The organism is Phenylobacterium sp. (genome assembly GCF_030651755.1).
In the GTDB taxonomy this organism is placed as follows: Bacteria; Pseudomonadota; Alphaproteobacteria; order Caulobacterales; family Caulobacteraceae; genus Phenylobacterium.
In genome coordinates this window covers 1-55,604 of the sequence record NZ_JAUSBZ010000045.1, presented here as the reverse complement: position 1 = coordinate 55,604, position 55,604 = coordinate 1, and the positions used below count along the sequence as shown (strand labels likewise).

General features: G+C 68.1%; 52 protein-coding genes, 1 tRNA gene and 1 riboswitch (1 of these 54 running past the window's edge). Of the genes, 22 read left to right on the top strand and 31 right to left on the bottom strand.

Features of this window, described 5'->3' with window-relative positions; genetic code table 11:
- The 3 genes from Q7V15_RS04250 to dnaA all read left to right on the top strand — a co-directional run.
- Nucleotides 1-233, top strand: partial view of a GDSL-type esterase/lipase family protein gene (locus Q7V15_RS04250; protein ID WP_304754026.1) — the 3' end only. The gene continues 349 nt to the left of window position 1, outside the view; the window shows 233 of its 582 coding nt (coding positions 350-582); its start codon lies off the left edge, out of view; the stop codon is at nt 231-233.
- 117 nt (nt 234-350) lie between these two features.
- Nucleotides 351-620 carry a 30S ribosomal protein S20 gene (gene rpsT / locus Q7V15_RS04245; RefSeq protein ID WP_293321062.1) on the top strand — a complete coding sequence of 90 codons (270 nt, stop codon included), beginning with the start codon at nt 351-353 and terminating at the stop codon, nt 618-620.
- Nucleotides 621-1,017: 397 nt separating this feature from the next.
- Nucleotides 1,018-2,496 (top strand): chromosomal replication initiator protein DnaA, encoded by a 1,479-nt coding sequence (gene dnaA, locus Q7V15_RS04240; RefSeq protein WP_304754024.1) that lies wholly within the window; start codon nt 1,018-1,020, stop codon nt 2,494-2,496.
- A gap of 153 nt (nt 2,497-2,649) precedes the next feature.
- Here the strand turns inward: dnaA and Q7V15_RS04235 are convergent, their stop codons facing one another.
- From Q7V15_RS04235 to Q7V15_RS04195, 9 genes are all read right to left on the bottom strand, one after another.
- A complete protein-coding gene (locus tag Q7V15_RS04235; protein ID WP_304754023.1) occupies nt 2,650-3,171 on the bottom strand; it encodes a DUF2087 domain-containing protein in 522 nt (173 codons plus the stop codon).
- A gap of 259 nt (nt 3,172-3,430) precedes the next feature.
- Nucleotides 3,431-5,569, bottom strand: a complete 2,139-nt coding sequence (gene pnp, locus Q7V15_RS04230) for a polyribonucleotide nucleotidyltransferase (protein WP_304754021.1) — start codon at nt 5,567-5,569, stop codon at nt 3,431-3,433.
- A gap of 274 nt (nt 5,570-5,843) precedes the next feature.
- Nucleotides 5,844-6,113, bottom strand: a complete 270-nt coding sequence (gene rpsO, locus Q7V15_RS04225) for a 30S ribosomal protein S15 (RefSeq protein ID WP_304754020.1) — start codon at nt 6,111-6,113, stop codon at nt 5,844-5,846.
- Nucleotides 6,114-6,127: 14 nt separating this feature from the next.
- On the bottom strand, nt 6,128-7,060 hold the full coding sequence (gene truB / locus Q7V15_RS04220) for a tRNA pseudouridine(55) synthase TruB (RefSeq protein WP_304754018.1): 933 nt from the start codon (nt 7,058-7,060) through the stop codon (nt 6,128-6,130).
- A 4-nt stretch (nt 7,061-7,064) separates the two neighbouring features.
- Nucleotides 7,065-7,493 carry a 30S ribosome-binding factor RbfA gene (gene rbfA / locus Q7V15_RS04215; protein ID WP_304754016.1) on the bottom strand — a complete coding sequence of 143 codons (429 nt, stop codon included), beginning with the start codon at nt 7,491-7,493 and terminating at the stop codon, nt 7,065-7,067.
- 122 nt (nt 7,494-7,615) lie between these two features.
- Nucleotides 7,616-8,404: a dienelactone hydrolase family protein gene (locus Q7V15_RS04210; protein ID WP_304754015.1), complete on the bottom strand. Its 789-nt coding sequence runs from the start codon at nt 8,402-8,404 to the stop codon at nt 7,616-7,618.
- A 35-nt stretch (nt 8,405-8,439) separates the two neighbouring features.
- Entirely contained in the window at nt 8,440-8,955 is a 516-nt protein-coding gene (locus tag Q7V15_RS04205) for a DUF2939 domain-containing protein (protein ID WP_304754013.1), read from the bottom strand.
- Nucleotides 8,956-8,988: 33 nt separating this feature from the next.
- A complete protein-coding gene (locus Q7V15_RS04200) occupies nt 8,989-9,267 on the bottom strand; it encodes a DUF167 domain-containing protein (protein WP_304754012.1) in 279 nt (92 codons plus the stop codon).
- A gap of 10 nt (nt 9,268-9,277) precedes the next feature.
- Nucleotides 9,278-9,592 carry a YggT family protein gene (locus Q7V15_RS04195; protein ID WP_304754010.1) on the bottom strand — a complete coding sequence of 105 codons (315 nt, stop codon included), beginning with the start codon at nt 9,590-9,592 and terminating at the stop codon, nt 9,278-9,280.
- 130 nt (nt 9,593-9,722) lie between these two features.
- On the opposite strand from Q7V15_RS04195, the gene Q7V15_RS04190 reads away from it, so the two are divergent.
- The 6 genes from Q7V15_RS04190 to Q7V15_RS04165 all read left to right on the top strand — a co-directional run bounded on the left by Q7V15_RS04190 (nt 9,723) and on the right by Q7V15_RS04165 (nt 16,461).
- Nucleotides 9,723-9,798, top strand: a tRNA-Ala gene (locus Q7V15_RS04190).
- Between the two features lie 383 nt (nt 9,799-10,181).
- Nucleotides 10,182-10,496: a hypothetical protein gene (locus tag Q7V15_RS04185; RefSeq protein ID WP_304754009.1), complete on the top strand. Its 315-nt coding sequence runs from the start codon at nt 10,182-10,184 to the stop codon at nt 10,494-10,496.
- Between the two features lie 61 nt (nt 10,497-10,557).
- Nucleotides 10,558-12,159, top strand: coding sequence for a methyl-accepting chemotaxis protein (locus Q7V15_RS04180; protein WP_304754008.1), 1,602 nt, complete (start codon nt 10,558-10,560; stop codon nt 12,157-12,159).
- Between the two features lie 66 nt (nt 12,160-12,225).
- Nucleotides 12,226-13,863 carry a DUF389 domain-containing protein gene (locus tag Q7V15_RS04175; protein ID WP_304754006.1) on the top strand — a complete coding sequence of 546 codons (1,638 nt, stop codon included), beginning with the start codon at nt 12,226-12,228 and terminating at the stop codon, nt 13,861-13,863.
- Entirely contained in the window at nt 13,860-15,611 is a 1,752-nt protein-coding gene (locus tag Q7V15_RS04170; protein ID WP_304754004.1) for an SLC13 family permease, read from the top strand. The genes Q7V15_RS04175 and Q7V15_RS04170 overlap by 4 nt, the downstream gene beginning before the upstream one ends.
- 70 nt (nt 15,612-15,681) lie before the next feature.
- Nucleotides 15,682-16,461 carry a metallophosphoesterase family protein gene (locus Q7V15_RS04165; RefSeq protein ID WP_304754003.1) on the top strand — a complete coding sequence of 260 codons (780 nt, stop codon included), beginning with the start codon at nt 15,682-15,684 and terminating at the stop codon, nt 16,459-16,461.
- 59 nt (nt 16,462-16,520) lie between these two features.
- On the opposite strand, the gene Q7V15_RS04160 is transcribed toward Q7V15_RS04165, so the two are convergent.
- Both Q7V15_RS04160 and polA read right to left on the bottom strand, forming a co-directional pair.
- Nucleotides 16,521-17,399 carry a DUF1206 domain-containing protein gene (locus tag Q7V15_RS04160; RefSeq protein ID WP_304754001.1) on the bottom strand — a complete coding sequence of 293 codons (879 nt, stop codon included), beginning with the start codon at nt 17,397-17,399 and terminating at the stop codon, nt 16,521-16,523.
- A gap of 49 nt (nt 17,400-17,448) precedes the next feature.
- Complete coding sequence (gene polA, locus Q7V15_RS04155; protein WP_304754048.1) at nt 17,449-20,286, bottom strand: DNA polymerase I; 2,838 nt, start codon at nt 20,284-20,286, stop codon at nt 17,449-17,451.
- A gap of 242 nt (nt 20,287-20,528) precedes the next feature.
- On the opposite strand from polA, the gene Q7V15_RS04150 reads away from it, so the two are divergent.
- Together Q7V15_RS04150 and Q7V15_RS04145 are read left to right on the top strand one after the other, a co-directional pair.
- Nucleotides 20,529-20,960 carry a very short patch repair endonuclease gene (locus Q7V15_RS04150; protein ID WP_304753999.1) on the top strand — a complete coding sequence of 144 codons (432 nt, stop codon included), beginning with the start codon at nt 20,529-20,531 and terminating at the stop codon, nt 20,958-20,960.
- Entirely contained in the window at nt 20,957-22,429 is a 1,473-nt protein-coding gene (locus Q7V15_RS04145) for a DNA cytosine methyltransferase (protein WP_304753997.1), read from the top strand. The genes Q7V15_RS04150 and Q7V15_RS04145 overlap by 4 nt, the downstream gene beginning before the upstream one ends.
- Here Q7V15_RS04145 and Q7V15_RS04140 read toward each other — a convergent pair.
- The 3 genes from Q7V15_RS04140 to Q7V15_RS04130 all read right to left on the bottom strand — a co-directional run bounded on the left by Q7V15_RS04140 (nt 22,426) and on the right by Q7V15_RS04130 (nt 25,095).
- Entirely contained in the window at nt 22,426-23,550 is a 1,125-nt protein-coding gene (locus Q7V15_RS04140) for a protein NO VEIN domain-containing protein (protein WP_304753996.1), read from the bottom strand. The two genes, Q7V15_RS04145 and Q7V15_RS04140, sit on opposite strands and share 4 nt — an antisense overlap.
- 72 nt (nt 23,551-23,622) lie before the next feature.
- Nucleotides 23,623-24,060, bottom strand: a complete 438-nt coding sequence (locus tag Q7V15_RS04135; protein WP_304753995.1) for an isocitrate lyase/phosphoenolpyruvate mutase family protein — start codon at nt 24,058-24,060, stop codon at nt 23,623-23,625.
- A gap of 345 nt (nt 24,061-24,405) precedes the next feature.
- Nucleotides 24,406-25,095, bottom strand: a complete 690-nt coding sequence (locus Q7V15_RS04130; protein WP_304753993.1) for a DUF4336 domain-containing protein — start codon at nt 25,093-25,095, stop codon at nt 24,406-24,408.
- 421 nt (nt 25,096-25,516) lie between these two features.
- Here Q7V15_RS04130 and Q7V15_RS04125 point away from each other — a divergent pair, with 421 nt between their 5' ends.
- Together Q7V15_RS04125 and Q7V15_RS04120 are read left to right on the top strand one after the other, a co-directional pair.
- Nucleotides 25,517-26,722, top strand: coding sequence for a saccharopine dehydrogenase family protein (locus tag Q7V15_RS04125; RefSeq protein WP_304753992.1), 1,206 nt, complete (start codon nt 25,517-25,519; stop codon nt 26,720-26,722).
- A 6-nt stretch (nt 26,723-26,728) separates the two neighbouring features.
- On the top strand, nt 26,729-27,904 hold the full coding sequence (locus Q7V15_RS04120) for a carboxynorspermidine decarboxylase (RefSeq protein WP_304753990.1): 1,176 nt from the start codon (nt 26,729-26,731) through the stop codon (nt 27,902-27,904).
- On the opposite strand, the gene Q7V15_RS04115 is transcribed toward Q7V15_RS04120, so the two are convergent.
- The 4 genes from Q7V15_RS04115 to Q7V15_RS04100 form a co-directional block, all read right to left on the bottom strand.
- Nucleotides 27,901-29,037, bottom strand: coding sequence for a serine hydrolase domain-containing protein (locus Q7V15_RS04115; RefSeq protein ID WP_370689766.1), 1,137 nt, complete (start codon nt 29,035-29,037; stop codon nt 27,901-27,903). The genes Q7V15_RS04120 and Q7V15_RS04115 overlap by 4 nt on opposite strands.
- Nucleotides 29,034-29,879, bottom strand: coding sequence for a bifunctional hydroxymethylpyrimidine kinase/phosphomethylpyrimidine kinase (locus tag Q7V15_RS04110; RefSeq protein WP_304753988.1), 846 nt, complete (start codon nt 29,877-29,879; stop codon nt 29,034-29,036). The genes Q7V15_RS04115 and Q7V15_RS04110 overlap by 4 nt, the downstream gene beginning before the upstream one ends.
- Before the next feature lie 101 nt (nt 29,880-29,980).
- On the bottom strand, nt 29,981-31,372 hold the full coding sequence (ahcY, locus tag Q7V15_RS04105; protein ID WP_304753987.1) for an adenosylhomocysteinase: 1,392 nt from the start codon (nt 31,370-31,372) through the stop codon (nt 29,981-29,983).
- A gap of 123 nt (nt 31,373-31,495) precedes the next feature.
- Nucleotides 31,496-32,971, bottom strand: coding sequence for a CYTH and CHAD domain-containing protein (locus Q7V15_RS04100; protein WP_304753985.1), 1,476 nt, complete (start codon nt 32,969-32,971; stop codon nt 31,496-31,498).
- A gap of 97 nt (nt 32,972-33,068) precedes the next feature.
- Here Q7V15_RS04100 and bioB point away from each other — a divergent pair, with 97 nt between their 5' ends.
- From bioB to Q7V15_RS04085, 3 genes are all read left to right on the top strand, one after another.
- A complete protein-coding gene (gene bioB, locus Q7V15_RS04095) occupies nt 33,069-34,070 on the top strand; it encodes a biotin synthase BioB (RefSeq protein WP_304753983.1) in 1,002 nt (333 codons plus the stop codon).
- Nucleotides 34,071-34,192: 122 nt separating this feature from the next.
- Nucleotides 34,193-35,119, top strand: coding sequence for an ABC transporter ATP-binding protein (locus tag Q7V15_RS04090; RefSeq protein ID WP_304753982.1), 927 nt, complete (start codon nt 34,193-34,195; stop codon nt 35,117-35,119).
- Nucleotides 35,116-35,877: an ABC transporter permease gene (locus tag Q7V15_RS04085; RefSeq protein ID WP_304753980.1), complete on the top strand. Its 762-nt coding sequence runs from the start codon at nt 35,116-35,118 to the stop codon at nt 35,875-35,877. The genes Q7V15_RS04090 and Q7V15_RS04085 overlap by 4 nt, the downstream gene beginning before the upstream one ends.
- Before the next feature lie 9 nt (nt 35,878-35,886).
- Here the strand turns inward: Q7V15_RS04085 and Q7V15_RS04080 are convergent, their stop codons facing one another.
- The 5 genes from Q7V15_RS04080 to Q7V15_RS04060 form a co-directional block, all read right to left on the bottom strand.
- Nucleotides 35,887-36,159 (bottom strand): HPr family phosphocarrier protein, encoded by a 273-nt coding sequence (locus tag Q7V15_RS04080; protein WP_304754045.1) that lies wholly within the window; start codon nt 36,157-36,159, stop codon nt 35,887-35,889.
- Nucleotides 36,156-36,560 carry a PTS sugar transporter subunit IIA gene (locus Q7V15_RS04075; RefSeq protein WP_304753978.1) on the bottom strand — a complete coding sequence of 135 codons (405 nt, stop codon included), beginning with the start codon at nt 36,558-36,560 and terminating at the stop codon, nt 36,156-36,158. Before Q7V15_RS04075 ends, Q7V15_RS04080 begins: the two co-directional genes overlap by 4 nt.
- An 87-nt stretch (nt 36,561-36,647) precedes the next feature.
- A complete protein-coding gene (locus Q7V15_RS04070) occupies nt 36,648-37,061 on the bottom strand; it encodes an HPr kinase/phosphorylase (RefSeq protein ID WP_304753976.1) in 414 nt (137 codons plus the stop codon).
- Nucleotides 37,058-38,674 carry a stimulus-sensing domain-containing protein gene (locus Q7V15_RS04065; protein WP_304753975.1) on the bottom strand — a complete coding sequence of 539 codons (1,617 nt, stop codon included), beginning with the start codon at nt 38,672-38,674 and terminating at the stop codon, nt 37,058-37,060. The genes Q7V15_RS04070 and Q7V15_RS04065 overlap by 4 nt, the downstream gene beginning before the upstream one ends.
- A complete protein-coding gene (locus Q7V15_RS04060) occupies nt 38,643-39,353 on the bottom strand; it encodes a response regulator transcription factor (protein WP_304753973.1) in 711 nt (236 codons plus the stop codon). The genes Q7V15_RS04065 and Q7V15_RS04060 overlap by 32 nt, the downstream gene beginning before the upstream one ends.
- A gap of 182 nt (nt 39,354-39,535) precedes the next feature.
- Between Q7V15_RS04060 and Q7V15_RS04055 the strand changes: the two genes are divergently transcribed.
- Complete coding sequence (locus Q7V15_RS04055; RefSeq protein WP_304753972.1) at nt 39,536-41,248, top strand: hypothetical protein; 1,713 nt, start codon at nt 39,536-39,538, stop codon at nt 41,246-41,248.
- Between the two features lie 59 nt (nt 41,249-41,307).
- On the opposite strand, the gene pseC is transcribed toward Q7V15_RS04055, so the two are convergent.
- Both pseC and pseB read right to left on the bottom strand, forming a co-directional pair.
- The gene (gene pseC, locus Q7V15_RS04050) at nt 41,308-42,474 is read right to left on the bottom strand and encodes a UDP-4-amino-4,6-dideoxy-N-acetyl-beta-L-altrosamine transaminase (RefSeq protein ID WP_304754044.1); all 1,167 of its coding nucleotides are present in this window, start codon (nt 42,472-42,474) and stop codon (nt 41,308-41,310) included.
- Nucleotides 42,475-42,478: 4 nt separating this feature from the next.
- Nucleotides 42,479-43,534: a UDP-N-acetylglucosamine 4,6-dehydratase (inverting) gene (gene pseB / locus Q7V15_RS04045; RefSeq protein ID WP_304753971.1), complete on the bottom strand. Its 1,056-nt coding sequence runs from the start codon at nt 43,532-43,534 to the stop codon at nt 42,479-42,481.
- Between the two features lie 95 nt (nt 43,535-43,629).
- Between pseB and Q7V15_RS04040 the strand changes: the two genes are divergently transcribed.
- Entirely contained in the window at nt 43,630-44,055 is a 426-nt protein-coding gene (locus tag Q7V15_RS04040) for a hypothetical protein (protein ID WP_304753970.1), read from the top strand.
- A 27-nt stretch (nt 44,056-44,082) separates the two neighbouring features.
- Here Q7V15_RS04040 and Q7V15_RS04035 read toward each other — a convergent pair whose 3' ends face one another.
- From Q7V15_RS04035 to Q7V15_RS04025, 3 genes are read right to left on the bottom strand one after another with little or no spacing between them, the layout of a single operon-like run.
- Nucleotides 44,083-44,859 (bottom strand): SDR family oxidoreductase, encoded by a 777-nt coding sequence (locus tag Q7V15_RS04035; protein WP_304753969.1) that lies wholly within the window; start codon nt 44,857-44,859, stop codon nt 44,083-44,085.
- Nucleotides 44,860-44,906: 47 nt separating this feature from the next.
- Nucleotides 44,907-45,200, bottom strand: a complete 294-nt coding sequence (locus Q7V15_RS04030) for a 4a-hydroxytetrahydrobiopterin dehydratase (RefSeq protein WP_304753968.1) — start codon at nt 45,198-45,200, stop codon at nt 44,907-44,909.
- The gene (locus Q7V15_RS04025; protein WP_304754042.1) at nt 45,197-45,859 is read right to left on the bottom strand and encodes an HAD-IA family hydrolase; all 663 of its coding nucleotides are present in this window, start codon (nt 45,857-45,859) and stop codon (nt 45,197-45,199) included. The genes Q7V15_RS04030 and Q7V15_RS04025 overlap by 4 nt, the downstream gene beginning before the upstream one ends.
- A 73-nt stretch (nt 45,860-45,932) precedes the next feature.
- Here Q7V15_RS04025 and Q7V15_RS04020 point away from each other — a divergent pair, with 73 nt between their 5' ends.
- Genes Q7V15_RS04020 through Q7V15_RS04010 form a run of 3 tightly spaced genes read left to right on the top strand, consistent with a single transcriptional unit; the run spans nt 45,933 to nt 47,895 of the window.
- The gene (locus Q7V15_RS04020) at nt 45,933-46,304 is read left to right on the top strand and encodes a hypothetical protein (RefSeq protein ID WP_304753967.1); all 372 of its coding nucleotides are present in this window, start codon (nt 45,933-45,935) and stop codon (nt 46,302-46,304) included.
- Nucleotides 46,301-47,137, top strand: coding sequence for a DUF3445 domain-containing protein (locus Q7V15_RS04015; RefSeq protein ID WP_304753965.1), 837 nt, complete (start codon nt 46,301-46,303; stop codon nt 47,135-47,137). Before Q7V15_RS04020 ends, Q7V15_RS04015 begins: the two co-directional genes overlap by 4 nt.
- Before the next feature lie 32 nt (nt 47,138-47,169).
- Nucleotides 47,170-47,895: a hypothetical protein gene (locus Q7V15_RS04010; RefSeq protein WP_304753964.1), complete on the top strand. Its 726-nt coding sequence runs from the start codon at nt 47,170-47,172 to the stop codon at nt 47,893-47,895.
- Nucleotides 47,896-48,071: 176 nt separating this feature from the next.
- Here the strand turns inward: Q7V15_RS04010 and Q7V15_RS04005 are convergent, their stop codons facing one another.
- From Q7V15_RS04005 to recF, 3 genes are all read right to left on the bottom strand, one after another.
- Entirely contained in the window at nt 48,072-49,499 is a 1,428-nt protein-coding gene (locus tag Q7V15_RS04005) for an amidase (protein ID WP_304753962.1), read from the bottom strand.
- Nucleotides 49,500-49,586: 87 nt separating this feature from the next.
- Entirely contained in the window at nt 49,587-52,025 is a 2,439-nt protein-coding gene (gene gyrB, locus Q7V15_RS04000; protein ID WP_304753961.1) for a DNA topoisomerase (ATP-hydrolyzing) subunit B, read from the bottom strand.
- Nucleotides 52,026-52,035: 10 nt separating this feature from the next.
- The gene (gene recF / locus Q7V15_RS03995; RefSeq protein WP_304753959.1) at nt 52,036-53,178 is read right to left on the bottom strand and encodes a DNA replication/repair protein RecF; all 1,143 of its coding nucleotides are present in this window, start codon (nt 53,176-53,178) and stop codon (nt 52,036-52,038) included.
- A gap of 109 nt (nt 53,179-53,287) precedes the next feature.
- Nucleotides 53,288-53,503, top strand: a riboswitch (cobalamin riboswitch).
- 278 nt (nt 53,504-53,781) lie between these two features.
- Here recF and metE point away from each other — a divergent pair.
- On the top strand, nt 53,782-55,604 hold a 1,823-nt coding region (gene metE / locus Q7V15_RS03990), incomplete at its 3' end, for a 5-methyltetrahydropteroyltriglutamate--homocysteine S-methyltransferase (RefSeq protein ID WP_304753958.1).

The following is a 55,604-nucleotide window of genomic DNA, read 5'->3' as shown; positions in this document are numbered from 1 at the left end:
AGGAGCCCGGGCTGGCGGCGCGGGTCGAGGCGCTCAACGAGGCCTTCAAGGCCCTCTGCGCCCGCCTGAGGGTTCCCTATATCGACGTCCTGCGTCCCCTGGCTGTCAGCGGCGTCTGGCTGGCCGAGGCCCAGGCGGGCGACGGCGCCCACCCTGGCGCGGCGGGGTATGGGCAGATGGCCCAGCTGGTGTCGGCCCATCCAGCCTGGCGAGGGTTCACGGGACGGCAGTGAATTCCGGCCGAAGGTCCAGGCGCCATTGACCGGCCTCCCGCCATCCCGTATATCCGCGCCTCCGATTTTCACCGCCCGGACCTGCGTTAGGGCGCGCTACTATTCGAGAGCTGAAGAATGGCCAACACGCCCGGCGCCAAGAAGGCGATCCGCAAGATCGCCCGTCGCACCGAAGTCAATACCGCCCGCCGCTCGCGCGTACGGACCTATCTTCGACGGTTTGAAGAGGCGGTCGCCGCTGGTGACGCAGCCGTCGCCAAGACCGCCTTTGTCGAGGCCCAGTCCGAAGTCATGCGGGCGGTCACAAAGGGTGTGATCCATAAGAACACCGCCTCGCGGAAGGTCTCGCGCCTGGCCGCCCGGCTGAAAAAGCTGGCCGTCGCCTAAAGCTTGAGCCTGGCTGCCTTCGCGCGGCCTAGTTGATTGAATTTGTTCGACGAATGAACGAGCCCGCGCGCCTTATCGGCGTGCGGGCTTTTCTGTCTCCTGTCCGCTGTGGTGCGACTCCTGCGACCAATGTTCTCACTGCGGATGGCTGATTTCGAGATTTCCCTTGTGGCGCGAGGGCGTGCGGTTGAGTCAACGAAAATATCCGCGGACGGCGCGAAGAATCACCGTTGACCCCCCCCGGTCCAGGACTAGTCTCTGGGCTTCAACACAGACGTGTTTTCCATCTGAATTCGGATGAAAAGAACGGGGGCGGGATTCTATGCGCTCTCCGGGTAACCCTCTGTGTTTCTTGAAGAACGTGGCCGCAGCGTGGGGTTGCGGCCAATGATGGCGGATGTTGGGGGAAGTAGCGAAGATGGCTTCTGGAGGATTGGCGGACAGGACGACAGCGACGCCGGCTGGGGCGGTCTGGACAAAGACGTGCTTGACCCTGAAACGTGAGCTCGGCGACGCCACCTTTGGCTCCTGGCTCGGCCATGCCGCCCTGCGTGAGCGATCTGACAGCGAGGTGTGCCTGGTGGCCGCCACGGGCGTGGCCCGCGACTGGATCCGCCGCCACGCCTGGCGCCGCATCGGCGAGCTCTGGGCCCAGAACGATCCCGAGGGCCGCGCCCTCGACCTGAAGTCCCGGATGGAGTTCGACAGCGCCGCCCCCGCCGAGCCCCTGGTGGCCGAGGTGAGCCTGGCCGCCGCGTCTTCGGGTTCGGCCGCCCGGGTCCTGACCGTCCATGAGGGCCCTGCCGACTTCGAGGCCCCCGCGGCCCGCACCGTCCGCACCCATGGCCTGCAGGAACGCTTCACCTTCGACACCTTCGTGCCGGGTCCGGCCAACGAGTTCGCCTTTGCGGTCGCCCGCCGGGTGGGCTGCTGGGCTGACGGCCATTTCAACCCCGTGGTCTTCCATGGCCCCTACGGCTTCGGGAAGACCCACCTGCTGAACGCGCTCGGCTGGGAAGCCCTGCGCACGGCGCCCGACAAGAAGGTGGTCTATCTCACCGCCGAACGCTTCACCCAGACCTTCGTCAAGGCGGTACAGGACCGCCAGACCGCGGCCTTCAAGGAAGAGCTGCGGGACGCCGACCTGCTGCTGATCGACGACGTCCACTTCGTGGCCGGCAAGGCCTCGACCCAGGAAGAGCTGTTCCACACCCTGATCGCCCTGGTTCAGGACGGCCGTCGCGTGGTGATGACCGCCGATCGCCCGCCGCACGAGTTGTCGGATCTGGAGCCCCGCCTGCGCTCGCACCTCCAGGCGGGCCTGGTCTGCGGCATCGAGCCGGCCGACCGCGACCTGCGCCAGGGGATATTGGAGCGCAAGCTGGACATCCTGGCCCGCCAGGGGGGTTTTTCACCCACCGCCCGGCCTGAGGTCCTGCAATTCCTCGCCGACCGCTTCAGCGACAGCGTCCGCGAGCTGGAAGGGGCCCTGAACACCCTTGTGGCCCGGATCGGACCCCAACTGGCCCAGCTCAGTCTGGACGAGGCTCAGAGCATCCTGAGGCCTCACCTGTCGGCGCCGGAGCGCAAGGTGACGGTGGACCAGATCCAGAAGACCGTCGCCGAGCATTTTGGCCTGACCCAGGCCGACCTGCTGTCGGAGCGCCGGGCCAGGGCCGTGGCGCGCCCCCGCCAGGCGGCCATGTGGATCGCCAAGCAGATCACCACCCGCTCCCTGCCCGACATCGGCCGGCGGTTCGGCGGCCGCGACCACACCACCGTCCTGCACGCCGTGCGCCGTATCGAGGCCCTGAAGGCCGAGGATCCGAGCCTGGCCCGCGACCTCGACCTGCTGCTGCGCAAGCTCCGCGGCTGATCTGCCCTAGCCGACCCCACGGTCCGCAAGCCTGAAGGCCCGCCATCCCCGGCGGGCCTTTCGCTTTTTTAGCAGGCGCCGAGCGCCGAGCGCCGAGTGTGAGGGTGACGGGCGGCGGAAGGCGCTGGATGCTGACCGGCCCGTGAGAGGCCGTCAGCCTCGCCGCAGCCGGCCGATCAGGGCCTGGGCCTCCGGGGGCGGCCGCTGCTCGATCCGCCGATAGTCCCGGCAGTCCAGGGTGCGCGAGACGAGGCCGGCGCTGACCAGGGACCGGCGCAGGATGGCCGGGTCCCCGAAGGTGTGCAGGGCGTTCAGCCGCCCGTTGAACACCGGCTCGCTGACGGTGTCCCCGGCCGGCAGGGCGGCCCACAGGGCCCAAAGCGCCAACGCCTGCTGGGAGGGCTTGGCCGGCCACTGGGCGAGCCGCCCCTGGGCGTCGAACTGGCGGGCGAGCTTCTCCACCCGGGCGAGATCGGCCGCAGGCTCGGGCGGGGCCTCAGGCGCGCCGTAACGGGCGCGGAAGTGCTGGAAGTTCTTCGCCCCAGCCGCCCGGGCCAGGATGTTCAGCATTTCCACATGGCCAGGCGTCGGCCCCAGCCGCGCCAGCTGGTCGCGCAGGGACCTGGCCAGGGTCGAGATGTCCGGCGTGGCGTAGGGAATAGCGGTTCTGGGCATCACTCATCCTCATGAGGCGCCAACCCCTTGAAGGGGCGTCGAGGTCACCGACTTCCGACCCGGCGCTCGTCAGGACAAGCGGGGCGTCTTCGCCTTGGCAGGTTTAGCTCCCCGGATGGGGCGGTGACGCCTGGGTGAACTGCAGACCCATGAGGCTTCTACCAGTCCGCCGATGGCTGGCAAGGGCGGTGCGGCCTACGAAAAAGGGCGGCCGCATCGCTGCGGCCGCCCCGTTCGTCGTCAGGATGGAGGTGAGGCCTTAAGCCTCGACCTCGGCCCCTTCCTTCTTGGACAGGTCTTCGCCGGTCACCTGGTCGACGACCTTCATGGACAGGCGGGTCTTGCCGCGATCGTCGAAGCCCAGGAGCTTGACCTTCACTTCCTGGCCTTCGGTCAGGACGTCAGAGACCTTGGCCACGCGCTCGCTGGAGATCTGGCTCACATGAACCAGGCCATCCTTGGCGCCGAAGAAGTTCACGAAGGCCCCGAAGTCCACCACCTTGACCACCTTGCCGGTGTAGATGGCGTTCAGCTCGGGCTCCGAGGCGATGGACTTGATCCAGTCGCGGGCCGCATCGATCTTGGACTGTTCGGAAGCCGCGATCTTGATCGTGCCGTCGTCGGAGATGTCCACCTTGGCGCCGGTTTCGGCGACGATCTCACGGATCACCTTGCCGCCCGAACCGATGACTTCGCGGATCTTGTCGACCGCGATCTTCATGGTTTCGATCTTGGGCGCGTACTCACCGAGCTCGGTGCGCGGCGCGTCCATGGCCTTGGTCATCTCGTCGAGGATGTGCTGGCGGCCGGCCTTGGCCTGCTCCAGCGCCTTCTTCATGATCTCCTCGGTGATGCCGGCGATCTTGATGTCCATCTGCAGCGAGGTGATGCCATCAGCGGTGCCGGCGACCTTGAAGTCCATGTCGCCCAGGTGGTCTTCGTCGCCCAGGATGTCGGAGAGCACGGCGAAGCCGTCGGCCTCCAGGATCAGGCCCATGGCGATGCCGGAGACCGGCTTCTTCAGGGGCACGCCCGCATCCATCATGGCCAGCGAAGCGCCGCAGACCGTGGCCATGGAGGAGGAGCCATTGGACTCCAGGATCTCCGAGACCAGGCGGATGGTGTAGGGGAAGTCTTCCGTCGCCGGCAGGACCGGACGGACGGCGCGCCAGGCGAGCTTGCCATGGCCGATTTCACGACGGCCGGGCGAACCCATACGGCCAGCTTCCCCGACGCTGAAGGGAGGGAAGTTGTAGTGGAGAAGGAACTTCTCCTTGTAGGTGCCTTCCAGGGCGTCGATGAACTGCTCGTCGTCGCCGGTGCCCAGGGTGGCGACCACCAGGGCCTGGGTTTCGCCGCGGGTGAACAGGGCCGAGCCGTGGGCCCGGGGCAGGATGCCCACTTCCGAGACGATGGGACGGACCTTGTCGACGGTGCGGCCGTCGATGCGCAGGCCGGTGTCGAGGATGCCGCGGCGGACCACGTCCGCCTCAAGCTCCTTGAACACGCCGCCCAGCTTCTGGCTGTCGACGCCGTCGGGATTGGCCTCGGACTTGGCCATGGAAGCCACGGCCTTTTGCTTGGCCTGGCTGAGCGCTTCCTGGCGGTCCTGCTTCTTCGTGACCTTGTAGGCGGCGGCGATGTCGGCCCCGACCAGGGTCTTCATCTGCGCCTTGAGCGCGTCGGTGTCGTCGGCGGCGAAGTCGAAGGGCTCCTTGGCCGAATGTTCGGCCAGGTCGATGATCGCCTCGATCACCGGCTGGATGGCCTTGTGGGCGAAGGAGACGCCGCCCAGGACCTGCTCTTCGGTCAGTTCCTGGATTTCGGACTCCACCATCATCACCGCATCGGCCGTACCGGCGACGACGAGGTCCATCTGGCTGGTCTTCAGCTCTTCCAGGGTCGGGTTGAGGACGTATTCCCCATCGATGAAGCCGACGCGGGCGGCGCCGATCGGACCCATGAAGGGCGCGCCGGAGATCACCAGGGCGGCCGAGGCCGCGACCATGGCGACCATGTCGGGATCGTTCTCAAGATCGTGGGCCAGGACGGTGCAGACCACCTGGACTTCGTTCTTGAAGCCCTTGACGAACAGGGGGCGGATCGGGCGGTCGATCAGGCGGGAGACCAGGGTCTCCTTTTCCGAGGGCCGGCCTTCACGCTTGAAGAAGCCGCCGGGGATCTTGCCCGCGGCATAGGTCTTTTCCTGGTAGTTCACGGTCAGGGGGAAGAAGTCCTGGCCGGGCTTGGCGCTCTTGGCGAACACGGCGGTGGCCAGGACCACGGTCTCGCCATAGGTGGCCAGAACCGCGCCGTCAGCCTGCCGGGCCATGCGGCCGGTTTCGAGGGTCAGCGTCTTGCCGCCCCACTCGATCGTCTTACGTTTGATGTCGAACATGAGTTTTTCTTCTTTCAGGTCCCGCAGGCGTATTCCTGGCGGGGGCGGACAGGGCGTCGGACTTCCGAAATCCTCTCCAGGTGAACAGGCGTGATGAGGATTTCGTCGCAACCCTCAGCGTGCGTCTTGGGGGCCTTGGCCCCCGCCGTTCTATAGTGCCTCCGGCCTGTTTCGGAGGGGGAACGGTGGTGGTTCGCCGCAACGACGGCGGCGGGTCCTTGAAGCTGGACCCTGAAGTGCGACGCCCCCGCTTTCGCGGGGGCGCAGGGACGTCCTAGCGGCGGAGGCCGAGCACTTCGATGAGCGCCTGATATCGGTCAGCTTCGGACTTCTTCAGGTGATCGAGGAGCGACCGGCGCTGGGAGACCATCTTGAGCAGGCCCCGGCGCGAATGGTTGTCCTTCTTGTGGGTCTTGAAGTGCTCGGTGAGGTTGACGATCCGCTCAGTGAGGATCGCGACCTGCACTTCGGCGCTTCCAGTGTCGCCCTCGCTGCGGGCGTGGGTCTTGATAATTTCGGCCTTACGGTCCGGGGTAACCGACATCGTGCGTCTCCGCTCTATTCGAGATGAAAGACACGGGACGGCTCGAGCTTGCCGGCGCGCATCTCGCAGAGGGCCACCATCACGCCACGACACATGGCCGAAACGGTTCGAGCGCCCGGCGCGAGCCCGGCTCTCAAGGTTTCGACCTGTCGGGGAACGAGAACGATCGACCGTCCCTGCTTAAGTCTGAAAGCGTCTTCGTCGGTCACGGCCAACGCCGGGATGTCGTCCAGCGCGGTCTCGACCGGAAGCAATGCCTCCGACTGGCGGGCCTTATGCCCCAATTCCTCAAGTAAATCCAGCCCGATCGCCCGGGCCTCGGTGAAGGCGCCGACCCGGGTCCGGCGCAGGGCGCTCACATGGGCCTCGGCCCCCAGCCGCAGGGCCAGGTCCCGGACAACCGAGCGCACATAGGCGCCCTTGCCGCAGTCCATGATCAGCTCGATGTGGTCGGCGTCGGGCGCCTCGCCCACCGCCAGGCCATGGATCATGACGGGTCTGGCCTTCAGCTCGACCTCTTCCCCGGCCCGGGCCAGGTCATAGGCCCGCTCGCCGTCCACCTTGATGGCCGAATAGATGGGCGGGACCTGCATCACCTCGCCCTCGAATTCGTGCAGCACGGCCTTGACCTGGTCGGGCGTGGGCCGGACGTCGGAGCGGGCGGTGATCTCGCCTTCCCTGTCGAGGGTGGTGGTCGAGGCGCCCCAGCAGATGGTGAACCGGTAGCCCTTATCGGCCTCAACCATATAGGCCACCGTCTTGGTGGCCTCGCCCAGCGCCAGGGGCAGGACGCCGGTGGCCAGAGGGTCGAGGGTGCCGGCGTGACCGGCCTTCTGGGCGTTGAAGATCCTGCGCACCTTGCCCACTGCCTGGGTGGAGGTCAGGTCATAGGGCTTGTCCAGGCAGATCCAGCCGGACACCGCCTCTCCCTTGCGCCGACGGCCCATGGGCTCAGTCCTCTTCGGGGGCGTCGAGGTCCTGGCGGACCTTGGGATCATCGAACAGCCGGCTCATCTGGTCGGCGGCGTCGAAGGTCTCGTCATGCAGGAACTTCAGCTCCGGGGTGGCCCTGAGCTCGATCATCCGCCCCAGGCACCCGCGGAAGAATTTCGACGCCCGGTTCATCGCCGCCACAACCTCGGTGGCGTTCTCGCCGCCCAGGGGCTGGATGAAGCAGACCGCGTGGCGCAGGTCGGGGCTGACCCGGACCTCGGTGATGGTGACGGGGTCGCCCGCCAGGGCCGGATCGTCCAGATCCTCTTCGCGCATGATCTCCACCAGGGCGTGGCGGACCAGTTCGCCGGCCCGAAGCTGACGCTGGCTGGGGCCACGAAGGGCCGGACGGGCGCCCGGCGTGCGGGGTGGGGGACGACGTTTCATGGCGAGGCTCTCGCAGGATCTGGCCTGGCCGGCGGCTCGAACGCCCGGCGCAGGGAAGGGCGCGCTTCTAGTGGCCGCGCCTCCCGAAGTCTAGGCCCAGGCCGCGCGACCCGCCAGGGCGCTCACGCCCCCGTGCGCTGGCGGAAGAAGGCGATCACCCGGGCCTCGGCGGCCTTGGTCGGCCCGTCGGGCGCCAGATGCAGGGTCAGGGTCGAGTGCGGAGCGATGGGGGAGGGGGCGGCGTCGGCGTCCTCCAGCTCGATGGCCTCGAAGCGCTCGCCGAACTCGGCCCGGTAGCGGTCGAACCTCGCCTGGCCCACCGGGGCGTCGCCCTTGAACCGCAGGCCGATCATCGACAGGTCCTCGGTCTCGAACCGCGCCCTGGCGCAGGCGATCTCCGCCGGGCTGACCCCGATGGCGGCCGCCCGCCGCTTCGATCCGGCGGCGAGCGGCAGGGAGGGTTGGGCCAGCACCGGCGCCACCACAGACGGCTCGGTCATCATGGCCAGCGCAAAGCCGCCGGTGAAACACATGCCCACCGCGCCCACGCCCTTGCCGCCGCACTCGGCGTGGGCTTGCCTGGCCAGCGCGCGCAGCCAGTCGACGATGGGGCTGGACTTGTCGGTGGCCCAGACGTGGAATTCCCGCCGCACGCAGATGGCCTTCAGAGCCTCGGCCGCCAGATAGGCCTGACTGACCGGTCGGCCGGGCTCCCCGAACAGGCTCGGGCACCAGACGCTCATGCCCGCCTGGCTCAGCCGCTCGGCGAAGGCCAGGACCAGGGGATGCAGGCCCGGCATCTCGTGGATGACGATGACCGCCGGACCAGAGCCCCGGCGATAGACCGGCCGGCGCCAGCGGCCGTCATCGAACTCGAACCGTTCGAAGCCTTCCAGATCCGCCGCCGCCATGTCGCGCTCCCCCGCTCCGAGGGGACGAGACTAGCTCAGCGGCGCAGCATGTCGATCTCGCCCTCGAAGCCCGACAGTCGCCAGACCCCGTCGGTCTGGGTGAAGATCAGCAGGCAGGGTCCGTCCTTGGCCCGGGTCGCGCAGACCCGGCCATTGTCCAGGGCGCGCAGGGAGCCGGCTATGGCCACCCGCCCTGGCAGGGGCTGGCGGGGGTCATAGCCAGAGTATTCCGCCACGCCGCGGAACACCTGCGGCCGGACCAGTTGTTCGCTGGCGGCCTTGGCGAGGGCGGGGCCGAGCAGGGCGCCCAAGGCCCGCATCTCGTCATTGCCCCCGGCCCGGCCGGCCTCGACGGCGATGCGGGCCTCGATCTGGGCGCGCAGGGCCTGGCGGTCCACATGGCGATCAAAGGTCGCCTCGTCCCCGTCGCGGATGGCGGTCAGCAGGGTGTGGACATCGCCCGCCGCATCCAGCCGCTGGGCGCCCCCGGCGCAGGCGCTGAGGCTCAGGGCGAGGGCCAGCGGGATCAGCAGGCGCAGGGGCTTGAACATCGGGCTTCCTCTTCGGCGATCATCAGGATCGCCTCAAGGTGGCGATCCGAAGGCGGCGGCCAGATCTTCTTCCGCCAGATCGGCGATTTCCACCAGCTTCAGTCGTGCGGTCTCGCCCGACACGATCTTCAGGCTGGAGCGCGGTCGCCGGAACGTCTTGGCCAGGAAGGCGATCAGGGCGCCATTGGCGGCGCCGTCCACCGGCGGGGCCGAGACGCGCACCTTCAGATAGGCCCGGCCCTCGGCGTCCTGGCCCCAGCCGTCGGCGGCGTCGCGCCCGCCCTTGGGCGTCAGCCGAACGGCCAGGCGCATCGGCGCCGGCTCAGATGACCGGCGTGACCAGGGCGCGATAGAGCGCCGGCAGCAGGATGTCCTTCACCCCGATCAGCACCAGGATGACGATGATCGGGCTGATATCCACCCCGCCCAGGGGCGGGATTATCCGCTGCACCGGGCGCATCACCGGCGCGGTGATCGCCTCCAGGGCCCGGGCGATATTGTAGACGAACTGGTTGCGCAGATTGATCACGTCGAAGGCCACCAGCCAGGAGAGGATCGCATTGATGATGATCGCGTAGATCATCAGCTGGAGGATCGCCCCGATGATGAAGAAGATGAACTGGAGGATGGCGGCCATGGGGCGTCCCGATCTGACTTGAGCCCCGGTTCTAGCCGCGGGGCCTCCCCCCTGACAAGGCGGCGCCTTCCGCCGGCCCCTTGAGCGGCTTGACAGAAAACCACCACACGCCTAACTCCGCGCCTTCCTGGGGGCCGTAGCTCAGTTGGTAGAGCGCCTCGTTCGCAATGAGGAGGTCAGCGGTTCGATTCCGCTCGGCTCCACCAGGATTTCCCCCATCGCCAGACGGCTCCGGCGCCCCGCTCTCAGGGCGAGCGGAACCCTAGCCACGGCGCGACGTTCTCCCAGCAGACGCAATCTTGGAGAGATGTCATGAACTCGATCATCTATATTGTCGGCCTCGTCGTTGTCGTCGGCGCTGTTCTCGCCTTTGTGTTTTAAGGTCCCATGCGGATCGCTTGAGTCGTCGCGGGCGCCGGTTGTTCCGCCTGGCGACGACTCCCCGCTCCACTAGACGCCTCGTGGATACGTATCCCCCGACAACAGGCCCAGGTCGAGTCCCTGCGACAACTTGGCGCCACCGAGGCGTGCTAAGCTCTGCTTAACCCTGTGCTTGCTACATCTGGTCCCCAAAATGGGGAGTTGATCCGTGGCGACGTGGTTGCCGGCCGCCGGCCTATGCATTGTGAGCCTGATCGCGGCCCTGGTGCTCGGCGCCGCCCCGCGTCAGGCCAATGCGGCCGCGGCCGTCTTCCCCCCCTGGTGGGCGGCCCCCCGGGCGCTCGCGGCCGCTGACCGGGCCGGTGAGGTCACCGGCGTCGGCGCTCAACCCTTCATCATCATCCTGACCGAGCGCGCCCCGGCTGGCGGCGCCTCTCCAAGCCTGACCTCGGCCCTGCGCGCCCAGGGCGCGTGGCTGGTGGTCGATCCGGGCCTGGCCGGTCCGTGCGCGACGGTCCCCTGACCATGTCCGTCCATCCCCCTTTCCCGGCGACCCCGCCGTCGTCCGCCAGAGACACCGCCGCATGACCCAATCCCGCGCGCTCACCCTCGAAGATCAGCGGGCCTTCGGCCTGAAGGTGCTCAACGCCCTGATCTGCCTGTTCATCCCCCTGGTGGGGCTGGCGGCCTTTCTCAATGGCGGCCCCTGGATCGGGCTCAGCCTGGCCGCCGCCGGGCTGGCCTGCGCCTCGCTGGTCATGTCGCGGGCGGGCGGCGCTGCGGCCCGGCTGACCGTGGGCGTGGCCCTGATGGGGGCGGTGTCCCTGCTGGTGGCGGCCTTCGCCGGCGCCCCTTGGCAGGTGGACATGCACATGGCCTATTTCGCCGCCCTGGCGACCCTGATCGTCTTCTGCGACTGGCGGGCCATCGTGGCCGGCGCCGGAACCGTAGCGGTCCATCACCTGGTGCTCAGCCTTGTCCTGCCGGCCGCCGTCTTCCCCGGCGGCGGCGATATCGGCCGGGTCCTGGTCCACGCGGTGATCCTGGTGGTCGAGGCCGCCGTGCTGGTGTGGGCGGTTCTGCGCATCCTGCAGATGTTCGCCACCTCCACCACCGCCGTGGCCGAGGCCGAGGCCGCCCGTCAGACCGCCGAGGGCGCGACCCTGGCGGTGGAAGAGTCCCGCGCCGCCGAGCAGGTCGCCGCCCAGGAGCGCCTGGACCTGCAGCGGGCGGTGGAGGATGAGCGCAAAGCGGTGGTGGAAGGCCTGGCGACGGGCCTGGACAAGCTCGCCCAGGGCGTCCTCACCTATCGCATCGGTCAGGCCTTCACGCCCCAGTACGAAGCCCTTCGCCGTGACTTCAACAGCGCCGCCGAACGGCTGCAGGACGCGCTGGGCGTCATCGCCCAGGCGGCCGCCAATATGCACGGCGGGGCCGGCGAGATCAGCCAGGCCGCAGACAACCTCTCGCGGCGCACCGAACAGCAGGCCGCGGGGCTGGAAGAAACCGCCGCCGCCCTCGACGAGGTCACCGCCACGGTGCGCAAGTCCGCCGAGGGCGCTAAGGAGGCCGCCGAGGTGGTCGCCCGCTCCCGGCAGGACGCCCAGAAGGCCGGCCAGGTGGTCGGCGACGCCGTCCAGGCCATGAGCGAGATCGAGAAGTCGTCGGATCAGATCACCCAGATCATCGGCGTCATCGACGAGATCGCCTTCCAGACCAATCTGCTGGCCTTGAACGCCGGCGTCGAAGCCGCCCGCGCCGGCGACGCCGGCCGTGGCTTCGCCGTCGTCGCCTCTGAAGTGCGGGCGCTCGCCCAGCGCTCGGCGGACGCCGCCAAGGAGATCAAGTCCCTGATCAGCGCTTCGTCACAGCAGGTGGCCCAGGGCGTCGGCCTGGTGGGCCAGACCGGGGAGGCTCTGCAGCGGATCGTCGTCCAGGTGGCCGAGATCGATGGTCTGGTCCGCGAGATCGCCGCGGGCGCCCAGGAGCAGGCCACCGGTCTGCACGAGGTCAACACCGCCGTGAACGAGATGGACCGGGTGACCCAGCAGAACGCGGCCATGGTCGAAGAGACCACCGCCGCCAGCCACGCCCTGGCCAGCGAGGCCCGCCTCCTCACCGACAGTGTCGCCCGCTTCGAAATCGGTCGCCCGGCGGCCACCTCGGCGCCCCGCCGGGCGGCCTGAGTCCTTGCGGGCCGGAGGCTCCGGCCTTGAGGAGACAGGCGCAGCCATGATCGGCTAAGGGGGGAGATGCTGTCGGCTCCCGCCTCCCTGCGCCTGCGCGCCCGTTTCCGTCTGGCGCTGGCCCAGCTGCGTCGTGGCCTCACCCATGGCGCGGCTCCGCATACCGACGCTGATCGCCTGCAGATCGAGGCGGAGATCGCCGAGGGGGCCCGGATTTCCCCCGGCTATTTCGCCCTGCTGTTCTGTTCCTGCGGCATCGCGGCCCTGGGCCTGCTGCAATCCTCCGCCGCCGTGGTCATCGGCGCGATGCTCATTTCGCCGCTGATGGGACCGATCATGGGCATGGGCATGGGGGTCGCCAGGCTCGACGCCCGGGCCTTCGAACGGGCGGCCGTGGCCCTGGCCTTGGGCGCGGCGGTCTCTGTGGCCGCCTCGGCCCTGATCGTCTGGGCCTCGCCCCTGAAGGACGTGACGCCGGAAATTCTCGCCCGGACGCGGCCGACCCTGCTGGACCTGGTGGTGGCCATACTCTCGGGCTTTGTCGGCGCCTATGTGCTGATCACCAAGCGCCCCGGTGTGGTGGCCGGCGTGGCCATCGCCACCGCCCTGATGCCGCCCCTGGCGGTGGTGGGCTATGGCCTGGCCACCGGCGCCTGGAACATGGCCGGCGGCGCCTTCCTGCTGTTCCTGACCAATGTGGTGGCCATACTGGGGGCGGTGTTCGCCGTCGCCCGTCGCTATGGCTTCCAGCCCATCGTGCGACGGCGGCGGCGGTGGGAGGAACTGGCCCTGGTGGCGACCCTGCTGCTCTTGTCCCTGCCCCTGGCGGTCTCGCTCCGGGACATCGTCGTCGAAGCCCGGGAGACCGCCCGGGTGCGAAGCGCCATCCAGGGAGTCTTCGAGGGCGGCGATCAGCACATTACCGACCTGCAGGTCCGTGCGGGCCGCGGCGGGGTCGATCAGGTCCGCGCGGTGGTGGTCACCGGCCGTTTTCAGGCCCAGGCCGAACGGCGGGTGGCCCAGGCCCTGGGCGGCCAGCCGGAGGTCCAGATCGAACAGATCCTCACCGCCGACGGACTCCCCCGGGCCGACCCCAGCGGGGGCGCCCTGGCCAATCGCGCCCTGGCCACCTCACGCACCCTGCGTACGACCCCCGAGCAAAAGCTGCGGGACATGCTCACCGGGGTCGGAACGGTGGAGGCGACGCAGGCGATGGCGGCGGGGCGGCTGCAGGCGGCTGTCCGGCTGAACCGCCCGGCCACCCTGGACGACTACGCCGCGCTGGAAGCGGCGGCGCAGCGTTTCCTGCCGGAGGTGGAGCTCGAACTGACCCCGCCCTTCCTTGAACTGCCGGTGATCGCCTTCGGCGAGGGGCGTAGCACCCTGGACGCCGGCGCCGAGCGCCGGGTGGCGCTGATCGCCTGGGCGTTCACGCGGTGGAACGTTTCGGGGGCCGAAGTCGTTGGGTCGGCCAGCCCCGGACCTCGGGGGCCTAGGCCCCGGGACGTCCGTGTGGCCGAGGCCCGAGCGCAAGCCGTGGCCGATCGGCTGGAGGCCCTGGGCGTGCGCGACATCGAAATCAGAAGCGAGACCCCAGCCGTCTCGCCCCAGGACCCGTCGGTCCTGTGGTTTGCGGCTGTGCGGCCCCTGGGCTTGCCCACCGCCCGGGACACCGACGCAGGCCTGGACGAGGTCGCCCCATGAGCGACGCGCTTCTGGCCGGTCTGGTCCTCGTCTTCGCCCTGACCCTGTTCGCCTGGGACAAGGTGCGCCACGATCTTGTCGCGGTCTGCGCCCTTGGCGCCTGTCTGATCCTGGGGCTCACCACCCCTGACCAGGCTCTCCAGGGCCTGTCGGACCCTGCCGTGGTGGTGGTCGCCGCGGTGCTGATCATTGGCCGGGCCATCGAGCTGACCGGGGTGGCGGCCGCAGCCACCTCCAAGCTTGCGGCCCTGCGCATGCCCTTTCCCCTGCAGCTCAGCATCCTGCTGCTGGCCGCGGCCGTGCTGTCGGCCTTCATGAACAATATCGCCGCCCTGGCGATCACCATGCCGGTGGTGGCCAGCGTCTGTCGCGCGGCCCGCCTGCCAGCCGCCGCCGGCCTCATGCCCTTGGCCTTCGCCACCATCCTGGGGGGCATGACCACACTGATCGGCACGCCGGCCAATCTGATCCTGTCCTCCATCCGTCGGGAGGAGTTGGGGGAGCCCTTCGGCTTCTTCGCCATGTCCCCCCTGGGGGTGACGGTGGCCGGTGTCGGCCTGCTCTATCTCTGCCTGATCGGCTGGCGGCTGACCCCCCGACGGACGGGGGAAGAGGCCGCCAGCGGGGGCCGCAATGTGTTCGAGCTGATCCCGCCCCGGCCGGCGGCTGACGAGGACGGAACCACCGCCGACCTGGACCATGAGGCCCTGTTCGCCGAGATCAAGGCGGCCGGCGCGCATGTTCTGGCGGTCGTCCGCCGTCATCGCCGCATCAAGCTGGACAAGCTTGACCGGCTGTCCCCCAACGACCGGGTCCTGGTGGTCACCGCCCTGGACCCCTGGGAGCTGGCCAACAAGGTGGGGGCCAAGCTCGCCGTAGAGCGTTCGACAGCCGCCGACGCAGTGACCTCCCGGGTGGCTGTGGCCCACGGCTCGCCCCTGATCCGCCGGCCCTACGACATCATCTCGGCCGAAACCGACCAGGAGCTGAAGGTGGTGGCCGCCGGTCCCCGCGCCGCCGGCGCCGAGGGCTCCCTGGGGGCCATGGAGATCCGCGCCGGCGACCAGCTGGTGCTGCATGGCCCGGCTGAGCGGCTGGAGGCCTATCTCCGTTATGGCCGCCTGCTGGAGCTGGACCGCAAGTCCGCCGTGGTGGTGCAGCCCCGCCGGGCGGCCCTGGCGCTCGGCATCTACGCCGCCGCCGTCATCGCCGCCGTCGCCTTCGGCCTGCCCACGGCGTTGACCTTCGCCGCCGCCGCCGCCGGCCTGGCGGCCCTGCGCTTCCTGCCCTCGGGCGAGATCTATTCGTCCATCGACTGGCCGGCCATCGTGCTGCTGGCCGCCATGATCCCGGTGGGCCAGAGCTTCCAGACCAGCGGCGCGGCCGCCATTGTCGCCGACTGGCTGGGAACCGGCCTGGGGGGCGCGCCCCTGTTCGCCGCGGCTGTGGCGGTTTCGGTGGCGACCATTGTGCTGTCCCTGTTCCTGAACAATGTCGCCACCGCCGTGATCATGGGGCCGGTGGCCATCGGCATGGCCATCCAGCTGAACTTCCCGCCGGACGCCCTGCTGCTGGCGGTGCTGATCGCGGCGTCCTCGGACTTCCTGACGCCCATCGGCCACCAGAACAATCTGCTGGTCATGGCTCCGGGGGGCTACATGTTCCGGGACTATGCCCGGGTGGGCGCCGCCCTGACCGTCCTGGTGGTTCTCGTGTCGTCGGGAATGATCTCGCTGTTCTACACCTAGGCCCGACCTTGCATTGAGCGGCCCCGCCCCGCCACAATGTGAGGGCGCGCAGAGAGACCAGGATCCCCCGTTGTTCAAAAGCCTGTTTGGCAAGAAGACGCCCAAGGCCCCGCCCTCCACCGGCGGGCGCCGGGTCTATGCGGTGGGCGACATCCATGGCCGCCATGACCTGCTGGTCGCTCTGCTGCGTGAGATCGCCACCGATGTGAGCGCCGAACCGCCGGACGCCCAGCCGCTCCTGGTCTTCCTCGGGGACTATGTGGACCGGGGGCCGGGCTCCTGTCAGGTGGTGGAGACGATCCTGGCCCTGCGGAGCGAACCCGCCTTCGAGGTCCGGACCCTGAAGGGCAATCACGAGGAGGCCTTGCTGCGCTTCCTCGACGAGCCGGCCTTCGGGTCGACCTGGGCCGAGCACGGGGGCAACGCCACCCTGGCCTCCTATGGGGTCCAGCCCCCGGCCACCCGCACCGATCCGGAGGCCTGGGCGGTGGCCCGGGCGGCCTTCGGCGAGGCCCTGCCGGGCGCCCACCGGACCTTCTATGACGCCCTCGACCTGATCACCGAGGTCGGCGACTACGCCTTCGTCCATGCGGGCGTGCGGCCGGGCGTGCCCCTGGCCCACCAGACCGAACGGGACCTGTTGTGGATTCGCGGGGAGTTTCTCCAGGCCTCAGGCCCCTTCGGCAAGGTGATCGTCCACGGGCACACTCCCATGGAGGAGCCGCAGGTGACCCCGCACCGGCTGGGCCTGGACACTGGCGCCTACGCCACCGGCGTGCTGACCGCCGCCCGGCTGGACGACGGGGGTCACAAGTTCATCCAGGCTCGGGTGGGCCGGGCCGCGGCCTAGGGCGCGTTCCGATAAGTGGGAACCGGTTATCGGAGCGAAACGCGCTCTCACTCTGGGGTCTAGTCGTCCAGGACCTCGCCGGCGGGGATCTGACGATAGCGGGCCTCCACCAGGGCGAAGGCGCCGAAGGCCAGCAGGCCCAGGGCCACCAAGGTCAGCAGGCCGTTCCCCATGGGACCGTTCTTGAGGGCCTGCAGGGCCTCGGCCAGGCCCGCGGCCTCGGCGGCGTTGGCGTGCAGTCCCGCCTGGACCAGCATCACCCCCATGACCCCAAAGGCCACCGCGCGGGCGCCGTAGCCCAGGCGGCCGAGGGGTTCGGCCAAGCGGCCTATGGCCCCCTCGCAGACCAGCCGCTTGCAGAGACCGCCGAGGACCGCCTTGACCCCGTTGGAGAGGCCCGCCGCCAGGATGAAGACGCCGACCCCGACGATCAGCCATTCGCCGCCGGGCATGGTCAGGGCCTGGGCGGCGGCCTCCTGCTCGGAGCGGCCCTCATCGGCCTCGCCGAGGTCCTCCAGCAGGTCCAGGGCGCTGAACACCGAAAAGCCCAGCGCCCCATAGACGAGGCCGCTGATCGCCTGGCCCGCGCGGGTGGCCAGCGCCTTGGGCGAGGTCCCCTGGCGCTCGGCGTCGAACAGCGACTGTAGAAGCCGCCAGCCGGCGAAACCGTAGAGTCCAAGCCCCGTGACGCCCAGCAGCACGAGGCCCAGAGGCCACTCCGCCCAGGCCTGCAGGGCGCCCAGCGACCCCTCGGCGGCGGGAACCCGCCCGATGGCGGCCAGGAAGGCGATGAACCCGATGCTGACATAGACAAAGCCCCGGGCGCCGTAGCCGAAGCGGCAGGCCAGCTGCGCCAGGGCGCCAAGCGGGGCCGCGCCCAGCCAGCGCAGGGTCTGGCGGAGGGCGGTCTCGGCGTCGTGTTCGGAAGCTGTGGCCATGCTGGGCGCAAACGTGCCCGCGACAGCCAAGGTTCCGGGGGGGCTGAACCTAGTGGGCGTCGTCCCAGTTGGCCGCGGCGCGGGCCTCCACCACCAGGGGGACGGAGAAGGCCACGGCCGGTTCGGACGCGGTCTCCATCACCCGCTTGATCACGGCGATCGCCGCCTCGGCCTCGGCCTCAGGCGCCTCGAACACCAGTTCGTCGTGCACCTGCAGCAGCATGCGGGTGGAAAGCCCCGCGGCCGCCAGCGCGCCCGGCATGCGGATCATGGCCCGGCGGATCACGTCGGCGGCGGTGCCCTGGATCGGGGCGTTGATGGCGGCGCGGTCGGCGAAGGCCCGCATGCCGGCGGCCTTGGCGCCGACCTCGGGGATGTTGACCTTGCGGCCAAAGAGCGTGGTGACGAAGCCTTGGCTCCGCACCTTGGCCTTTTCGGCGTCCATATAGTCGCGAATGCCGGGGAAACGGTCGAAATAGGTGCGGATATAGGCCCCCGCCTCGTCCTGCGGGATCGACAGCTGGTTGGCCAGGCCAAAGGCCGAGATGCCATAGACGATGCCGAAATTGATCGCCTTGGCGCGGCGGCGCGTCTCGGCCGGCATGCCTTCAATGGGTACGCCGAACATCTCCGAAGCCGTCATGGCGTGGATGTCCAAACCGTCCAAAAAGGCCCGTTTAAGCTGCGGAATGTCGCCCATATGGGCCAAAATGCGCAGCTCGATCTGGCTGTAATCGGCGCTGATCAGCAGATGGCCCGGCTCGGCCACGAAGGCCTTGCGGATCTTGCGGCCCTCCTCCGTGCGGATCGGGATGTTCTGCAGGTTGGGGTCAGACGACGACAACCGCCCGGTCGTGGTGGCCGCGAGCGCGAACGAGGTGTGGACGCGCCTGGTGTCCGGCGCGATGGCCGCCACAAGCGCGTCGGTATAGGTGCCCTTCAACTTCGAGAGCTGGCGCCAGTCCAGCAGAACCCGGGGCAGTTCGTGGCCCTGGAGGGCCAGCTCCTCCAGCACCGAGGCGTCGGTGGACGAGGCGCCGGACGCCGTGGTCCGCTTCGGCGCCAGCCCCATCTCCTGGTACAGGATTTCGCCGACCTGCTTGGGCGAGCCCAGGTTGAACGGCCGGCCGGCCAGTTCATGGGCCTTGGCCTCGAACTCGGCCATGCGCAGGGCGAAGTCGTTGGACAGCTTGCGCAGGTGCTCGGGGTCCACCGCGATGCCGGCCACCTCCATGTCGGCCAGCACGGCGGCCAGCGGACGCTCCAGGGTCTCATAGACGGTGGACAGGCCTGCGGGTGCGAGCCTGGGCTTCAACACCTGATAGAGCCGCAGGGTCACGTCGGCGTCTTCGGCGGCGTAACAGGTGGCCTCCTTCAGGGCGACCTTCTTGAAGCTCTTCTGCCCCTTGCCGGTCCCGGCCACCTGCTTGAAGGGGATCGGCTCATGGCCCAGCCACAGGCGCGACAGCTCGTCCATGCCGTGCCCATGCAGGCCCGCCTCCAGCACATAGGAGATCAGCATGGTGTCCTCGACCGGCGCCACGCGCACGCCGTAGCGCGACAGGACGGCCAGGTCGTACTTGGCGTTCTGGGCGATCTTCAGGACCGCCGGGTCCTCCAGCATCGGCTTCAGCAGCTCGATGGCGATGGGCAGTGGGATCTGGGTCAGGTCGGACGGCGCATCCAGCGCCAGGCCGTCCAGCTCCTCATGGGCCAGGGGAATGTAGCAGGCCTGACCGGGCGCGACGGCCAGGGACACGCCGCACAGGCCGGCGCTGGCCGAGGACAGCGCATCGGTCTCGGTGTCGAAGGCGACGACGCCGATGGCCCGGGCCTTCTCGATCCAGGCCTCCAGCGTGGCCACATCGCGCACGCATTCATAGCCGTTGACGTCGATGGGTGGCGCTTCCGGCGCAGCCCGGGGCTCGGGCGCCGGCTGGCTAGGGGCGGCGTCGCCCGCGCTCACCCGCCTGGCCAGACTGCGGAACTGCATCTCCTCCAAGAAAGCCGCCAGCACGGCGGGCTCCGGCTCGGCCACCGCCAGGTCGTCGATGGGGGCGGGCAGGGGGGTGTCGCAGTCCAGCTGCACCAGCTGGCGCGACAGGCGGATCTGGTCGGCGAAATTGATCAGGGTCTCGCGCCGCTTGGGCTGCTTGATCTCGCCCGCCCTCGCCAACAGCGTATCGAGGTCGCCATATTCGTTGATCAGCTGGGCGGCGGTCTTGATGCCGATGCCCGGCGCGCCCGGCACATTGTCGACGGAATCGCCGCACAGCGCCTGGACATCCACCACCTTTTCCGGCGGCACCCCGAACTTCTCGATCACCTGCTCGCGGCCGATCTTCAGGTTCTTCATGGTGTCGAGCATGGAGACCCGGTCGCCGACCAGCTGCATCAGGTCCTTGTCCGACGAGATGATGGTCACCTCGCCGCCGGCGTCGCGCACCTTGCAGGCATAGGCCGCGATCAGGTCGTCGGCCTCATAGCCGGGCAGCTCCAGGCTCGGCACGCCAAAGGCCCGCGTCGCCTCCCGCACCAGGGGAAACTGCGGGATCAGGTCCTCCGGCGGCGGCGGCCGGTGGGCCTTGTACTGGTCATAGAGGGTGTTGCGGAACGTCTTCTCCGAATGGTCGAAGATCACCGCCAGGTGGGTCGGGCCATCGGCCTGGGCCCGCATCTCCACCAGCAGCTTCCACAGCATGTTGCAGAAGCCCGACACCGCCCCGATCGGCAGGCCGTCGCTCTTGCGGGTCAGCGGCGGCAGGGCGTGATAGGCGCGGAAGATATAGCCCGACCCATCCACCAGATAGAGCCGCACCGGCGGCCCATCCTGAGTGGGCGTCCGCGGCAGGTCCGGCAGGGGGGCGGTCTCAAGCGTGTCGGTCATGCGCGGGAAGATAGGCGCGGGCGGGGCCGTGGTCACGTGCGGAGGTGGGGTGTTGACGCTTTCAAAATCGAGATCCTCGGGCGGAAAGGGACGCATTGGCAGGCCCATCACACCTATCCGCAATATGTTGGCTTGCTTACAGGCTGAGCCGTTGCAGTCATCCTTACGCTACAGCGTCAAGGAGGCTTGATTGCAGCTGGTGGTACGGTTGGTTCGCCTGCTTCAACCAGTTAGGGGAGTTCATGGATCGCCTATCGCCTGAGCGCCGGTCGGCCAACATGCGCGCCATTAGGTCGCGCAATACGAAGCCAGAGATAATCGTTCGCTCCGCCGCGTTCCGGGCTGGCTACAGGTACCGTTTGCATGATCGCGGCCTGCCGGGCTCCCCCGACCTTGTCTTCCCCAAGCGTCGTAAGGTCATCTTCGTTCATGGTTGTTTTTGGCACAGCCACGAGGGGTGCGCCAAAGCCTATCGGCCTAAAAGCCGGGCTGCATTCTGGTCAGAAAAGTTCCGAAAAAACCGCGAGCGCGACGGGCGGGTGCTCTTGGCGGTCAATGCTCTAGGCTGGGAAGCGCTTGTTGTCTGGGAATGCGAAGCGGTCGATAGTGAAGTGTTGCGAAGGCGGCTGGTCGATTTCCTTGGGCCGCCGCGGATCAGGCCAGCCGACAGATGACAGACCCTTCCATCGCCAGAAAGCTGGAGCGACTTTCAGACGGTAATCCGGTGCGGGTTTTGGACCTGTTCGCTGGATGCGGAGGCATATCGCTTGGGTTCCAGCGAGCTGGCTTCCAGATCGAGGCCGCGATTGAATTCGATCCGCTCGCCGCTCTCTCACACGCCACCAACTTTCATCGGCATGCTGCGCCTGCGGAGTTTGAGCGCCATGCATCGGCGCGTGACATAACCGCAATTGAGCCCGAGCAACTGGTGGCAGAGCTGGGCCTTGAGGCTGCCCCAGACGCTTTCGACGTCTTGGTGGGAGGGCCGCCGTGCCAAGCTTATGCTCGCGTTGGCAGAGCCAAGCTACGCGACGTTGCCCAGCATCCTGAAGCTTTCAAAGTTGATGCTCGAGGCAACCTATATCTCCGCTATCTCCACTATGTGAATGAGACAAAACCGCTGGCTCTTCTCATGGAGAACGTGCCGGATATCATGAACTATGGCGGCCACAATGTAGTGGCTGAGATCGCTGAAGCGCTCTCAGACATGGGTTACATTGCCCGGTACACGCTCCTAAACGCCTCCCGATTTGGCGTCCCCCAAATGCGCGACCGCGTGATACTTCTGGCGTTCCATGAAAGCCTCGGGATAACGCCTTCGTTTCCGGCGCCGACCAGACACGTTGATCTGCCGCCTGGATATAGCGGCACTCGCGCTGTCGCCTTTAAGAACATCGACATGTTGTGCGCCGGTACGTTTATTGAGGAACCCGTAGGGCCCCCCTCTCTGCCCTATGCGGTGACTGCCGAGGAAGCGATCGGCGATCTGCCCCCAATCACTCTTCACCTTGAGGGCAAGCTGAAACGAGGCGCGCGCCGATTTGACGTTGTGACACGGTACGATTCTACCCGGCTCCCGTCGTCATTTGCGGCCGACTTGCGCAACTGGTCGAATTTCGAGAGCACTGAAGGCATCAGCGATCACGTTATCCGCTACCTGCCTCGCGACACGTTTATCTTCCGCGAAATGCCGAATGGCGCAGAGTACCCCGCAGCTCATGCAACCGCTGTCCGCTTATTCGAAGAGGCCGTGGCTGACCTTAAAGCGGCGGGACATCCTGTTTCACAAGAGAGCCGCGACGCATTGTTTAGGAAGATGGTTCCGCCGTATCCGGTGACAAACTTCCCCAATCGTTGGTGGAAGCTGCGGCGCGATCAGCCTAGCCGCACATTGCTGGCGCACATTGGCAAGGATACATATTCGCACATTCACTACGACAGCGATCAGGCCCGCACGATCAGCGTCCGCGAGGCGGCTCGCCTTCAGAGTTTTCCCGATGGTTTCGTGTTCAGGGGAACCATGAATCCGGCGTTCAGGCAAATTGGTAACGCGGTTCCACCCCTTCTGGCGTTCGCCCTCGCGAAGCACATAAAGGCGATGTTGTCAGAAGCTGTCTCTGCGCGTGACTTAGTGGCAGCCTAGTCGTCGTCCGACGGAAGCGGCGTAGGTTCGCTCCAGGTAAAAAGGTCCGTATGCATCTCAAATTTTGAGGCCCGAACGCCGGTCGGCAGCGTGGCAAGTTGATCGCGTACGGCTAAGGCGATCAGCTCGATGGGCTCTGAAACTCTGACCTTAGGCCCACCAGCAGCCTCAAGATCAAAAACGCGTGCGATCCTATACTCAGAACTGCTCGCTGCGGTGTATAGTTCAGCTCCAGATATATGGACGCTGCCGTCAAAGCTTGATGTGGTGCTTTTGACGTCTATCAGCGTCGTTCCGCCACTCAGTTCAGTTACCTCAAAGTCATAGGGGCTGGTGGCGTTCTGATCTGCAGTCCAGATAAAACCTGAGATATTCTTGGCAGTAAGTTCGCGCTCAAGATGCGCACAGAATAGTGCCTCGCCCGCTCTGCCTACCTCGTGGGCGCGCGCCTTTGCTGCTGCAAGTTCAGCGGCGCTGACTGGGCGGGCTGTGCCTGACCGTGCCCGGGTGTCCAGCCTGCGCCTCGCGACCTCGTCATCCTCCGCCGCTGCAATCAAATCGGCAGTGCGGGCTGGGTCGGGCAGGAGAAGATTCAATGGATGCCCGGCAGGCACCGGTACCGCTGCTAAGTCGGTAGTGCTCATGTCGGTCATAGAGCGCACCCGAGGGGCCAGCTGGAACGTGGACCTCAGATAGTCAGCGATTGGCTTGTCGGAAGGCGAGGTCGCCGAAAGGAGAACCATGCTGATCGACGTTGGGAGAGGTTCACCATCAAAGCCAAACACAGCAATGTCCTCAGCCTGGAGACCGTCGAACCGGCTAGGGTCAGCGTCTGGCCCATAGATGAGCTTGCCGTTCAGGCGCCAGTTCCGGCTCCCCTCTGACTTGATGATCTTACGCCGCACCCTGTGTATAGGTGCGCCATCTGGGCCATAGACATCCACCACCACTGGCTGTTCAAATGTACCAGTTATAGAAGCCGGAAGCGCAGGAAAGAGTCGGCTAGCCATCACATCGCTGTCCAGGTTCGTGCCCTTCTGCTTACTGCTCGAGTGCAGGCGGAAATATCCAGCGAACAACGTCAGATCGCTGCTCGTCATCAACTTCACCGCATAGCGCATCGTACCCCCCAACCAATTAGCCGCGACACGGTCTAACCTCGTTCCGCAATCGATCCTAGCCTGCTCGGTTCTTCACGCACTTGATGTCCCCAAGCGAACGCTTTTTGAGGGAGCGCATGCATCGGCTCGCGCCGAAGCATGAGGAGATTGGAGGTCGGGGTCCCGGGCGCCATCCTCCAGATTGATCCCCACGGCGCCGGCGCCCGCCACCCGGCGGATGGTCTCGGCAAGCTCGGCAAGGTCGTCGGTGTAGCCGCCCTCGATGTCGGCGGTGACCGGGACCGGCGTCACCCGCACCACATCGGCGATCACCGCAATCAGCCGGTCGGTCGGCAGGGCGTCTCCATCGGGAAAGCCTTGCGCCCAGGCCACGGCGGCCGAGGAGGTGGCCACGGCCTTGGCGCCCGCGCTCGCCATCAGGGCCGCGCTGGCGGCGCCCCAGGCATTGGGCAGGATGAGCAGGTCGGGGCCGGTGTGCAGGGCGTGGAAGGTGGCGGCGTGATCGGTCATGGGGGGCTCCTTGGGCGGTGGGGCGAGCAGAGCATGGGAGAGGCGCGGCGTCCGGCGGAGTTCGGACGTGGACCATCTCCCGCCGCCGAGCCTGACGGGGGTGGGGAAGGGATCAACCACGAAGGACACAAAGGGCACGAAGGGGCCGTGTTCGTCTTTGTGGGCTTCGTGAGCTTTGTGGTGCGACCTGGGGCGCCTGCGGCGCGAGAGGCGGTGGGGTCGTGCGTGCTTCGAGGCTCGCTGGCGCTCGCACCTCAGCATGAGGGGGTGGGTGCGGGCGGGACCTCTCATTCGTCCTCATCCTGAGGCGCCGCGGAGCGGCCTCGAAGGACGAGGGCGGCGCGCTTAAGGCCGCAGCCAGGCGAAGGTGCGGGTGAGGAAGGCCTGGCCGTCTTCCAGGACGGGCGGGGCGTGGGCCATGAGGACGCGACGGGCCGGCCAGGCGGTGATGCGGTCGAGCGCGGCGCGGGCCGCCTTGCGGTCGGTGAAGGCCAGACGGAATTTGCGCGGGGTCTGGGGCTGATCCCCGGTCATCAGGTCGAGCCGGGCGATGAGCTTGCGCCAGCCCTTCAGGCTGGCCGGGTCGAGCTGCTGGATCAGGTCGGCGAACAGGGCCGTGCGGCTGGCCCGGTGGAAGAAGACCACCTCGACCGCGATCCTGTTGCCCGCGACATGGACCTGGTCGATCTCATCGGACCAGGGGTGGGCCGGGCCATCGGCCAGGTCGTCGTCGAAGGCGAGGTCGGAGCGTCGCTGGCGCAGGCCAGGCGGGGCGTAGAGCCGGGCCTCGGGATAGGCGGCCTGCCACTCCCCCAGGAACAGGTGGTGCATGGCCGTGGGCGAGACCAGCCAGCGCACCGGCCCCAGGGCGTCGACGGCGGCTTTCAGCTCCGGGGTCAGCTGCGTGGGCGACCAGATGAAGAGGCCGCCGCCCGACAGCCGGATGACGACCATGCGCGTGGGATAGGCGAACCCCAGGACGCGCACCTGCGGCCCCGCCGCCGTCCAGATGTTCGCGTCCAGGGGCTGCAGCATGACGGGGGCCAGGATGCATGGGTCTGGTGGCGGGGGGCAAGGGGAAGGAGAAACCACGAAGGACACAAAGGGCACGAAGGCGCCGCGTCCTTCTTTATGAGCTTCGTGCGCTTTGTGGTTCGCCATGGGGCGCCTGCGGCGGGCGCGTGGCGGCGCCGTGCGTGCTTCGAGGTTCGCTGCGCTCGCACCTCAGCATGAGGAGGGGGGGTGCGGGCGGGACCTCTCATTCGTCCTCATCCTTAAGGCGCTGCGAAGCGGCCTCGAAGGACGAGGGCGGTCGCATAGCCCCCGTCACCGAACCTTCACCGCGACACATCGCCCGGCCATTAGCCCCCGGCGCCGTCCCGTGATATGGCCCCATCCCCGCGTGTCGGGCGTTTTGGGACTGTGATTTGCCGCGGGCGGCAGGGAAGGGCGCGAGATGAGCAGAGTTCTGGTGATTGGCGCGGGCGGCGTGGGCTCGGTGGCGGTCCACAAGATGGCCATGTCCCCTGAGATTTTCAGTCACATTACGCTGGCCAGCCGGACCAAGGCCAAGTGCGACGCCATCGCGGAGTCGGTGAAAACCCGCACCGGCGTGGTGGTGGAGACCGCCGCCCTGGACGCCGACGACATCGCCGCGACCACCGCCCTGATCCAGAAGGTGAAGCCCGTTCTCGTGGTGAACCTCGCCCTGCCCTATCAGGACCTGGCGATCATGGAGGCCTGCCTGGCGGCGGGCGTGAACTATCTCGACACCGCCAATTACGAGCCCCGGGACCAGGCCAAGTTCGAATACAGCTGGCAGTGGGCCTATCAGGACCGCTTCAAGCAAGCCGGGCTGATGGCGCTGCTGGGCTGCGGCTTTGATCCGGGCGTGACCTCGGTGTTCACCACCTACACCGCCAAGCACCTGCTGGATTCCATCGAGACCCTGGACATCCTCGACTGCAACGGGGGCGACCACGGGCACCCCTTCGCCACCAACTTCAATCCCGAGATCAATCTGCGCGAAGTGACCGCGCCGTCGCGGCACTGGGAGAACGGCCAGTGGGTCGAGGGGCCGGCGCTGGCGAAGAAGCAGGTCTTCGACTTCGACCAGGTGGGGCCGAAGAACATGTACCTCATGTATCATGAGGAGCTGGAGTCGCTCGCCAAATTCTACCCCGAAATCAAGCGCATCCGGTTCTGGATGACCTTTGGCGACGCCTACCTCAAGCACCTCGAGGTGCTGGGCAATGTGGGCATGCTGCGGATCGATCCGGTGATGTTCGAGGGCCGCGAGATCATCCCCCTTCAGTTCCTGAAGGCGCTGTTGCCCGAGCCGGCGTCGCTTGGCCCCCGCACCAAGGGCAAGACCAATATCGGCACCATCGCCACCGGCCTGAAGGACGGCGCCCAGAAGACCATCTACATCAACAATGTCTGCGACCACGAAGAGGCCTATGCCGAGACCGGCAGCCAGGCGGTCAGCTACACCACCGGCGTCCCGGCCATGATCGGGGCGGCCCTGATGGTGCAGGGGGTCTATTCCGGCGCCGGCGTCTTCAACATGGAGCAGATGGACCCCGATCCGTTCATGGACATGCTGAATGTCCACGGCCTGCCCTGGAAGATGCGGGAGCTGGCCGCTCCCCTGGACTTCTAAGGGGCCATGGAGACCAAGGCCGGCGGCGCCGGCGCGTTTTCCCGCTTTGATCTGGCCCGGGTTCCGTCCCCCTGTTTCGTGGTGGATGAGGCGGCGATCGCGCGCAACCTCTCCGTCTTGGCCGATGTGGGCCATCGGGGCGGGGCCCAGGTGCTGCTGGCGCTGAAGGCCTTCTCCATGTGGTCGCTGGCGGACTTGGTGGGCCAGCATCTGGACGGAGTCTGCGCCTCTGGGCTCTGGGAGGCGAGGCTGGCCCGGGAGTTTTATCGCGGCGAGCTGACCACCTATTCGCCGGCCTATAAGGGCGCCGACCTGCCCGAGATCTTGCGGCTGTCGGACACGGTGATCTTCAATTCGCCCGACCAGATCGCGCGCTTTCAGGGCCTGATAGACGAGGCGCGGGGGGCGGGCGAGGTCTTCCAGATCGGCCTGCGCCTGAACCCCGAGCACAGCGAGGCCGAGGTCGCCAAGTACGACCCCTGCCAGATCGGCTCGCGCCTGGGCTTCCCCGTCTCGCAGCTGACGGCTGAAAGCCTGGCCGGCGTGGACGGCCTGCACATCCATGCGCTCTGCGAACAGGGCTTCGAGCCGCTCAGCCGCATCTGGGCCTCCCTGGAGCCGAAGATCGCCGGCGTGCTGGGGACCCAGATCAAGTGGGTGAACCTGGGCGGCGGCCACCACATCACCCGCGCCGACTATGACCGCGAAGCGCTGGTGGCCTTCCTGCGCGACGTGAAGGCTCGCTTCGGCATCGGCCTCTTCCTGGAGCCCGGCGAGGCCATCGCTCTGGACGCCGGCATCCTGGTGGGCGAGGTGCTGGACGTGCTTGAGAACGGCATGGCCATCGGCATCACCGACATCTCGGCCACCTGCCACATGCCCGATGTCATCGAGGCGCCCTATCGCCCGGCCATGCTGAACGAAGCCGAGGACGGCGTGAGCCTTCGCCTGGGCGGGCCGTCCTGCCTGGCCGGGGACATCATCGGCGACTACCGGTTTGCGGCGCGGCCGTCGCCGGGGACCCGCATCGCCTTCCTCGACCAGGCGCACTATTCGATGGTCAAGACCAACACCTTCAACGGCGTGCCCCTGCCGGCCATCGCGCTGTGGAACAGCGAGACCGACGCCCTGAGGATGGTGCGCGAGTTCGACTACAGCGAATTCCGCGACCGCCTGTCCTAGAGGCTGGCGTAGGCCGCCTCGATCAGCCGCCTGGCGCGGGGATCGCCCAGCAGGTGGGCCGACTGCTTGTTCATCACATAGGCGCCGGCGAGGCCCGTCTGCGGGTCTGCAAAGGCGCAGGAGCCGCCCCAGCCGGAATGGCCGAAGGTCTCTTCCCCCGGCCCCCAGGGCTTCAGCGGGCCATTGCGCATGACGCCGGCCCCCCAGCTCATGACGAAGGGCAGGACGAGGTCCTGGCCCGTGATGCGTTCGCGGGCCATCTCGGCGATCAGGGGCGGCGAGAGGATCATCTCCCCGTCCAGCCAGCCCCCAGACGCCAGCGCGCCCATCAGCCGGGCCAGCGCGGGGGCCGTCGCATGGCCATTGGCCGAGGGGATCTCCGCCCGGCGCCATTCGGCCTGGCCGCGACCGCCGGGCGAGGACCAGGGCTCCAGGAAGGCCGCCTTGGTGGGGATATTGATCTCGCCGAAGTCGGGAAAGGCCGGCGGCCGCTGCAGGTCGGCGCAGCGGGGGTGCTCAGCGTCCGGCAGGCCGATCCAGAGATCAAGGTCGAACGGCTGGGCGAGATCTTCCCGCAGGGCTGCGCCCATGGTCCGGCCATCCACCTGGCGGAAGATTTCGCCAGCCAGATAGCCATAGGTCACCGGGTGATAGCCGCTGGCCTTCCCCGGCGGCCACAGAGGCGCCATGGCCGCGAGCTTGGCGCAGGTGGCGTCCCAGTCGAACCAGAGCGAGGGGTCCACGGCCGCGACGAAGCCCGGCAGACCGGCCTGGTGCGACAGGACCTGCTCGACGGTGATCTCACCCTTGCCGGCCTGCGCAAAGTCCGGCCAGACCTCGGCGACGGGCTGGTCATAGGCCAGCCTGCCCTGGTCCACGAGGCGAGCGACCATCAGGGCGGCCACCGCCTTGGTGGTGGAAAACAGCGGGGTGAGGGTGGCGGCGGTGAAGGCTTGGGTGCGCGCCCTGTCGGCATGGCCGGCCCAGAGGTCGACGATCAGCTCGCCGTCACGGACCAGGGCAAACCGCGCGCCGAGCTCTTCGCCTTGCGCGAAATTGTCGGCGAAGGCGGCGGAGACGGCCTCGAAGCCTGGGGCGACGTGGCCGTGGATGTCAGGGTCGGCGGTGGTCAGTTCAGACGCTCCATGCGGACATGTGGCGAGGTGGCCTTCAGCCGCTGGGCCATGGCCACCAGGGGAAGCTCGCTCGCCTTCCACATATGGGCCGCCGAAACGGTTTCGACCAGCCCGCCGACGGCGCGGGGCAGGGCGTAGGCCGGCGCCAGGCCATCCAGGACGGCGGCGCCATAGAGGGCGGTGAGCAGGTCGCCGGTCCCCTTGGGCGCCTCCGGGGATCGCTGGTGGGCGGCCAGCCAGGCCTCGCGGCGGTCGGCATAGATGACGCCCATCTCCTCACCGCGGATCACCGAGGAGATCAGGGCCGGCTTGCCGAGCAGGCGGGCGCCGGCCAGGGCCTGGGCGGGGGTGCGGGTCTCCGCGCCGGTGAGCCGCTGCAGCTCCCAGGTGTTGCAGGCCACCAGATCGGCCCGGGGGACCAGGTCGGCGGTGACCGCCTCGGCCACGTCGATGGGCACATAGAGACCCTTGCCCACATCCCCCAGGGTCGGGTCGACGATGACGAAGGGTTTGCGGGCGCCTGGGTCCCGCGGCGCAGCGCGGACGGCGTCGATGGCCCTCGCCGCGGCGCGCACCTGGGCGCTGCTGGCGAAATAGCCGGTGATGACCAGGTCGATCTGGGAAAAATAGCCGTTGGCCTCGACGCCATCGAGCATGCCGTCGATGGCCTCGACCGGGACAGCCGCCCCGCCCGGCGGCCCCCAGCCGGGATGGCGGCCATAGAGGACGGTGGGCACGACCATGGCGTCCACCTTGAAGGGGGCGAGCGCCAGGGCCTGGGCGGAGCCGCCCACACGGCTGGCGGCGACATGACTGGAAATGATGAGGGCGAGCGGCATGAGGGCCGCATAGAGAAGCGCCGCGCCGGGACCCGCAAGGGGACTCGACGCGGCGTTGCAAATAATTCTCCCGCGCTGACGCGAGAGTGTCAGGTAAAGTTCTAGTAGCGGTAGTGGTCAGGCTTGAATGGGCCAGCTTCCGGCACGCCGATATAGTCAGCCTGCTCCTTGCTCAGCCGGGTCAGCTTGGCGCCGAGTTTTTCCAGGTGAAGGATGGCGACCTTCTCGTCCAGGTGCTTGGGCAGGGTGTAGACCTTGGTCTCGTAGCGCCCGCCGTTCTGCCACAGCTCGATCTGCGCCAGGGTCTGGTTGGTGAAGGAGGCGCTCATCACGAAGCTCGGATGGCCCGTGGCGTTGCCCAGGTTCACCAGGCGGCCTTCCGACAGGACGATGATCTTCTTGCCGTCGGGGAATTCCACGTGGTGGACCTGATCCTTGATCTTGTCCCACTTGAAGTTGCGCAGGCCGGCGATCTGGATCTCGGAATCGAAGTGGCCGATGTTGCAGACGATGGCGTTGTTCTTCATCGCCCGCATGTGGTCGACGGTGAGAACGTCCTTGTTGCCGGTGGCGGTGACGAAGATGTCGGCCTTGTCGGCCACGTCCTCGACGGTGACGACCTCATAGCCTTCCATGGCCGCCTGCAGGGCGCAGATCGGATCGACCTCGGTGACCATGACCCGGGCGCCGCCATTGCGGAGCGAGGCGGCCGAGCCCTTGCCCACATCGCCATAGCCCATGACCACGGCGGTCTTGCCGGCCAGCATCACGTCGGTGCCGCGGCGGATGGCGTCCACCAGGCTCTCGCGGCAGCCATAGAGGTTGTCGAACTTCGACTTGGTGACGCTGTCGTTCACATTGATGGCGGGATAGGGCAGCTCGCCCCGCTCGGCCATCTGATAGAGGCGATGGACCCCCGTGGTGGTCTCTTCGGACACGCCCTTGATCGCCGCGCGGATCGCCGAATAGAAGCCGGGCTTCTCGGCCAGATAGCGCTTCATCACCGCATAGAGGGCTTCTTCCTCCTCGTTCTGCGGGTTGTTCAGGACCGAAGGGTCCTTCTCGGCCTTGGGGCCGAGCACGGTCAGCAGGGTGGCGTCGCCGCCGTCATCGAGGATCAGGTTCGGATAGCCGCCGTCTGACCATTCGAAGATCTTGTGGGCGTATTCCCAGTACTCCACCAGGGTCTCGCCCTTGATGGCGAAGACCGGCGTGCCGGCCGCGGCGATGGCGGCGGCGGCATGGTCCTGGGTCGAGAAGATATTGCACGAAGCCCAGCGGACCTCAGCGCCGAGGGCTTCCAGGGTCTGGATCAGCACTGCGGTCTGGATGGTCATGTGCAGGGAGCCGGCGATGCGGGCGCCCTTCAGAGGCTGGCTCGGGCCAAATTCCTCGCGGGTCGCCATCAGACCGGGCATTTCGGTCTCGGCGATCTCGATTTCCTTGCGGCCAAAGTCAGCCAGGCTGATGTCCTTGACGATGTAGTCGGTCATGTCGGTGGGTCCTGCGGTCCTGTCGCGGGCTCCAGCCAGGGCGCCCAAACGTACGGTTTGGCGCTCTATAGCCGGGGCGCCGGCCCGGAGCAAGGATCGTATAAAGATATCCTTATATCTTCCTTACCAAGCATTGTCAGCCTCGCAATAGGCGCTCCAGGCCTTCGCCGCGACCCGCAGGCGCCCGTCCCGATCGGTGGCGAGCTCCCCGGCCAGGTGGCCTGCGGCGTAGAGGGCGGGGCCGTCCAGGTCGAGGCTGGTGAGCAGGGCCTCGGCGGTGGCCCCGTCATTGAGGGCCCCCAGGGCCGCCTGCAGGGCCTTGGTCTTCTTGATCAGCCGACGGGCCGCCTTGTCCTTGAGCAGGGGGCGAAAGGCCTCGGCGGCGTAGCGCAGCTTCTTGGCTTGGATGCGCACCTGATGGCGCTGGCTGTCGCTCAGCGCCATCAGTCCCCGGCCGCGCTTGGCCAGTTTGCGTCGGCGCGCGCCCAGGGCCTCGGCGGCGAAGGCTGTGGCCGGGCCGCCGCCATCGGACAGGCGCGCCAGCCACTCGCCGGTTTCGATCCAGGCGTACAACTCCAGGAGCAGGGCTCGGAATCGGGTGGAGGCCACCGCCGCCCGGGCCAGGGCGTGGGCCTTGCCCCGAGCCGTCTCCAGCGCCTGTCCCAGATCGGCCAGACCGTGGATGGCGGCTGTCCCCTGGGCGGCGGGGCGATAGGTCTCGGCCAGGAAGACGTCGAGGTTCCGGGCCTCGTCGCAGGCGCCGGCCAGCCACTTCAACTCACCCTTCAGCGTGTCCAGGCGGGGATCGGCCACCAGATCCTTGAAGGTGCTCATGGCGCTGCGCAGCCGCCGGACGGCGACCCGTAGCTGATGCAGGGCCTCAGGCGCGTCGCTCCCGCCCCGCAGGATCAGACCGTTGGCGGCGATCTGCGCCAGGGCGCCGCGGGCGATCGCCTGGAAGGCCGCCGCCGCCGTCATCCCCGGGGCGAGCCCGGCTGGGGCATGGTGATGAGCGTCGTCTTCGTCCGCCACCAGGGCGAACCCCTGATCAGCCTTGGTCTGAAAGCTGAGATAGAGCGGGGCGGCTTCGAAGAGGTGTCGGGCCAGGGAAAAAAGCGCGCCGGCCTCACCGCGCTTGAGCTCCAGTTCAACCTCGCAGAGGCTGGACCGGCGACCGCCAGCAAGAATCTCCCCCTCGTCCAGGGCCAGTTCGATCTCGGCGCCTTCCCAGACGAGCGTCCGCAGCCGCCGCCGCACCTGGACGGCGAACAGAGGCTCCAAACGATTGATATGGTCCTTGCCCAGGAGTTCGCGCAGGGGGTGGTGCGCGGCGTCGGGCTGGTCGCCCTCGACGGCGATCTCAAATTCCTGGCGGCGCAGACCCTTGCCGGTCTTCAGGGTCTGGCGACGGCCCTGGGGCTCCTGGCGAATGCGCAAGCCGGCGCCCAGCTCCCTTAGCCGACGCTCAGGGGTGTCGAAATAAATCGCCGACAGATCAACGGCGCCGTCCTCCCCTTCGGGCGCCGCCGCCAGGACCGTCTCGACGTCCGCAGGCTCGCAAAGGAATTTCAGTTCGGTTTCTTCCGGGGGAACGCTCAAGGGTCGGCTCCGATTCGAAGGCGTTTTCCTCCCCGGCCAAGCATCCTATAGGGAGGCCATAGCGATTGCGCCGCCGCGCAGACCAGGAGTGCTCCCCATGAACGCCCCGATCCGCCATGTCGACCCCGCCCAGCCGCGATTTGATTGGGCGCTGGAGGAAATCGAGGCGCTTTTCGAGCGTCCCTTCATGGAGCTGGTGTTCGAAGCCGCCGCCATCCACCGGCGCTGGTTCGATCCCTCGGAGGTCCAGCTCTCGCAATTGCTGTCGGTGAAGACTGGCGGGTGCGCCGAGAACTGCGGCTATTGCAGCCAGTCCCAGCACTTCAAGACCGGGGTGGCGGCCAGCAAGCTGATGGAGGCCGACACGGTGATCGCCGCGGCCGCCGAGGCCAAGGCCGGCGGCGCCCAGCGCTTCTGCATGGGGGCGGCCTGGCGCGACCTGAAGGATCGTGACCTGCCCAAGGTGGCGGCGATGATTTCCGGCGTAAAGGCCCTCGGCCTGGAGACCTGCGCGACGCTGGGCATGCTGAAGCCCGAACAGGCCCAGGCGCTCAAGGACGCCGGCCTCGACTACTACAATCACAACCTCGACACCGGGCCGGACTATTACGATCAGGTGGTCACCACGCGGACCTATCAGGACCGGCTGGACACCCTGGCGGCGGTGCGGGACGCGGGCCTCTCCACCTGCTGTGGCGGCATTGTCGGCATGGGTGAGACCCGGCGCGACCGGGCCGGCCTGCTGCACGCCCTGGCCACCCTGCCGGCCCATCCCGACAGCCTGCCGATCAATGACCTGATGCCGATTCCGGGCACGCCGTTGGGCGACAGTGAGGCCATCGACGGACTGGAGTTCGTGCGGATGATCGCGGTGGCCCGCATCGTCTGCCCCAAGGCCGTGGTCCGCCTCTCGGCTGGGCGCGAGCACATGTCGCGGGAGCTGCAGGCGCTCTGCTTCCTGGCCGGCGCCAACTCGATGTTCGTGGGCGGCAAGCTTTTGACCACCAGCAATCCGGACAAGGACACTGATGCGGCCCTGATGGCTGAGCTTGGCCTGCGGCCGATGGGAACCGGGACCAGCGCCTCAGCCGTCGTCTAAGGCCAAGCCCGGCATTTCCCGCAAGACCCCTGTCGGCTCTGACAACCTTTAGGCGTCCTAGGGCCTAGCCTCGCCCTGCCGGGGCGCCTATCTGGCTGTGACGCCGAGGGGGAGTGCTGCGGTTGTCGTCGATTATTTCCGTAAGAGGTCTGACCAAGACCTATGCCGGGGGATTTTCCGCCCTCAAGGGGGTGGACCTGGAGATCAGCGAGGGGGAAATCTTCGCCCTGCTGGGTCCCAATGGGGCGGGCAAGACCACCCTGATCTCGATCATCTGCGGCATCGTCAACGCCACCTCCGGCCAGGTTCTGGCCGATGGCCATGACATCGTGCGCGAGTTCCGCGCCGCGCGCTCCAAGATCGGCCTGGTGCCGCAGGAACTGTCCACCGACGCCTTCGAGACCGTCTGGGACACGGTGAAGTTCAGCCGCGGCCTGTTTGGCAAGCCGGCCAATCCCGCTCATCTGGAAAAGGTGCTGAAGGATCTGTCCCTCTGGGACAAGAAGGACTCCAAGATCATGGCGCTCTCAGGCGGCATGAAGCGCCGGGTGATGATCGCCAAGGCCCTGGCCCATGAGCCCAAGATCCTGTTCCTCGACGAACCCACCGCGGGCGTCGATGTGGAGCTGCGCCGGGACATGTGGGAGATGGTGCGGTCCCTGCGGGAAAGCGGCGTCACCATCATCCTGACCACCCACTACATCGAAGAGGCCGAGGAGATGGCCGATCGGATCGGGGTGATCCGCCAGGGGGAGATCATCCTGGTTCAGGACACCGCGGTGCTGATGCGCCAGCTGGGCGAGCGACGGCTGACCCTGCACCTGCAAAGTCCCCTGGACGCCATGCCGTCGGAACTGGCCGGGGAGGCCCTTGAGCTGGCGGCCGACGGTCACGAGCTGATCTACACCTTCGACGCCCAGGCCGAGGACACCGGCATCGCCGCCCTGCTGCGCCGCCTGCAGAGCCACGGCATCGACTTCAAGGACCTGCAGACCCGCCAGAGCTCTCTGGAGGACATCTTTGTCAGCCTGGTGAGGGCGCCCCAATGAACCTTTATGCGGTCAAGGCCATCTATCACTTCGAACTGGCCCGGACCTGGCGGACGCTGATGCAGTCCATCGCCTCGCCGGTGATCTCCACCTCGCTCTATTTCGTGGTGTTCGGCTCGGCCATCGGCTCGCGGATGGGAACCATCGACGGGGTCAGCTATGGCGCCTTCATCATTCCGGGCCTGATCATGCTGTCCCTGCTGACAGAGAGCATCTCCAACGCCTCGTTCGGCATCTACATGCCGAAGTTTTCCGGCACCATCTATGAGGTGCTCTCAGCGCCCATCTCGGTGGTGGAGATCGTGGCCGGCTATGTGGGGGCCGCGGCCACCAAGTCGATCATACTGGGGCTCATCATCCTGGCGACGGCGCGGATCTTCGTCCCCTACGAGATCGCCCACCCCTTTCTGATGGTCAGCTTCCTGGTGCTCACGGCGGTGACCTTCAGCCTGTTTGGCTTCGCCATCGGGGTCTGGGCCGACGGCTTCGAGAAGCTGCAGATCGTGCCCATGCTGGTGGTCATGCCGCTGACCTTCCTGGGCGGCAGTTTCTATTCGATCAGCATGTTGCCGCCGGTGTGGCAGACCATCACCCTGTTCAACCCGGTGGTCTATCTGGTCAGCGGCTTTCGCTGGAGCTTCTACGGCGTCTCCGATGTGGGCATCGGGATCAGCATCGCCATGACGTTCGCCTTCATGGCCCTGTGTCTGGGCCTCATCGTCTGGATGTTCCGGACGGGCTACAAGCTCAAGGCCTGAGGCCGGACGCTACTGGTCTTCCTCGAAGCGGGCGGCGACCAGGGCGCAGAGCGCCTCCAGGGCGTCATCGGCCTGGTCGCCCTCGGCGACGATGTGGATCGTGCTGCCGGGCCCCGCGGCCAGCATCATCAGCCCCATGATCGAGCGGGCGTCGACGCTGTGACCATCCTTGGAAACCTGAACCTCGGCCTCAAAGGCTGAGGCCAGCTTGACGAACTTGGCCGAGGCGCGGGCGTGCAGACCCCGTTTGTTGAGAATCTCGACCGTTCGCTCGGCGGTCAGTTTTCGCCCGCCAGGACGTAGGAGGCCACGGAGATGTACTTCCGTCCGGCCTCCTGGGCGGCGGAGACGCAGTCCTCCAGGCCGCAGCGGCTGCGGACGCTGGCCAGCTTGATCAGCATGGGCAGGTTCAGACCCGCGATCACCTCGGCCCGGGTCTGTTCCATCACCGAGATGGCCAGGTTTGACGGCGTGCCGCCGAACATGTCGGTCAGCAGGATGACTCCGGCGCCTGAGTCGGCCCGGGCGCAGGCGCCGAGGATGTCCATCCGCCGCCGCTCCATATCGTCGTCAGGTCCGATGCAGATGGCCTCGACCGCGCTCTGCGGTCCGACCACATGCTCCATCGCCGATACGAACTCTGCGGCCAGTCGCCCGTGCGTAACGATCACGAGCCCGATCATGGCAACGCTCTCAAAGGCTATCCCCTGTGGGCCGCGCGGCGGCAAAATGCGGGCCAGAAGCCGGCTGTGATACGCGCCTTCCGTGGTTCATCCAAGTGAGTCCAGGGCGTGACTCAGTTTCGCAGGGGCCGAATTCTCGAGCGGAGCGAGCACAAACAGGGGTGTTTCCACCCCAAGGTGAGTCACGGTTTCGAGATCGGGCGACCTTTCCGGCGACCCGAGGCGAACCCAAAGCGAGAGAGGCGCAAGGGGCAGGGCCGAAACCCGGCCTACGCCCAGGCCCCGGATTTCCAGCCGTTCGGCCAGGCTGTCAGGGGCGCGGCCAAACAGTCGGCCAGCCGATGTCCAGGTGATCACCCGGTCGTCGGCCACCAGGCGAAATCCCGCCCCGAGGCATCGCAGCGCCAGATCGCTCTTCCCGGCGCCAGAGGGACCTTCGATCAGGACCCCGCGCCAGCCGCCGGGGCCGTGTCGCGCGATCAGGCCGGCGTGGAGGATCACCGGCGCGCCTCGGGGAGGGTGACGGTGAAGCGTGCGCCGGAAGGGACGCCGCCGGGCTCATCGGCGGGTCTGTTCTCAGCTCGTACTGACCCCTCATGGGCCAGAATGATCTGGCGGACGATGGATAGGCCAAGTCCCGAATTGCCGCCAAAGGCAGTCCCCTTGGGCCTGGACGTGTAGAAGCGCTCGAAAATCGTCTCCAGGTTTTCAGGTGGAATGCCGGGGCCGTCGTCATCGACGGTGATCACAGCCTGACCCCTCTGCCGCCCCAGGCTGACCCGCACGAGGCCCTCTGGCGCGCTGAACGACCGGGCGTTGTCGATCAGGTTGCGCAGCACCTGCCCCAGGGCGTCCTCCTGGCCGGAGACCACCACCGCCTCCAGGCCTTCGGGTACGGTGAAGGTGACCCTTGGATCGCCAGGCCGGACCGTGGCCTGGTACAGGGAGACCACATCGGCGATCAGCCGGCGCAGGTCCACCGGCGTCGGCGCCTCCCGCGACAGCTCGGCGTCGAGACGCGAGGCGTTGGAGATGTCGGTGACCAGCCGGTCCATGCGCTGCACGTCGTTTTGCAGCACCGCCATCAACCGCTCGCGGGCGGCGGGCTCTTCCACCAGGCCCAGGGTCTCCACCGCCGAACGCAGGGAGGTCAGGGGATTACGGATTTCGTGGGCGACGTCGGCGGCGAAGCGTTCGATGGCGTCGATACGCTCTGACAGGGCGTGGGTCATGTCCTCCAGGGAGCGGGAGAGGTCGCCGAGTTCGTCGTCCCTGCGGGAAATGTCGGGGACGGAGATCGCCCTGGCCCTGGCCAGCCGCACCCGGTCGGCGGCCCGCGCCAGACGGCGGACCGGGTGGGCGATCAGATGGTTGAGCAGCAGGGACGAGACCAGGGAGACAGCGACGGCGATCAGGATGAAGGGCAGCAGGGCCGCCCGTTCGGCCGCAATGATCTCGTCCACATCCCGGGCCTCGAGGGTCAGGACGCCCAGCACCGCCTTGACGTGCTGGATGGGAATGGAGACCGACACCACCCGCTCGCCGTCCGCGCCCAGGCGCAGGCCCGCCCAGTGAACGCCCCGCAGGGCGGTGTTCACCTCGGCCCGCAGAGCCGCCTGAGCCTTGGCTGTGGCGATGCCTTCCGGGCTGTCCTCATCACCGCCGCTGAGATTGAGTTCCAGCCCAGGGCCGTCGCCCCGGGCCCTTGCCGGCGGCAAGGTGCGCCACTCCACCCGGTCGGACACCCAGTAGGAGTCGGCGATCAGGCGGCCCTCCGCGTCGAACAGACGCGCCCTCTGCGAACGGGGATTGGACAGCATCTGCAGGATTTCCGAGGCGTAGGCCCCGTCCATCATCGGCTCGGGCTCGCCCACCGTGGCGGCCTGGTCAATGATGGTGGCGATCAGTTCGCCCTGGGTGGTCAGGCTGTCGATGCGAGCGTTGACCAGCCCCCGGCGCAGTTCATTCAGCACCAGGGCGCCGGAGATCAGGATCGCCAGCCCGAACAGGTTGAGGACAATAATCAGGCGGCCAAGGCGCGAGCCCGGCAGCCATCGCCACCGCTCGCGCCGGGGCGGCCGCTCAGGACTCGCGATACCGGTATCCGACGCCATAGAGGGTTTCGATCGCGTCGAACTCAGGGTCGATCTCGCGGAACTTCTTGCGCATGCGCTTGATGTGACTGTCGATGGTGCGGTCGTCCACATAGACTTGATCGTCGTAGGCCGCATCCATCAGGTTGTCGCGACTCTTCACAAATCCCGGCCGCTGGGCCAGGGACTGCAACAGCAGGAACTCAGTGACGGTCAGCTTGACCGGCCGCTCTTCCCAGAGGCAGTCGTGACGGGCGGGGTCCAGGGTCAGCTTGCCCCGCTTCAAAGCCCGGGCCTCAGCCTCGCTGATGGGGCCCGCCACCCCTTCGCCCCCATCGGCGCTGGCCCGGCGCAGGACGGCCTTCACCCGCTCCAGCAGCAGGCGCTGGCTGAAGGGCTTATGGATGTAGTCGTCGGCGCCCAGATTGAAACCGAGGATCTCATCGATCTCATCGTCCTTGGAGGTGAGAATGATCACCGGCAGGTCGCTGGTCCGGCGCAGGCGGCGCAGGACCTCCATCCCGTCCATCCGGGGCATCTTCACATCAAGGATCGCCAGGTCCGGGGGCTCATTCTCCAGGGCCGCCAGACCTGCAGCGCCGTCATAGAAAGCCTTCACGGTGTGACCGTGGCTTTCCAGGGCGAGGCTGACCGAGGTGACGATGTTTTCGTCGTCATCGACCAGGGTGATGTTGGCCATGGGGAAACAGAACTCCTGAAGTCGTCGCCGTGGTGTCGAAGCTAGTGGTTTGGCCTGATGGCCTCAATGTGGCGTCGCCAAAACGGACAAGTTTAAATTCCTGACAGAAAGGGCCGTTCCGAAGGCAACAGGACCTTAATTCTATTCCCACATGCTTGGCCCTGGTCCTGGGGAACGACCATATGGAACGCGCCAAAGTGCATTACGAAGTGTTCGTCAGGAAAACCGTCGGCTCTGGCTGGTCGCTGGAGATGGCGACGGAGAACCGCGCCCAGGCGGTCGCGGTCGCTGAGGAACTCATCGCCGAACGACGGGTGGCCTCGGCTCGCGTGAGCAAGGAGAGCATGGACCCCGAAACCAACGAGTTTCGGAGTGTCGTCATCCAGTCCCTGGGCCTGCCCGACAGCGCCAAGGTCCAGAAGGCGCCGGAGCGCAACGATCCGCTCTGCGTGGCCCCGCAGGACCTCTACACCGTCCATGCCCGCGAACGCATCGGCCGCCTGCTGGACGGCTGGCTCGCCCGTAACCACGCCACCCCCTTCGAACTGCTGCACCGGGCCGACCTGGTGGAGCGGCTCGAGGCCTCGGGCGTCGAGCTGCAGCACGCCATCCAGAAGATCGCCGTGCCTGAGTCCCAGGCCAGGGGCGTGTCCATTCACGAGATCATGCGGACCTTCCAGTCCCTGGTGGAGCGGGCCATTGAGCGGCTCCTCGGGGACGCCCGCCGGGGCGACCTGCCGGATGTGGACAAGGAAGGCTTCGCCGCCGCCGCCGAGCGGGTCTCCCGCGCTCCGGAACGGGCCTATCTGCTGGGGGCCGGCGTGGCCGCCTCCATCGCCCCCGCCCGCAATTGGTCGGACAAGGTCACCCGGCTTCTGGACCTGGCCGATGCGGCGCCCATCGCCGGCCCGCCCCGGGGGCTGGCCCTGCAGACCATAGAACAGCCCCTGGCCGAAATCCTGGGGTCCTCGGCGGGCCTGGAGGGCCTGATCGGCAAGGACCTCGACCTGGGGGTTCGGCTGGCGGCCATGACCCGCCTGGCGGCGCATGATGCGGTGGAGGCCCTGATCCGGGTGGAGCCGTCCGTGGCCAAGATCATGCCCGAGCTTTCAGAGCCGGCCCACCGGCTCGCCAAGTGGCTGGCCACCGAGGATTTCCGCGCCGTCCGGGGCGCGATCACCAAGCGCGTGCTCAAGGAGCTCAACGGTCCCCGGCGGCTGAAGCCCAGCGATGGGGCGGGCGAGATAGACCTCTTGCGGGGCCTGGCCATGTCGCTCACCGCCGCGGCGGGCGATCTGGTGCCCCTGGACGACGTTCATCAGGCCTTTGTGAACCGCTCCAAGATGCTGGTCACCGGCGACTTCGTGGAAACCTATCTGGGCAAGGGTCAGACCGCCCTGCAGGAGGCCGAGGCCCTCATGTGGTTGGTGGAGAATGTGATCGGCGCGGCCAACAAGCGCCAGGCGGTTCGCTGGCTGGCCGCCGTGGTCGGATCCCTGGCCTTCGAGAAGGACGCCCGCAACCCGGAAACCTCGGCGGCCCACCGGCTGTTTTCCATGGCCAAGCTTTATCGCGCCGTGGGCCGAGGCGGCCTGATCCCGGAGGACTACCTGCCCATCCAGCAGAAACTGGGCGACCTGGGCGGGCTGGCCGAGGCCGACGCCAAGGTGACCCAGGGCCTGGCCAAGGCCAACGCCCCGGCGTCGACCCGCCTGACCCTGCTGCTGAAACTGGCCTGCGGCGAGGCGGCCCCCCTGGGCCCCGCCGCCGACCGCGCCAAGGCCGAGGCGCTCAAGCTGGTGCGGATGGATGACACCCGGGCCGAACTCGCAAGATCGCCCGAGCGGATGGCCGAGGTGCGCACCCTGATCCAGGCCGCTGGCCTGGCCGCCTAGAGCATGAGCGCGTTTGGCTAAGGTAACCGGTTCCCACTTATCGGAACGCGCTCCCAGCCTCAGGCCAGGCCAAGACTCTCGGCCAGGGCCTCGACCACCCGGTCGACATCCTGGACGGTCATGGCGGGATAGAGGGGCAGGCTGAGGGTTCGATCATACCAGGCCTGCGCCCCGGGCAGGCTCTGATCCCCATAGCGCGCCCGGTAGTAGGGCTGGGTGTGGACCGGGATGTAGTGGACCTGGCTGCCGATCCCCCGGGCGCGGAGGCGCTCCATCAGATCCCGACGGCTTGTCCCCAGGCCTTCGAAATCGATCAGCACGCTCATCAGGTGCGGCACGCTCAGACTGGCCGCTGGCGCGCGCGCCAGGCGAACAGCGGGCGCCAGGGGCTGCAGGATCGCGGCGTAGCGGGCGGCCAAGGCCTGACGGGCGGAGGCGAACCGGGGAAGCTTGGCCAGTTGCGACTGGCCAAGCGCGCAGAGAATGTCGGGAAGCCGGTAGTTGAACCCCGGCTCGGCCATCTCGTACCACCAGGGGTCGGCGTCGGCCGGGCGAACCATGCCGTGGCTGCGCAGCCGACGCAGGCGTTCAGCCACATCGGCGTCCGGTGTGGCGACCATGCCGCCTTCCCCGGTGGCGATGGTCTTGACCGGATGGAAGGAGAAGGTCGCCGCAGACGACCAACGGCCCGAGCCCACCAGAACCGCGTCCCCCCCGTGCCGCAGGCGCGAGCCCAGGGCGTGGCAGGCGTCCTCCACCACAACGGCTCCGGCGGCTTGCGCCAGGGCGGAGATGGCCGGCAGATCGGCGACGTCCCCGCGCAGATGGACCGGCAGAACCGCCGCCACCGGCCGTGGGGCGGCCCGCGCCAGGGCTTGGGCCAGGTCGTCGGGGCGCATCAGGCCGCTATCGGGGTCCACATCGGCGAACACCACCTCAGCGCCCACATAGCGAACGCAGTTGGCGGTCGCCAGGAAGGTGGTGGAGGGCACGATACAGACGTCGCCCTCCCGCACGCCCAGCGCCAGCATGGCCAGGTGCAGGGCCGCGGTGCCATTGGCGCAGGCCACCGCGTGCTCGGCGCCCACGGCCTCGGCGAAGGCGCTTTCGAAGGCCTCCACTCGCGGGCCTGTGGTCAGCAGGTCGTCACGCAGGGCGGCGGCCACGGCGGCGATGTCGTCGTCCTCGATGGTCTGGCGGCCATAGGGCAGGAAGGGCTCGGCCATGGGGTCAGTCGGTGGCCCGCCGGCGGCGCGGCGGAACCCCATCCTCCAGCAGGTCCAGCAGGGGCGGGCCGCTCAGCCATTCGGAATTGGTGTCGCTGGCGTAGGAGAAGTCTTCGGCCACCATGGGGTGGGCGCCGGCGAAGGATTCGCGGGGATATTCCACAAAGGCCGGCTCGATGGCGTAGCGGTCCCCCAGATCGACGGTGGAGCGGGCGTCGTCCACCGAGATCATCATCTCATGCAGCTTCTCGCCGGGCCGGATGCCGACCATCCGGTGGGGCAGTCCCGGTCCCAGGACTTCGGCCAGGTCGGTGATCTTGGCCGAGGGGATCTTGGGCACAAAGATTTCGCCCCCGCGCATCACCTCCAGCGACGATAGAACGAAGTCGACGCCTTCGTTCAGGGTGATGAGGAAGCGCGTCATCCGAGGGTCGGTGATCGGAAGCTCGGTGGCCCCGCGGGCGATCAGTCGCTGGAACAGGGGCGCCACCGACCCCCGGGAGCCGGCCACATTGCCGTAGCGGACCACGGAAAACCGTGTGCCGATGTCCCCGGCCAGGTTGTTGGCCGCCACGAAGGTCTTGTCCGAGGCGAGCTTGGTGGCCCCATAGAGGTTGACCGGGTTGCAGGCCTTGTCGGTGGACAGCGCCACCACCTTCTTCACCCGGTTGGTCAGGCACGCCCAGACGACGTTCTCCGCCCCCAGGACATTGGTGTGGATGCATTCGGACGGGTTGTACTCCGCCGCCGGCACCTGTTTCAGGGCCGCGGCGTGGATGACGATGTCGACCCCGCGCAGGGCCAGGGTCAGGCGCTCGCGGTCGCGCACATCCCCGAGGAAGAAGCGCATGCGGGCCATGTCTTCAGGCCCATAGCGTTCAGCCAGGTCAATCTGCATCTCATGCTGTTTGAGTTCGTCGCGGCTATAGACGATGAGCTTGCGCGGGGTGGCGCGGCTGAGCACCGCGTCGATAAAGCGGCGTCCGAAGGAGCCGGTGCCGCCGGTGACAAGGATAACCTTGCCGTCGAGGTCGAGGGAGTCTGGCGCGAAACGGCCCAAGGCGGCCTCCAATGTGGCCCATGCGAATCTAGGTCGCAGTGTTGGACCGCCCGCGTAAAGAGACCGCTAACCATAAATGCGGCACACCGACGCGTATGGAACAGATCCATCGCCTGCGGCTCGCCCTGCCTCTCCTGTTCAGCGGCCTCGTGGCCCTGAGCGCCAGCCCGGCCGCCGCCGGGCCGCCTAAGGGCGGGGACAAGAAGAAGGGCGGCGGCCTCACCTTCATCCAGCTGCAGACCCTGACGGCCACCGTGGCCGGCGAGCGGGGCGGCCGCGCGGTGATGACCGTTGAGGCCGGCCTCGACATTCCCGACGAAAAGCTTCGGGCCGCGGCCGACCTGTCGACGCCGCGTCTGCGGGCGGCCTTCTCCCAGAGCCTCAGGGTCTATGCCGCGGGCCTCGGGCCCGCCGCCCTGCCCAATGCCGACTATATCGCCCGCCAGCTGCAGCGGGACGCCGACCGGGTCCTGGGCAAGGGCGGCGCCACCCTGCTGCTCGGCACCATCCTGGTGAACTGAAGCGCCCGCCGGGGCGACCCTGCGACCTCACATGGCCGAAATGCCGCCGTCCAGCTTGAGTTCGGCCCCGGTCATGAAGCGGCTCTCGTCCGAAGCCAGATAGAGCGCGGCGTTGGCGATGTCCGAGGGCGCGCCGATGCGCCCCAGGGGCACCTGACGGGCCAACTTGTTCTCCGCCTCTTCCTTGCCGAACCGCTGGCGCAGGGGGTCGAGGATCGGGGTGTCCACAAAGGTCGGATGGATGGAGTTGGAGCGGATATCCAGCCCCTGCTTGGCGCAGTGCAGGGCGATGCCCTTGGACAGGAGCCAGACCGCGGCCTTGGAGGCGTTGTAGACCGGGCTGTTGTGGGCGGCGATCAGGCCGGCGATGGAGCTGATATTGATGATCGAGCCCGGCTGACAGCGGCGCATGTACTTCAGGGCGTGCTTGGTCCCCAGGAAGACGGAGTCGACATTGACGCTCATCACGAACTTCCAGTCCTCATAGGACAGCTGTTCGATGTCGCCGCCCCGGCTGACGCCGGCGTTGTTGATCAGCACCGACAGCCCGCCCATGGCCGCGTCGGCCTCCTCCAGGGCGTAGATCCACTGATCCTCCCGGGTGACGTCGAGGGGCAGGGCGAAGGCGACCTCTTCGCCCACGGTGGCGTTGATTTCGGCGGCCTGGGCCTTGGCGCCCTCGTGATTGATGTCGGCCAGGGTGACCTTGGCCCCCTCGGCCGCCAGGGCTGCGGCCATGGCCGCCCCGAGCCCCTGGGCGCCTCCGGTGATGAAGGCCTTCTTTCCTGCGACCCGTCCGCTCATCTGGTCCCTCCCTGGGATCTGTTGTTCTGTGGTTGTGAGGCCTGGCCTCAGGCGCCGGCGACCTGGTCCATGAACTGCGCCAGTTTGACGTCCAGCTCGGTCACCCCGCCGGCGTCATGGGTGGTCAGGGTCACGTCCACCCGGTTGTAGACATTGAACCACTCGGGGTGATGGTCGAGCGTCTCGGCCATCAGCGCCACCCGGGCCATGAAGCCGAAGGCGGCGTTGAAGTCCTCGAACCGGTAGGTCCGCACCAGGGCCTCGCGCTCGCCTTCCCCGGCCGTCCAGCCGGGCAGCTGGGTCAGGGCGGCCTCGGCGCCGATGCGCGCGGGCCGACTCACTGGGCGGCCTCGGCGACGGGAAAACTCAGCCCGGTGGCGGCCGACAGCTCGGCCAGGGTCTGGTCCACATCGACGACCTTGATCGCCGTCATGCCCAGCTGGGCGGCCGGCTTGCAGTTGACCCCGAGGTCGTCGAGATAGACGCAAGCCGCCGGCGCCACCGAGAGCGCCTCACACATCATCTGATAGATGCGCGGATCGGGCTTGCGCACGCCAGCCTTGGAGCTTTCGATCACATGGTCGAACAGGGGCATGATCTGGCCCATGACGCCGCGCGGTTTCTGAACGCCGTCGGCGCCGGGACTATGATGGCTGACCATGTTGTTGGTGATGCAGCCGACCTTGAAATGGGACTTGCAGAGCTTCAGCGCCTCGACCATCCGCGGCCGCACCACGCCGGAGATCAGCGGCAGGACGTCGGCGCCCCGGATGGGAAAGCCGAGCGCGGCGGACTCCTCCAGGAACAGGGCGTCAAAGCCCGCCGTATCGATCTCGTTGCGCTCGAACAGGGCCCAGGCGTTGGTGTCGGGGTTGGTCGCATTGACCCGGCGGATGTGGTCCTTGGGCGCGCCGATGGCCGCCTCATGGCGGGCGAAGGCCTCGAAGGGCGAGGAGGTGAACACCCCGCCAAAGTCCCAGATCACCGCCTCGATCGCCATCATGACTGTCCTTCAAACGCCCGTTTTACGCCGCGACGCTAGAGACGGCGGGGCTGACGTGCAAGCTAGGGTCATGGTCTTTCGCTCCCGCCACTCCCCTTTGATCCGCCGCTATGCCTGGGCGGCCTTCGGGCTCTGCCTCGCGGCCATCCTGTTCCTCTCACTGGCTCCCTCCGACGCCACGCCTGCGCCAGATCTGGGGGGCGACAAGGTGCGCCACGCGCTGGCCTATTTCGTCCTGACGGGTCTGGGCCTGTTCGCCTTTGGACCCCGGCTGGTTCTCCTGGCGGCGATCTTCGCGCTGGGCGCCGGTGTGGAGATCGCCCAGGCCCTGATGGGACTGGGCCGTCAGGGGGATCTGATCGATCTCCTGGCCAATCTGAGCGGGGAGGTCCTGGCCCTGATGATGTGGCTGGCCTGGGGGCGCTGGGGGCGGGGCCGGTGAAGCTACCCCATAGCCCCTGGGCCGAGGCCGGCGGCGACTTCGCCATCGGTCTGCGACCCATCCCCGAGGCCGACTGGCTGGAGGGCGGGGAGGCTGATCCGGCCGCCCGAAAGGACCCGCTGATCGCCGCCTGCCCTGAGATCGTCTGGGGGGAGACCCCTGGCTCGTGGGACGCCCAGGCCGAGGCCCTGGCCCTGGTGGCGAAGGTGCGTGGGTCCCAGTCCGGCGAGGCGGGCCTGCCGCCTCTGCTGGCGGCGGCGAGGCGGGTGTCCGACGACCTCTGCCTGATGGAGCAGAGGGAGGGGGTCTGGCGGCTGACCGCGCTTAGCCTGTGCGCGCCCAGCTTCTTCACCGCGCAGGACGCCCTGGGCAAGAGCCTGGCCGAGCTCCACGGTCCGGTGGACGGGTTTGCGGCGCGGTTCGGGGGCCGGCTGGAGCGGATATTCTCCGGTCTGCGGCCGGGCCTGATCCTGGAGCGGCGCAACTGGACGGTGGTCAATACTGACGCCCTGTTCACGCCGGACTCCGCGCCGATCCGGGCGCAGATCTCCGGGATCGCGCCTGAGGCGGCGGGACGGGTTCTCCATCTGCGCGTGGAGCGCCAGACCCTGCGGCGGCTTCCCGTTACGGGCGGCGCCCTGTTCACCATCCGCATCTGGCGTGCGCCCCTGGAGACCCTGGAGCAGGACCCCGAACGGTTCGCGGCCTTCGCCCGGGCATGGCGCGGCGCTACGGCAGAGTTTCGCAATTACAAGGGGTTCGCCTCCTACGACGCGCTGGTGGAGGCCTATATTCGCGCGAGGGGAGAATCCTACAGCGTTAACGAGGTGTAAACGCGCAGCGTGCGGGCGAGGGAGTTTCCGCTATGCGTACCAGTACCGTTTCGTCGATCATCGCCGCCCTGGGTCTGGCCCTGGTTCTGACCGCCTGCGACGAGCGGCCGCCCAAGCCGCCCTTCGCCGAAAAGGCCGCGCCGCCCGCCGCCGCGCCCGCCGGCCAGGCGAGCATCCCTGAGACGCTGCCCCCGGCCCGGGCCGTCGCCAACTGCTGCGCCTGCCCGCCGGCTAAGGCCGCTTGCCCGGAAACCAAGCCCGTCCAGACCGCCAAGGCGCCGACCAAGCCCGCCGCGCGCCCGCGTTCGGCTCCGGTCCGTCAGGCCCGCGCCCCGGCCCCTCGGCCCCCAGCGCCCCGTCAACCAGCCCCGGCGCCCCGGGACTACGCCCATCAGGCGCCGCCGGCTGGCCATCAGCAGGACTATCGCCGCTATCAGGGTCCCGACATCGCCACCCGTGGCGGCTATGAGCGCCGGGCGGAGTCCCATCAGGGCCAGCACGAACAGTATCGGGGCGGAGCCTATCGGCAGGAGCGTTACGCCTATGCGCCACCGCCGCCGCCGCCTCAGGTGCGCGGCTATGCCGAGCAGCACCAGTCCTACAGCGAGCATCGCAGCTATTCGCAGCAGTCCAGCGGCTATGCCCACACCGTGGCCGCCGGTCCCTGCTGCGCCGGCCCGCCCGTCCAGGCCGCCGGCCGGGATCCCGGCGGCTACCTGACCTGGCCGGGCAAACGTCCGCCAGCGCCCTACTACTGAGCCAAGGGGCGCTCACATCGATCTGACATTCCCGGGGGGGAAATCTATGAGAATGCGTTCGCCGAGCGGCCCGTGGTTCAAGTGGTATGAAGTTCTGGCCGTCGTCGCCTTTGGCAGCGTCGCCCTGACGCTGGCCAAGCTTGGCGTGGTGTTCTGAAGGCTCAGAGCCTGGGGCCTCAGTTCCACAGGGCCGGACGACGGTCTTTCCAGGGCTGTTCCTTCTCGAGCTGGCCCGCCAGCCGGTAGAGGGCGGCCTCGTCGGCGAAGCGGCCTGTGAACATCATGCCGACGGGCAGACCGTCCTCTGACTCCCAAAGGGGTACGGACATGGACGGCTGGCCGGTGAAGTTGGCCGGCGGGGTGGTGGCGTAGGTGGCCGCCTGGCGTTTATCGAATTCCCGGGTGTCGGCCATATTGGGGTCGAGCCAGTCGACCCTGGGCGCCGGCGTGCTCATCACCGGGGTCAGATAGACGTCGAAGGCCTCGAAGGCCGAGAGGATCTGACGGTTCATCAGGCGCAGCTGCTGGAAGCCCCAGAAGGCCTGCTGGCCGTTCAGCCGCTTGCCGGCCTCATAGCCGCGCCGCGCCAGGGGGCCGAGTTCGTCATCCCCGGGCTCGCGGCCGAGCTTCTCCACCCAGCGGGCCACATTGGCCGAGAAGTTCGAGGCGCTGGCCAGGCTCTGGGCCCGGTAGAGCTGACGATAGTCGATCCCCAGGCCCTGCTCGAACACCTCGTGGCCCAGGCCCTTCAGGAGTTCGACTGTGGCCAGCAGGTGGGCGAGCATGTCGTCGGGGATGGGCCGTCCGCTGGGCGTCTCCGCCGACCAGGCGATGCGCAGGCGTCCCGGGCTTCGGCTCACCTCCTCCAGATAGGGGCCGGCCTTGGCCGGGGCCTGGAAGGGATCGCCGGCCTGGGGATAGCCGGTGGCGTCCAGCATGGCCGCGGAGTCGCGCACCGTGCGGCTGACCACATGGTGGACCGAGAAGCCCAGGGCGCCGTCGACCACTTCGCAGATGGGGGTCCGGTCGCGGGTGATCTTCATGCCGAACAGGCCGCAGCAGGCCGCCGGAATCCGGATCGAACCCAGGCCGTCGCTGGCGTGGGCCAGGGGCACCATGCCCGCCGCCGTGGCTGACGCCGCCCCGCCCGACGAGCCGCCGGAGATATGGTCGGGGTTCCAGGGATTGCGGCAGGCCCCCAGCTGGTCGGAGTGGGTGACGCCGGGAATGCCAAACTCCGGGGTGTTGGACTTGCCGAGCAGGACCACGCCCGCGGCGCGGTAGCGGGCCACCAGTTCGCTGTCGGCCTCATCGGCGGCCACCTTAGCGAACCGGCTGCCCGAGGTGCGGGGCCAGCCCTTCACTTGGGCGCCCAGGTCCTTGATCAGGAAGGGCACGCCCTTGAACGGGCCGTCGGGCAGGTCGCCGGCGGCGGTGGCGCGGGCCTCGTCATAAGCCTTGTGGACGACGGCGTTCAGGACGCCGTTGTACCGCTCGACCCGCGCGATGGCGGCCTCGACCAGCTCGGTCGGGCTGACCTCGCCCTTGGCCACAAGAGCGGCCAGTCCCAGCCCGTCATGCTCGGCATATTCGTCGAAGGCCATCGCCCAACTCCCTGCCGGTTTCCGGCTTTTGTTTCCTCGGAACCGAAGAGTTCAGGAGTTGGGGCGGCCTGTCCAGGCTTGTGGGGGTTAGACGTCCACCTCGGCGTCCAGGGCGTTTTCCTGGATGAACTCCCGGCGGGGTTCGACCAGGTCGCCCATCAGGCGGGTGAACATGCCGTCGGCGTCGTCGGCGTGGGCCACCTTGACCTGCAAGAGGCTGCGGGCCTCCGCGTCCAGGGTGGTCTCCCACAGCTGATCGGGGTTCATCTCGCCCAGGCCCTTGTAGCGCTGGATGGCGAGACCCCGGCGGCCGGCCTCCATCACCGCGTTGAACAGGTCGAGCGGCCCGCGAACCTGGGTCACCTTGTCACGGCGCGAGAAGCTGGCCGGGGAGGCGAAGGTCTCGGCCATGCTGGCGGCCCGTTCGGCCAGGCGCAGGGCGTCGGCGGCGTGCAGCAGCAGGTCGTCCAGCACCACCCGCTCGGACACGCCCCGGCGGACGCGGCTGAACACATAGCCGCCGGTGGCGGCGGTCTCGCCGCTCCAGGGGCCGTCGCCCTCTTCAGCATAGAGGTTCAGGCGCTGGGCGGCGGCCTCCAGGTCGCCGCTCTCGCCCAGCAGGCCGGCCAGGGCCGCCTGCTCGATGGCGAAGGCCGGCGCCCGGGAGGACAGGCGGTCCACATTGGCCTTGGCGCCCCGGGCGGTCTGGACCAGGGCGTGCAGATCGGCGCCGGCCAGGCGTTCACCATTGGCCAGGGTCAGGGTGGCGCCGTCGACGCCCTCATTGACCAGGAAGGCCTCGAGCTCGGGGTCGTCCTGCAGATAGCGGACCGACTTGCCCTTGGTCGCCTTATAGAGCGGCGGTCGGGCGATATAGAGATAGCCCCGCTCGATCACCTGCGGCATCTGCCGATAGAAGAAGGTCAGCAGCAGGGTGCGGATATGGGCGCCGTCCACGTCGGCGTCGGTCATGATGACGATCTTGTGGTAGCGGATCTTGTCGATGTTGAAGTCGTCGCGACCGATGCCGGCGCCGAGCGCGGTGATCAGGGTGCCGATCTGGTCTGAGGACAGCATCTTGTCGAAGCGCGCGCGTTCGACGTTGAGGATCTTGCCGCGCAGGGGCAGGACGGCCTGATTGTCCCGGTTGCGGGCCTGCTTGGCCGAGCCGCCGGCGGAGTCGCCCTCGACCAGGAAGATTTCGGACTTGGCCGGGTCCTTCTCCGAACAGTCGGCGAGCTTGCCGGGCAGAGAGGTGATGTCGAGGGCCGACTTGCGCCGGGTCAGATCGCGGGCCTTGCGGGCCGCCTCGCGGGCGGCGGCGGCCTCGGCGATCTTCTGGACGATGATCTTGGCCTCGTTCGGGTGTTCCTCGAACCAGGTCGAAAGCCCCTCTGAGACCAGGCCCTCGACCGCCGGACGCACTTCGGACGAGACCAGCTTGTCCTTCGTCTGGGACGAGAACTTGGGATCGGGCACCTTGACCGACAGGACGCAGGTCAGGCCTTCGCGGGCGTCCTCGCCCGACAGGGAGACCTTCTCGCGCTTGGTGGCCCCGGAGCTTTCCGCGTAGGAGGTGATCAGCCGGGTCATGGCCGAGCGGAAGGCCGCCAGGTGGGTGCCGCCGTCCTTCTGCGGGATGTTGTTGGTGAAGCAGAGCACGTTCTCGTGGAATCCGTCGTTCCACCACAGCGACAGGTCGATCTCGACGTTCTCGCGGCGCCCGCGGATGACGATCGGGTCTCGGAGCAGGGGGGTCTTGGCCTTGTCCAGATGGCGGACGAAGGCCTCGATCCCGCCCTCATAGGCCATGACCTCCTCGAAGGGCTCGGCCCCGCGGAAGTCCTTCAGCCAGATGGTCACGCCGGAGTTCAGGAAGGCCAGCTCCCGCAGGCGGTGCTCCAGGGTCTTCCGGTCGAAGTCGATGAAGGCGAAGGTGCTGGTGGAGGGATAGAAGGTGAGCTCGGTGCCCGACAGGGGCAGGCCGTTCTCGCGCATGGGCGCCTCGCCGGTCTCCACCAGGGGCGAGACCGTGTCGCCGCGGCGGAACTCGATCTCATAGGCCTTGCCGCCGCGATAAATCTTGAGCTTCAGCCAGTCCGACAGGGCGTTGACCACCGAGACGCCGACCCCGTGCAGACCGCCGGAGACCTTGTAACTGTTCTGGTCGAACTTTCCGCCCGCATGCAGCTGGGTCATGATGACCTCGGCGGCCGAGACGCCCTCGCCCTCGTGCATGTCCACCGGGATGCCGCGGCCGTCGTCGGTGACGGTGACCGAGCCGTCGCCATTGAGGATGACCTCGACCCGGCTGGCGTAGCCGGCCAGGGTTTCATCGATGGCGTTGTCCACCACCTCATAGACCATGTGGTGCAGGCCAGACCCGTCGTCGGTGTCGCCGATATACATGCCCGGCCGCTTGCGCACCGCGTCCAGGCCCTTCAGGACCTTGATGGACTCCGCGCCATATTCAGCCTGGCCATTGCTCGTCGGCGTCTCGTCGGCGCCTTGGGTCTCGTCGCTCATGAGGTTCTTCTTACGCGTCCAGTAGGGCCAGGCCCGAAGCGTCCACCCGGACGCCCTGGGCTCGGCCGCGAAGGTCTTCGAACAGGTGCTCGTCGGTTCCGGTCAGGAAGGCCTGCAGGCCGAGCGCCTCGATTTCGTCGAACAGGGCCCCTCGCCGACGGCGATCCAGGTGTGCTGCGACTTCATCCAACAACAATATAGGGTTTGGGGCTGATTCTGCACGCGAAAGTCTCGCCGCCTGGGCCAGGACCAGGTTCAGGATCAGCGCCTTCTGCTCGCCGGTGGAGCATTCGGCGGCCGGGCGGTCCTTCTCCAGGTGGATCACAGCCAGATCCCCCCGGTGCGGGCCGGTCAGGGCGCGACCGGCGCCGGCGTCGCGTTCGCGCGCCGCAGCCAGGGCGGCGACCAGCCGGACCTCGATCTCGCCGGTCTCCACCCCAGCCTTGGCCATCTGCTCCCACTCGCCGGTGAGGGCGAGCCGCGCCTGCGGGAAGGGGCGCTCGCCGCGGCTGTCGATCTCGGCCTGCAGATGGGAAAGGGTCTCGGCCCGGGCTGTCGCCATCTCGGCGCCTGCCTGCCCCATCCGCGCTTCAAGCGCGCTCAGCCAAGCGCCGTCATGTGGGCCATCGGTCAGCAGGCGCATGCGCTCGCGCTGGGCCTTGTCATAGGCGCTGGCCTGAGCGGCGTGGCCGGGCGTGGCGGCATAGACCAGCCGGTCGAAAAACCGGCGACGCTCGGACGCCCCCTCCAGGAACAGTCGGTCCTGGGCCGGCGTCAGCCAGACCTGTCGCTGCAGGTCCGACAGCCGGCCGGGCGTCACGGACTCGCCCTCCAGCCGGACGGTGCGGCGGGCCGCGCCGGGGGCCTCCACCCCTGTGCCGACCTTCAGGGTCTCCTCCCCCAGGGTGATCTCGGCGGCCACCGCCCAGGCGCGGCCCTTGGCCTCGCCCGGCAGGCGGCGGCCCAGCTCAGCCATGGCCGCCCCGCGCAGGCCCCGGCCGGCCGTCAGCAGGGAGACGGCCTCCAGAAGATTGGTCTTGCCCGCCCCATTGGGTCCGGCCAGCACCACGGGCCGGCCGTCCAGCGCCAGCTCGGCGCGAACATAGGAGCGGAAGTCGGTCAGGGTCAGGCGGGTGAGGACGGCGCGGGTCACCGCAGGCTCATAGCCGGTTTCGCCGCCAGGCGCGAAGTCTCCAGCGCGCGCTGCACATAATCACATAAGGATATCTTTATGTCAGACTTGACGGGCGTCTGGTGATCGCCCTAGATGACAGGGTCGCGGTTCTGCGGGTCTTCGGACCCGGAGCTAAGAGGGAATCCGGTGAGGGCCAAGCCATGCGCCCGACTCCGGAGCTGTCCCCGCAACTGTAAGCGGCGAGCGGCTGTCGATCGTGTCACTGACGGAGACCCCGTCGGGAAGGCCAGACAGCCGCTTCGACCCGCGAGCCAGGAGACCTGCCGCGTCAGATAACGTCCTCGGGCGGGGGGTCCCGGCGGGTCGCATCGTGCGCACGCCCGGACTCCCGTCTCGCGGCGACCTGCGCCCGTCCGCGCCTGCCGCAAGTCTCCCGTCCTGTCCTTGACCTGAACGGGAGGCCGCCGTGGCGCCTTCGCCAGAGCCGAAGCTGATCCCGACCCCGCATCGAATGCGATGGGGCCGTCGGCGCCCTTAAGCCGCCGGCCCGTCCCTGCCCCCCCCCTCCAATCGAACCTTCAGAATCCCGCCGGCGCGTCCCGCGTCGGCGAAGGAGATCCCATGCCCACAGCTCAACCCGTCCTGGTCGCCAATCTCGGCTTCCCCCGTATCGGCCCCCGCCGCCAGCTCAAGACCGCCCTCGAACGCTTCTGGTCCGGCCGCCTCGAACAGGCTGGCCTTCTCCAGACCGCCGCCGACCTCCGCCGCGAGGCCTGGGCCCGCCAGGCCGAACTGGGGGTCGACATTCTGCCCAGCAACGACTTCTCGCTCTACGACCAGGTGCTCGACGCCACCCTGATGGTCGGCGCCGTCCCGCCGCGCTTCGCCGGCGCCCAGGGGCTGGAGCTCTATTTCGCCATGGCCCGCGGCGCCCGGTCGGGCGAGCAGGAGACCGGCTGCTGCGGTCAGGACGCCGTGGCCTGCGAGATGACCAAGTGGTTCGACACCAACTATCACTATCTCGCCCCCGAAGTGGTGGCCGGCCAGGTCTTTGCGCTCAGCTCCACCAAGGCGGTGGACGAATTTCTAGAGGCCCGCGCCCTGGGTCGCCACACCCGCCCGGTGCTGATCGGTCCCGTCACCTGGCTGAAGCTGGCCAAGGCCAAGGACGGCTCGGACCCCCGCGATCTGCTGGAGGGGCTGCTGCCTGTCTATGGGGAAATCCTGCGCCAGCTGGCGGCGGCGGGCGCCGACTGGGTGCAGATGGACGAGCCAGCCCTGGCCCTGGATCTCGAGCCGGCCGACTGGGCGATGTTCGAACGGGCCTATGACAGCCTGACCCAGGCGGCCCCGGGGCTGAAGCTGATGCTCACCCCCTACTTCGCGGCCCTCGACGACAATCTCGACCTGGCCCTGTCCCTGCCGGTGGCGGGCCTGCATCTCGACCTGGTGCGGGGGCCTGGGGACCTGGATCGGGCGCTGGCCGAGGCCCGCCCGGACCTCGTCCTCTCCCTTGGCGTGGTGGATGGGCGCAACATCTGGCGGGCCGATCTCTCGGCCCTGCTGGACCGTCTGGAGCCGGTCGCCGCAACCGGGCGGCCCCTCGTGCTGGCGCCCTCCTGCTCGCTGCTGCACGCCCCGATAGACCTGGCGGTCGAGACGAAACTCGATCCGGAGGTGGCCGGCTGGCTGGCCTTCGCGGTGCAGAAGCTGGAGGAGCTGGCCATCCTGGCCCGCGCCCTGAATGAGGGGCGCGCCGCCGTCGCCGAGGCCCTGGCCGCGTCGGACGCCGCCCAGGCCGCCCGCCAGGCCTCGCCCAAGGTCCGCGACCTGGCGGTCCAGGCCAGGATGGCGACGGTGACTCCAGAGATGACCCGCCGCGCCGCGCCGGTGGCCGAGCGCCTGGCCCTGCAGGCCCAGGTCCTGAACCTGCCGGCCTATCCCACCACCACCATCGGGTCCTTTCCCCAGACCACGGCGGTGCGCAAGGCCCGCGCCGACCAGGCCGGGGGCCGGCTGGAGCCCGGCGCCTACCAGGCCTTCCTGGAGGATGAGACGCGAATGGCGATCCGCTGGCAGGAGAGCGTCGGCCTCGACGTGCTGGTCCACGGGGAGTTCGAGCGCAATGACATGGTCCAGTATTTTGGCGAGCAGCTGTCAGGCTTCGCCTTCACCGACCACGCCTGGGTGCAGTCCTATGGCTCGCGCTGCGTCCGGCCGCCGATCATCTATGGGGATGTGGCCAGACCCCGTCCGATGACCGTCGACTGGTGGCGCTACGCCCAGTCCCTTACCGTCCGCCCGGTCAAGGGGATGCTGACGGGGCCGGTGACCATCCTGCAGTGGTCCTTCGTGCGCGACGACATTCCCCGCCAGGAGACCTGCCGCCAGATTGCGCTCGCCATCCGCGACGAGGGGGCCGATCTGGAGCGCGCCGGCGCCGC

Excerpts from the sequence above, each read along its gene's own strand:
- rpsT (WP_293321062.1), top strand. The coding sequence starts at position 351 with ATGGCCAACACGCCCGGCGCCAAGAAGGCGATCCGCAAGATCGCCCGT.
- dnaA (WP_304754024.1), top strand. The coding sequence starts at position 1,018 with ATGTTGGGGGAAGTAGCGAAGATGGCTTCTGGAGGATTGGCGGACAGG.
- Q7V15_RS04235 (WP_304754023.1), bottom strand. The coding sequence starts at position 3,171 with ATGCCCAGAACCGCTATTCCCTACGCCACGCCGGACATCTCGACCCTG.
- pnp (WP_304754021.1), bottom strand. The coding sequence starts at position 5,569 with ATGTTCGACATCAAACGTAAGACGATCGAGTGGGGCGGCAAGACGCTG.
- rpsO (WP_304754020.1), bottom strand. The coding sequence starts at position 6,113 with ATGTCGGTTACCCCGGACCGTAAGGCCGAAATTATCAAGACCCACGCC.
- truB (WP_304754018.1), bottom strand. The coding sequence starts at position 7,060 with ATGGGCCGTCGGCGCAAGGGAGAGGCGGTGTCCGGCTGGATCTGCCTG.
- rbfA (WP_304754016.1), bottom strand. The coding sequence starts at position 7,493 with ATGAAACGTCGTCCCCCACCCCGCACGCCGGGCGCCCGTCCGGCCCTT.
- Q7V15_RS04210 (WP_304754015.1), bottom strand. The coding sequence starts at position 8,404 with ATGGCGGCGGCGGATCTGGAAGGCTTCGAACGGTTCGAGTTCGATGAC.
- Q7V15_RS04205 (WP_304754013.1), bottom strand. The coding sequence starts at position 8,955 with ATGTTCAAGCCCCTGCGCCTGCTGATCCCGCTGGCCCTCGCCCTGAGC.
- Q7V15_RS04200 (WP_304754012.1), bottom strand. The coding sequence starts at position 9,267 with ATGCGCCTGGCCGTTCGGCTGACGCCCAAGGGCGGGCGCGACGCCGCC.
- Q7V15_RS04195 (WP_304754010.1), bottom strand. The coding sequence starts at position 9,592 with ATGGCCGCCATCCTCCAGTTCATCTTCTTCATCATCGGGGCGATCCTC.
- Q7V15_RS04180 (WP_304754008.1), top strand. The coding sequence starts at position 10,558 with ATGACCCAATCCCGCGCGCTCACCCTCGAAGATCAGCGGGCCTTCGGC.
- Q7V15_RS04175 (WP_304754006.1), top strand. The coding sequence starts at position 12,226 with ATGCTGTCGGCTCCCGCCTCCCTGCGCCTGCGCGCCCGTTTCCGTCTG.
- Q7V15_RS04170 (WP_304754004.1), top strand. The coding sequence starts at position 13,860 with ATGAGCGACGCGCTTCTGGCCGGTCTGGTCCTCGTCTTCGCCCTGACC.
- Q7V15_RS04160 (WP_304754001.1), bottom strand. The coding sequence starts at position 17,399 with ATGGCCACAGCTTCCGAACACGACGCCGAGACCGCCCTCCGCCAGACC.
- polA (WP_304754048.1), bottom strand. The coding sequence starts at position 20,286 with ATGACCGACACGCTTGAGACCGCCCCCCTGCCGGACCTGCCGCGGACG.
- Q7V15_RS04150 (WP_304753999.1), top strand. The coding sequence starts at position 20,529 with ATGGATCGCCTATCGCCTGAGCGCCGGTCGGCCAACATGCGCGCCATT.
- Q7V15_RS04145 (WP_304753997.1), top strand. The coding sequence starts at position 20,957 with ATGACAGACCCTTCCATCGCCAGAAAGCTGGAGCGACTTTCAGACGGT.
- Q7V15_RS04140 (WP_304753996.1), bottom strand. The coding sequence starts at position 23,550 with ATGCGCTATGCGGTGAAGTTGATGACGAGCAGCGATCTGACGTTGTTC.
- Q7V15_RS04135 (WP_304753995.1), bottom strand. The coding sequence starts at position 24,060 with ATGACCGATCACGCCGCCACCTTCCACGCCCTGCACACCGGCCCCGAC.
- Q7V15_RS04130 (WP_304753993.1), bottom strand. The coding sequence starts at position 25,095 with ATGCTGCAGCCCCTGGACGCGAACATCTGGACGGCGGCGGGGCCGCAG.
- Q7V15_RS04125 (WP_304753992.1), top strand. The coding sequence starts at position 25,517 with ATGAGCAGAGTTCTGGTGATTGGCGCGGGCGGCGTGGGCTCGGTGGCG.
- Q7V15_RS04120 (WP_304753990.1), top strand. The coding sequence starts at position 26,729 with ATGGAGACCAAGGCCGGCGGCGCCGGCGCGTTTTCCCGCTTTGATCTG.
- Q7V15_RS04110 (WP_304753988.1), bottom strand. The coding sequence starts at position 29,879 with ATGCCGCTCGCCCTCATCATTTCCAGTCATGTCGCCGCCAGCCGTGTG.
- ahcY (WP_304753987.1), bottom strand. The coding sequence starts at position 31,372 with ATGACCGACTACATCGTCAAGGACATCAGCCTGGCTGACTTTGGCCGC.
- bioB (WP_304753983.1), top strand. The coding sequence starts at position 33,069 with ATGAACGCCCCGATCCGCCATGTCGACCCCGCCCAGCCGCGATTTGAT.
- Q7V15_RS04085 (WP_304753980.1), top strand. The coding sequence starts at position 35,116 with ATGAACCTTTATGCGGTCAAGGCCATCTATCACTTCGAACTGGCCCGG.
- Q7V15_RS04075 (WP_304753978.1), bottom strand. The coding sequence starts at position 36,560 with ATGATCGGGCTCGTGATCGTTACGCACGGGCGACTGGCCGCAGAGTTC.
- Q7V15_RS04065 (WP_304753975.1), bottom strand. The coding sequence starts at position 38,674 with ATGGCGTCGGATACCGGTATCGCGAGTCCTGAGCGGCCGCCCCGGCGC.
- Q7V15_RS04060 (WP_304753973.1), bottom strand. The coding sequence starts at position 39,353 with ATGGCCAACATCACCCTGGTCGATGACGACGAAAACATCGTCACCTCG.
- Q7V15_RS04055 (WP_304753972.1), top strand. The coding sequence starts at position 39,536 with ATGGAACGCGCCAAAGTGCATTACGAAGTGTTCGTCAGGAAAACCGTC.
- pseC (WP_304754044.1), bottom strand. The coding sequence starts at position 42,474 with ATGGCCGAGCCCTTCCTGCCCTATGGCCGCCAGACCATCGAGGACGAC.
- Q7V15_RS04040 (WP_304753970.1), top strand. The coding sequence starts at position 43,630 with ATGGAACAGATCCATCGCCTGCGGCTCGCCCTGCCTCTCCTGTTCAGC.
- Q7V15_RS04035 (WP_304753969.1), bottom strand. The coding sequence starts at position 44,859 with ATGAGCGGACGGGTCGCAGGAAAGAAGGCCTTCATCACCGGAGGCGCC.
- Q7V15_RS04025 (WP_304754042.1), bottom strand. The coding sequence starts at position 45,859 with ATGGCGATCGAGGCGGTGATCTGGGACTTTGGCGGGGTGTTCACCTCC.
- Q7V15_RS04020 (WP_304753967.1), top strand. The coding sequence starts at position 45,933 with ATGGTCTTTCGCTCCCGCCACTCCCCTTTGATCCGCCGCTATGCCTGG.
- Q7V15_RS04010 (WP_304753964.1), top strand. The coding sequence starts at position 47,170 with ATGCGTACCAGTACCGTTTCGTCGATCATCGCCGCCCTGGGTCTGGCC.
- Q7V15_RS04005 (WP_304753962.1), bottom strand. The coding sequence starts at position 49,499 with ATGGCCTTCGACGAATATGCCGAGCATGACGGGCTGGGACTGGCCGCT.
- gyrB (WP_304753961.1), bottom strand. The coding sequence starts at position 52,025 with ATGAGCGACGAGACCCAAGGCGCCGACGAGACGCCGACGAGCAATGGC.